This window comes from Halomonas sp. KHS3 (assembly GCF_000830495.1).
Classification (GTDB): Bacteria; Pseudomonadota; Gammaproteobacteria; order Pseudomonadales; family Halomonadaceae; genus Vreelandella; species Vreelandella titanicae.
This window is the reverse complement of sequence record NZ_JWHY01000002.1, coordinates 114,946-172,616: the sequence shown is the minus strand read 5'-3', so window position 1 is coordinate 172,616 and position 57,671 is coordinate 114,946. Positions and strand designations below refer to the sequence as shown.

The 57,671-nt window shown below is 57.2% G+C and carries 54 protein-coding genes, 1 tRNA gene and 2 pseudogenes (2 of these 57 only partly in view); 37 read left to right on the top strand and 20 right to left on the bottom strand.

Annotation, left to right across the window (positions count from 1 at the left end):
* From dctP to RO22_RS03100, 4 genes are all read right to left on the bottom strand, one after another.
* Positions 1-968: the 5' portion of a TRAP transporter substrate-binding protein DctP gene (dctP, locus tag RO22_RS03115; protein WP_027957416.1), read on the bottom strand. It extends 106 nt beyond the left edge of the window; only the first 968 of its 1,074 coding nucleotides appear in the window; it begins with the start codon at positions 966-968; its stop codon lies beyond the left edge, outside the window.
* A 138-nt stretch (positions 969-1,106) separates the two neighbouring features.
* Positions 1,107-2,042: an ornithine cyclodeaminase family protein gene (locus RO22_RS03110; RefSeq protein WP_041157568.1), complete on the bottom strand. Its 936-nt coding sequence runs from the start codon at positions 2,040-2,042 to the stop codon at positions 1,107-1,109.
* Position 2,043: 1 nt separating this feature from the next.
* Entirely contained in the window at positions 2,044-2,400 is a 357-nt protein-coding gene (locus RO22_RS03105; RefSeq protein ID WP_041157567.1) for a RidA family protein, read from the bottom strand.
* A gap of 184 nt (positions 2,401-2,584) precedes the next feature.
* Positions 2,585-3,352 (bottom strand): helix-turn-helix transcriptional regulator, encoded by a 768-nt coding sequence (locus RO22_RS03100; RefSeq protein WP_027957418.1) that lies wholly within the window; start codon positions 3,350-3,352, stop codon positions 2,585-2,587.
* A gap of 198 nt (positions 3,353-3,550) precedes the next feature.
* Between RO22_RS03100 and RO22_RS03095 the strand changes: the two genes are divergently transcribed.
* The gene (locus RO22_RS03095) at positions 3,551-4,918 is read left to right on the top strand and encodes a glycosyltransferase (protein WP_081742665.1); all 1,368 of its coding nucleotides are present in this window, start codon (positions 3,551-3,553) and stop codon (positions 4,916-4,918) included.
* 106 nt (positions 4,919-5,024) lie between these two features.
* Here the strand turns inward: RO22_RS03095 and RO22_RS03090 are convergent.
* A tRNA-Leu gene (locus RO22_RS03090) sits at positions 5,025-5,111 on the bottom strand.
* A gap of 114 nt (positions 5,112-5,225) precedes the next feature.
* Between RO22_RS03090 and queA the strand changes: the two genes are divergently transcribed.
* From queA to secF, 5 genes are all read left to right on the top strand, one after another.
* Positions 5,226-6,257, top strand: a complete 1,032-nt coding sequence (gene queA / locus RO22_RS03085; RefSeq protein ID WP_027957420.1) for a tRNA preQ1(34) S-adenosylmethionine ribosyltransferase-isomerase QueA — start codon at positions 5,226-5,228, stop codon at positions 6,255-6,257.
* 93 nt (positions 6,258-6,350) lie between these two features.
* On the top strand, positions 6,351-7,472 hold the full coding sequence (tgt, locus tag RO22_RS03080; protein ID WP_027957421.1) for a tRNA guanosine(34) transglycosylase Tgt: 1,122 nt from the start codon (positions 6,351-6,353) through the stop codon (positions 7,470-7,472).
* Between the two features lie 149 nt (positions 7,473-7,621).
* Complete coding sequence (gene yajC / locus RO22_RS03075; protein ID WP_007111584.1) at positions 7,622-7,948, top strand: preprotein translocase subunit YajC; 327 nt, start codon at positions 7,622-7,624, stop codon at positions 7,946-7,948.
* A gap of 132 nt (positions 7,949-8,080) precedes the next feature.
* Entirely contained in the window at positions 8,081-9,934 is a 1,854-nt protein-coding gene (gene secD / locus RO22_RS03070; protein WP_027957422.1) for a protein translocase subunit SecD, read from the top strand.
* A gap of 64 nt (positions 9,935-9,998) precedes the next feature.
* Entirely contained in the window at positions 9,999-10,925 is a 927-nt protein-coding gene (secF, locus tag RO22_RS03065) for a protein translocase subunit SecF (RefSeq protein WP_022520069.1), read from the top strand.
* 129 nt (positions 10,926-11,054) lie between these two features.
* On the opposite strand, the gene RO22_RS03060 is transcribed toward secF, so the two are convergent.
* Entirely contained in the window at positions 11,055-11,849 is a 795-nt protein-coding gene (locus RO22_RS03060; RefSeq protein ID WP_027957423.1) for an inositol monophosphatase family protein, read from the bottom strand.
* A 179-nt stretch (positions 11,850-12,028) separates the two neighbouring features.
* On the opposite strand from RO22_RS03060, the gene RO22_RS03055 reads away from it, so the two are divergent.
* The 17 genes from RO22_RS03055 (at position 12,029) to RO22_RS02975 (ending at position 27,733) form a co-directional block, all read left to right on the top strand.
* Entirely contained in the window at positions 12,029-12,793 is a 765-nt protein-coding gene (locus RO22_RS03055) for an RNA methyltransferase (protein WP_027957424.1), read from the top strand.
* A 170-nt stretch (positions 12,794-12,963) separates the two neighbouring features.
* Positions 12,964-13,827, top strand: coding sequence for a serine O-acetyltransferase (gene cysE / locus RO22_RS03050; protein WP_041157566.1), 864 nt, complete (start codon positions 12,964-12,966; stop codon positions 13,825-13,827).
* Positions 13,828-13,905: 78 nt separating this feature from the next.
* Positions 13,906-14,373, top strand: a complete 468-nt coding sequence (gene iscR / locus RO22_RS03045) for a Fe-S cluster assembly transcriptional regulator IscR (protein ID WP_022520074.1) — start codon at positions 13,906-13,908, stop codon at positions 14,371-14,373.
* A gap of 52 nt (positions 14,374-14,425) precedes the next feature.
* Positions 14,426-15,616 (top strand): aminotransferase class V-fold PLP-dependent enzyme, encoded by a 1,191-nt coding sequence (locus RO22_RS03040; RefSeq protein WP_027957426.1) that lies wholly within the window; start codon positions 14,426-14,428, stop codon positions 15,614-15,616.
* Between the two features lie 26 nt (positions 15,617-15,642).
* On the top strand, positions 15,643-15,969 hold the full coding sequence (locus RO22_RS03035) for a HesB/IscA family protein (RefSeq protein ID WP_027957427.1): 327 nt from the start codon (positions 15,643-15,645) through the stop codon (positions 15,967-15,969).
* 230 nt (positions 15,970-16,199) lie between these two features.
* Positions 16,200-16,625 carry a nucleoside-diphosphate kinase gene (gene ndk, locus RO22_RS03030; protein ID WP_022520077.1) on the top strand — a complete coding sequence of 142 codons (426 nt, stop codon included), beginning with the start codon at positions 16,200-16,202 and terminating at the stop codon, positions 16,623-16,625.
* Between the two features lie 89 nt (positions 16,626-16,714).
* A complete protein-coding gene (gene rlmN, locus RO22_RS03025) occupies positions 16,715-17,899 on the top strand; it encodes a 23S rRNA (adenine(2503)-C(2))-methyltransferase RlmN (protein ID WP_009288408.1) in 1,185 nt (394 codons plus the stop codon).
* A gap of 142 nt (positions 17,900-18,041) precedes the next feature.
* A complete protein-coding gene (pilW, locus tag RO22_RS03020; protein ID WP_022520078.1) occupies positions 18,042-18,776 on the top strand; it encodes a type IV pilus biogenesis/stability protein PilW in 735 nt (244 codons plus the stop codon).
* Positions 18,777-18,823: 47 nt separating this feature from the next.
* Positions 18,824-19,861, top strand: coding sequence for a RodZ domain-containing protein (locus tag RO22_RS03015; protein WP_041157565.1), 1,038 nt, complete (start codon positions 18,824-18,826; stop codon positions 19,859-19,861).
* Between the two features lie 8 nt (positions 19,862-19,869).
* Complete coding sequence (ispG, locus tag RO22_RS03010; protein ID WP_027957428.1) at positions 19,870-20,985, top strand: flavodoxin-dependent (E)-4-hydroxy-3-methylbut-2-enyl-diphosphate synthase; 1,116 nt, start codon at positions 19,870-19,872, stop codon at positions 20,983-20,985.
* Positions 20,986-21,043: 58 nt separating this feature from the next.
* Positions 21,044-22,345, top strand: coding sequence for a histidine--tRNA ligase (hisS, locus tag RO22_RS03005; protein WP_022520080.1), 1,302 nt, complete (start codon positions 21,044-21,046; stop codon positions 22,343-22,345).
* A 67-nt stretch (positions 22,346-22,412) separates the two neighbouring features.
* A complete protein-coding gene (locus RO22_RS03000; RefSeq protein WP_027957429.1) occupies positions 22,413-23,069 on the top strand; it encodes a YfgM family protein in 657 nt (218 codons plus the stop codon).
* Positions 23,066-24,235: an outer membrane protein assembly factor BamB gene (bamB, locus tag RO22_RS02995; RefSeq protein WP_009288403.1), complete on the top strand. Its 1,170-nt coding sequence runs from the start codon at positions 23,066-23,068 to the stop codon at positions 24,233-24,235. Before RO22_RS03000 ends, bamB begins: the two co-directional genes overlap by 4 nt.
* Positions 24,232-25,635 (top strand): ribosome biogenesis GTPase Der, encoded by a 1,404-nt coding sequence (der, locus tag RO22_RS02990; protein ID WP_027957430.1) that lies wholly within the window; start codon positions 24,232-24,234, stop codon positions 25,633-25,635. Before bamB ends, der begins: the two co-directional genes overlap by 4 nt.
* 226 nt (positions 25,636-25,861) lie before the next feature.
* Positions 25,862-26,476 carry a hypothetical protein gene (locus RO22_RS02985; RefSeq protein ID WP_009288402.1) on the top strand — a complete coding sequence of 205 codons (615 nt, stop codon included), beginning with the start codon at positions 25,862-25,864 and terminating at the stop codon, positions 26,474-26,476.
* Between the two features lie 175 nt (positions 26,477-26,651).
* Positions 26,652-27,455: a M48 family metallopeptidase gene (locus tag RO22_RS02980; RefSeq protein WP_009288401.1), complete on the top strand. Its 804-nt coding sequence runs from the start codon at positions 26,652-26,654 to the stop codon at positions 27,453-27,455.
* Between the two features lie 17 nt (positions 27,456-27,472).
* The gene (locus tag RO22_RS02975; RefSeq protein ID WP_039860539.1) at positions 27,473-27,733 is read left to right on the top strand and encodes a hypothetical protein; all 261 of its coding nucleotides are present in this window, start codon (positions 27,473-27,475) and stop codon (positions 27,731-27,733) included.
* A 136-nt stretch (positions 27,734-27,869) separates the two neighbouring features.
* Here the strand turns inward: RO22_RS02975 and RO22_RS02970 are convergent, their stop codons facing one another.
* The 6 genes and pseudogenes from RO22_RS02970 to RO22_RS02945 form a co-directional block, all read right to left on the bottom strand.
* Entirely contained in the window at positions 27,870-29,774 is a 1,905-nt protein-coding gene (locus RO22_RS02970) for an alpha/beta hydrolase domain-containing protein (protein WP_041157564.1), read from the bottom strand.
* Positions 29,775-29,961: 187 nt separating this feature from the next.
* A complete protein-coding gene (gene aroE, locus RO22_RS02965) occupies positions 29,962-30,786 on the bottom strand; it encodes a shikimate dehydrogenase (RefSeq protein WP_041158081.1) in 825 nt (274 codons plus the stop codon).
* A 39-nt stretch (positions 30,787-30,825) separates the two neighbouring features.
* Positions 30,826-31,734: pseudogene (gene hemF / locus RO22_RS02960) on the bottom strand (oxygen-dependent coproporphyrinogen oxidase); the annotation flags it as partial.
* Positions 31,735-31,796: 62 nt separating this feature from the next.
* Complete coding sequence (locus RO22_RS02955; RefSeq protein WP_041157563.1) at positions 31,797-32,354, bottom strand: L-threonylcarbamoyladenylate synthase; 558 nt, start codon at positions 32,352-32,354, stop codon at positions 31,797-31,799.
* A 43-nt stretch (positions 32,355-32,397) separates the two neighbouring features.
* Positions 32,398-33,522: a DNA-processing protein DprA gene (dprA, locus tag RO22_RS02950; protein ID WP_041157562.1), complete on the bottom strand. Its 1,125-nt coding sequence runs from the start codon at positions 33,520-33,522 to the stop codon at positions 32,398-32,400.
* A gap of 35 nt (positions 33,523-33,557) precedes the next feature.
* Complete coding sequence (locus RO22_RS02945; RefSeq protein ID WP_041157561.1) at positions 33,558-34,403, bottom strand: hypothetical protein; 846 nt, start codon at positions 34,401-34,403, stop codon at positions 33,558-33,560.
* A gap of 222 nt (positions 34,404-34,625) precedes the next feature.
* On the opposite strand from RO22_RS02945, the gene def reads away from it, so the two are divergent.
* The 7 genes and pseudogenes from def to RO22_RS02910 all read left to right on the top strand — a co-directional run bounded on the left by def (position 34,626) and on the right by RO22_RS02910 (position 42,183).
* Positions 34,626-35,138 (top strand): peptide deformylase, encoded by a 513-nt coding sequence (gene def / locus RO22_RS02940; protein ID WP_022520096.1) that lies wholly within the window; start codon positions 34,626-34,628, stop codon positions 35,136-35,138.
* A 35-nt stretch (positions 35,139-35,173) separates the two neighbouring features.
* Positions 35,174-36,166: a methionyl-tRNA formyltransferase gene (fmt, locus tag RO22_RS02935; protein WP_009288389.1), complete on the top strand. Its 993-nt coding sequence runs from the start codon at positions 35,174-35,176 to the stop codon at positions 36,164-36,166.
* Positions 36,163-37,497 carry a 16S rRNA (cytosine(967)-C(5))-methyltransferase RsmB gene (gene rsmB, locus RO22_RS02930; protein ID WP_041157560.1) on the top strand — a complete coding sequence of 445 codons (1,335 nt, stop codon included), beginning with the start codon at positions 36,163-36,165 and terminating at the stop codon, positions 37,495-37,497. Before fmt ends, rsmB begins: the two co-directional genes overlap by 4 nt.
* Positions 37,498-37,547: 50 nt before the next feature.
* A complete protein-coding gene (locus RO22_RS02925; protein ID WP_008959783.1) occupies positions 37,548-37,754 on the top strand; it encodes a dodecin in 207 nt (68 codons plus the stop codon).
* 155 nt (positions 37,755-37,909) lie between these two features.
* Positions 37,910-39,363 (top strand): annotated as a pseudogene (trkA, locus tag RO22_RS02920) (Trk system potassium transporter TrkA).
* Positions 39,364-39,415: 52 nt separating this feature from the next.
* Positions 39,416-40,864 carry a TrkH family potassium uptake protein gene (locus tag RO22_RS02915; RefSeq protein ID WP_009288387.1) on the top strand — a complete coding sequence of 483 codons (1,449 nt, stop codon included), beginning with the start codon at positions 39,416-39,418 and terminating at the stop codon, positions 40,862-40,864.
* Positions 40,865-40,908: 44 nt separating this feature from the next.
* Positions 40,909-42,183 carry a TraB/GumN family protein gene (locus RO22_RS02910; protein WP_039860534.1) on the top strand — a complete coding sequence of 425 codons (1,275 nt, stop codon included), beginning with the start codon at positions 40,909-40,911 and terminating at the stop codon, positions 42,181-42,183.
* Here RO22_RS02910 and RO22_RS02905 read toward each other — a convergent pair.
* Entirely contained in the window at positions 42,118-42,918 is an 801-nt protein-coding gene (locus RO22_RS02905; protein WP_052475498.1) for a tRNA-uridine aminocarboxypropyltransferase, read from the bottom strand. The genes RO22_RS02910 and RO22_RS02905 overlap by 66 nt on opposite strands.
* 164 nt (positions 42,919-43,082) lie before the next feature.
* Here RO22_RS02905 and bioB point away from each other — a divergent pair, with 164 nt between their 5' ends.
* The 6 genes from bioB to bioA are packed head-to-tail and all read left to right on the top strand — an operon-like array spanning position 43,083 to position 48,776.
* Entirely contained in the window at positions 43,083-44,162 is a 1,080-nt protein-coding gene (gene bioB / locus RO22_RS02900; protein ID WP_041157559.1) for a biotin synthase BioB, read from the top strand.
* Positions 44,155-45,312 carry an 8-amino-7-oxononanoate synthase gene (gene bioF, locus RO22_RS02895; protein WP_041157558.1) on the top strand — a complete coding sequence of 386 codons (1,158 nt, stop codon included), beginning with the start codon at positions 44,155-44,157 and terminating at the stop codon, positions 45,310-45,312. Before bioB ends, bioF begins: the two co-directional genes overlap by 8 nt.
* Positions 45,294-46,040, top strand: coding sequence for an alpha/beta fold hydrolase (locus RO22_RS02890; protein WP_041157557.1), 747 nt, complete (start codon positions 45,294-45,296; stop codon positions 46,038-46,040). The genes bioF and RO22_RS02890 overlap by 19 nt, the downstream gene beginning before the upstream one ends.
* A complete protein-coding gene (bioC, locus tag RO22_RS02885) occupies positions 46,037-46,819 on the top strand; it encodes a malonyl-ACP O-methyltransferase BioC (protein WP_041157556.1) in 783 nt (260 codons plus the stop codon). The genes RO22_RS02890 and bioC overlap by 4 nt, the downstream gene beginning before the upstream one ends.
* Complete coding sequence (gene bioD, locus RO22_RS02880; RefSeq protein ID WP_041157555.1) at positions 46,816-47,505, top strand: dethiobiotin synthase; 690 nt, start codon at positions 46,816-46,818, stop codon at positions 47,503-47,505. The genes bioC and bioD overlap by 4 nt, the downstream gene beginning before the upstream one ends.
* Entirely contained in the window at positions 47,502-48,776 is a 1,275-nt protein-coding gene (gene bioA / locus RO22_RS02875; RefSeq protein ID WP_041157554.1) for an adenosylmethionine--8-amino-7-oxononanoate transaminase, read from the top strand. Before bioD ends, bioA begins: the two co-directional genes overlap by 4 nt.
* Positions 48,777-48,962: 186 nt before the next feature.
* On the opposite strand, the gene RO22_RS02870 is transcribed toward bioA, so the two are convergent.
* The 6 genes from RO22_RS02870 to RO22_RS02845 all read right to left on the bottom strand — a co-directional run bounded on the left by RO22_RS02870 (position 48,963) and on the right by RO22_RS02845 (position 55,936).
* A complete protein-coding gene (locus RO22_RS02870) occupies positions 48,963-49,676 on the bottom strand; it encodes an SIR2 family NAD-dependent protein deacylase (protein WP_022520106.1) in 714 nt (237 codons plus the stop codon).
* Positions 49,677-49,719: 43 nt separating this feature from the next.
* The gene (aceK, locus tag RO22_RS02865; protein ID WP_009288379.1) at positions 49,720-51,480 is read right to left on the bottom strand and encodes a bifunctional isocitrate dehydrogenase kinase/phosphatase; all 1,761 of its coding nucleotides are present in this window, start codon (positions 51,478-51,480) and stop codon (positions 49,720-49,722) included.
* 81 nt (positions 51,481-51,561) lie between these two features.
* A complete protein-coding gene (locus tag RO22_RS02860) occupies positions 51,562-52,056 on the bottom strand; it encodes a CIA30 family protein (RefSeq protein WP_022520108.1) in 495 nt (164 codons plus the stop codon).
* An 83-nt stretch (positions 52,057-52,139) separates the two neighbouring features.
* A complete protein-coding gene (eat, locus tag RO22_RS02855) occupies positions 52,140-53,579 on the bottom strand; it encodes an ethanolamine permease (RefSeq protein ID WP_009288378.1) in 1,440 nt (479 codons plus the stop codon).
* Positions 53,580-53,694: 115 nt separating this feature from the next.
* A complete protein-coding gene (gene eutC / locus RO22_RS02850) occupies positions 53,695-54,531 on the bottom strand; it encodes an ethanolamine ammonia-lyase subunit EutC (RefSeq protein WP_039860529.1) in 837 nt (278 codons plus the stop codon).
* Complete coding sequence (locus tag RO22_RS02845) at positions 54,521-55,936, bottom strand: ethanolamine ammonia-lyase subunit EutB (protein WP_027957818.1); 1,416 nt, start codon at positions 55,934-55,936, stop codon at positions 54,521-54,523. Before RO22_RS02845 ends, eutC begins: the two co-directional genes overlap by 11 nt.
* Positions 55,937-56,150: 214 nt before the next feature.
* Here RO22_RS02845 and RO22_RS02840 point away from each other — a divergent pair, with 214 nt between their 5' ends.
* Positions 56,151-57,098 carry a helix-turn-helix domain-containing protein gene (locus RO22_RS02840; protein WP_009288377.1) on the top strand — a complete coding sequence of 316 codons (948 nt, stop codon included), beginning with the start codon at positions 56,151-56,153 and terminating at the stop codon, positions 57,096-57,098.
* Between the two features lie 84 nt (positions 57,099-57,182).
* Here RO22_RS02840 and mdoH read toward each other — a convergent pair whose 3' ends face one another.
* On the bottom strand, positions 57,183-57,671 hold the 3' portion of the coding sequence (gene mdoH / locus RO22_RS02835) for a glucans biosynthesis glucosyltransferase MdoH (protein WP_022520112.1). It continues 2,031 nt past the right edge of the window; only the last 489 of its 2,520 coding nucleotides appear in the window; its start codon lies off the right edge, out of view — the gene reads right to left on this strand; it ends in the stop codon at positions 57,183-57,185.

Below are 57,671 nucleotides of genomic sequence, written 5' to 3'. Positions count from 1 at the left end.
ACGATCCACTCCTGCCAAGCGGGACGGGCAATTTCCGCCATCCGCTCACGCTCAGCGTCGGGCATCAGGTAGCACTCTTCAAAGCGTTCACAGGACTCCACCCAACTTGCGGTAGCCAGTGCGCCAGACATGCCGTGGCTCAGTTGAATCGCTTCCCGGGCGGAGCTGATCACCGCTTGCTGATGCTCTTCGGGCAGCGATTGGTACCAGGACTCACTAACCACCCAGGGGGCGCTGTTATACACATGCCCGGTGAGCGTGGTGTAGTCAGTCACCGCATCGAAGTTGAAGGTGGTGTTGAGCACCGGCGCATTGAACTGGCCATCGGCAAGACCTGTTTCCAGCGCGGTGATTAGCTCGCCCCAGGGCAACGGGGTGGCCGAAGCGCCTAGCGAGCGCATGATCGCCACGTGGGCGGGGTTCTCTTCAGTACGAATATTGAGGCCTTCTAAATCTTCGACGGTCTCAATCAAGCGCACGTTGTTAGTGAAGGCGACGAAGCCACCGCCATCGTCGAAGGTGCCCAAATAACGCATATCAGCGGCTTCGACGGTGCCGGACATAAAGTCGGCGAACCATTCACTATCAAAGAAACTCCACGCCTGACGCCAGTTGGTAAACAGGAAAGGCGCCGTGACTACTTGGTAGTCTTCGTAGAAGGATGACATCGCCCCGGCAGACATAATCGTCGACTGTAGCGTTCGTCCCCCCTGCACTTCCGAGCCGTTTTCCACCTCGGAGCCTAGCTGGCCGCCGCCGAAGATCGTGACCTCAAGATCCCCGTCGGTTCGCGCCTCCACCAGGTTCTTGAAATGCACCAGCGCCGGATAGATTTCGTTATTGCTCATATCCTCTGGCAACTGCGTGGCGATCACCATTTCATAGGATTGCGCTTGGGCATTGGCGCTGGCAATAGCCAACGGGAGCGCCGCCAGGGCGGCGAAAAATACTGATTTTTTTGCGTTCATAACACACCTCATTTTGTTTATTAGTCGGTCTTCGTTATGACTGGCGTTGCCACCTGATCGGTGACGATGTGGTGATTACTATTTTTGTTGTAAAAACCATATCTGTTGAAAAAACTATGTCTCCTGAAAAAGCTATGGTTATTCGAGAAGCGACTCCCACACTTCAATGGCAGCGGCCAGGTCTTCCAGCGAAGCCCCTACCGATTTGAATAGCGTGATGGCATCCGGTGCGGAGCGCCCCGATCTAGTCCCTGCTAGCACCTCAGCAAGCTCCGCCTGAATCTGGTCGAACTGGAATTCGCCCTCTTCAATGGCTTGCAGGATGTCGCCCGCCTCGCCTTTGGCACCGGCGTAGGTATCCACAAATACCTCTGAGCGACGCAGACACAGTGCATCGGTTTCGCGCATCTGTGGTCGAAACGCGCCGATCAGATCCAGGTGAGTGCCGGGCGTTAGCCACTCACCTTTAATCAGCGGCTGATTGGAGAGCGTTACGCAGCTAATGATGTCCGCCTCAGCGACAGCATCCGCTAATTCCTCCACCACATGGGTTTCGAAGCGTTCGGCGTACTCGTCGGCAATCGCCGCCGCTTTACTGGGATTGCGGCCCCAGATCAGCACACGTTTGATGGGGCGTACGCTGGCGTGGGCCTCGATCACCATAGGCGCCAACTTGCCCGTACCCACCACCACCAGCGTTTCTGCGTTTTCATTCGCCAAGGCTTGAGCGGCCAGCGCGGAGGCCGCCGCCGTGCGACGCCGGGTTAGCTCGCTGCCATCGATACAGGCCAGCGGCTGGCCGTGCTTGCCCTCGCTGAGCAAGTAGAGCCCAGAGATCGCCGGGATACCGTGGTCGGCGTTTTGCGGAAACACGTTGACCATTTTCACGCCGATGTAACCCGCCGCTTCCCAGGCGGGCATTAGCAGCATGGTGGCTTCGCCATCTGGCCGGTGCATCGCATGGTGATGGCGGGGAGGAGACTCCACGCCATTCACGAACGTTGTATGTAGCCGCTTGATCAAGCCATCCCACGTTAGGTGGCGAGTGACCTCTTCGGCAGAAACAACCCGCATATCAGGCCTCCGGCAGCGCGGCTACCACCATGATCTCCACTTTCCACTCGGGCTTGGCGAGCTGGGCTTCAAGCGCTGCACGCACAGGTGAGCGACCGGGCACGACCCAGGCGTCCCAAGCAGCGTTCATTTGGTCGAACTCCGCCATGCTGGTGACCCATATTTGCGCCGAAATCAAATGCTCTTTCGAGGTGCCCGCTTGGGCTAGCAGTTGATCGATACGCGCAAGCACCTGCTCGGTTTGGCCGCGCATATCCGCCGTGGCATCAGGAGGAACCTGGCCTGCGAGGTAAACGGTGCCGTTGTGAATCGCCACTTGGCTCATACGTGCATTGCTGTCTTGATAGGTAACGCCCATGGTGTTGCTCCTTGAAAGCGGTGCTGCTGATAAAAAGGGTCTTGATATAAGGGATTAGTCAAAGACTAAAGCGCTAGCAGGCAAATTACTTGCCCGAAGCTGAGATAGATTTGCCCGCAAGTCATGCAGGCAAGAAAATTTTATCACTAACGGTTCGGCGAGGGGCTAGCGGTCAGATGAGGGCCTAACGATCTGAAGAAGGGGAAAGCTCGAAATAACGCCGATAGGCGCGGGAAAAACTGCCTTGATCGCGAAAGCCAACCAGCATGGCGATATGCCCCAGGCTGAGTGTGCTATGGCGAACCAAGGTGCGGGCATGCTCTAAGCGCCTGCGCTGTACATAGGCCAGCGGCGTTACGCCAGTCAGCTCGCGAAAGCAGCTGTGAAAGTGGCCTGGGCTCAAGGCACACAAAGCAGCTAACTGCTCCACACGGATCTCATCGGCAAGATGCTGATCCAACCAGGCATCCAGACGCGCAAGATCCAGGCGTTCGCTAATACAGTGTTGGCCCAACTGCCCAACAGCTGTGGAAGAGGTGTCATGCAAATACATGGTCAGCGCGCGTAACAGCAGAATCGCAATTTCATTCTGTAGCGCGGGGCACTGTTCAAGCTGGTTCGCCAGGGCGTGGGTAAGCTGGTTTAACGCGGGGGGGACGCTGAAAAAACGCGGTTTATCGAAGAGGCGCTCAATCTCGCTGCCTTTCTCAAGCGAAGCTAACTGGGCAACGGGTATATCCAGAACTAAGGTACGGTTGCTGCCATCACCCTGGTACTCGTGATGGCGCGACGACGGAATCAGACAACCGCGGCGGGCGGTAACCCGCTCCCCCTGACCTTCCATCGAAAGCTCTGTAACACCACAGGTAGCTAGAATAAGTTGATGGAAGTCGTGGGTATGGGCCACCTGCTCTTGGGCTAAATTGCGGCTATGCAGCTCAAAATGGGCCATGGTGGGGTACCGTCTGTACATCGAATGCTATTCCAGCACTATAAAACGGCTAAGTAACAAAAAGCGAGAGTGAAGCCAACTGTGGGCTAACGCTCTTCCCGGTAAGTGCACGGTATTTATCTAAGCGCGCTGGCTGTCATCCGCCAGTCATGGACTCAAGATAGCTTATTCGTAAGCTGCCACAAGAGTCAAAACAACATGCCACAGCGCCGACGCCCCTCTCTCAACTCTCCTCTCAGTGACCAGGAAGTCGCGGCCCTAACTCAATTAGCCAACGGCAATGCCCTACACCTACAGCGTAAAGCTGAACGCGAAGCACGACTAGCGTCAACTTTAACGCTGCACTCAGCGGCGTCAACGACCGAGACACCGTTGAGCGGTATGAAGATACTGATGATTTCGGATGTCTACTTCCCCCGCGTTAATGGTGTTTCCACCTCCATCGCCAGTTTTCGCAGCGCCCTTGAGCGTTTGGGCCACTCGGTCATGCTGATCTGCCCCGATTATCCTGTGGGCCAAGTGGACGAACCGGGCGTATTGCGCATCCGCTCGCGCCAGGTACCCGGCGACCCGGAGGATCGCATGATGCGCTACCGGGACTTGATCGCCCTGGCACCGCAGCTTGCCGCTGAAGCCTTTGACCTTATTCATGTCCACACCCCCTTTACCGCCCACTATGCCGGTGTAGCGCTGGGGCGTCGGCTTGGGCTTCCAGTGGTAGCGACCTACCACACCCTGTTTGAGGAGTATGTTCACCACTATATCCGTTGGCTTCCACGACGCTGGCTACGACTTGCCGCGCGTCGGCTTTCAGTGCACCAGTGCCAGCAGATCGACGCTTTGGTTGCTCCTTCACGGGCAATGCAGGAAGCCCTTACCCGCTATGGAGTGACCACGCCCTCCACGGTCATTCCCACCGGTTTGTCGCTGGAGTCGTTCTGCCACTCTCAGGGAACCCAGGATGATAGCGACTTTCGTGCTCATTACGATCTGCCTACAGATGCGCGCCTGCTGCTCTATGTAGGCCGCGCCGCCTTTGAGAAGAACATCGATTTTCTGATCGATATGCTGCCCAAGGTATTAGCCGAACACCCCAACACCCGGCTTATCATTACCGGCGAAGGCCCGGCCCATGACTCGCTTGTCCGGCGCGCCCAGGAAGTTGGCGTGGCAGAATCGGTGCTGTTCCTCGGCTATCTCAACCGCAGCGGCCCGCTGCAAGCCGCCTACCGCGCCGCCGACGTTTTTGTATTTGCGTCACGCACGGAAACCCAGGGGCTGGTACTGCTGGAAGCGATGGCACTAGGCACGCCAGTGGTCTCCACCGCCATGATGGGCACGCTGGATGTATTAAAAGAAGGAGAAGGCTGCCTAATCGCCGAGGATAACCACGACAACTTCGCCACCAAGGTCAACCGTCTGCTAAGCGATGACACCCTGCGCCAACAGCTCGCCGAACGCGCCCAAGCCTACGCCGCTAGCTGGCACGAAGATGCCAAAAGTGCGGAACTCGCGAGTCTTTATCATCAGATCGCGGCTGAGCGTTTGGCTAGTGAGAGAAAGTAAGCGCCGAACTCTCCGCTGACACTTTGTTGACACATTCGGGCACTTAGGAGGGAAAAACTCAAATTGCAGACACAAAAAAAGGCACTTAAGTGCCTGATTTTAAAGTTGGTGCCGGTGGCCAGACTCGAACTGGCACACCCGTAAAGGCGGCGGATTTTGAATCCGCTGCGTCTACCAATTCCGCCACACCGGCAATGGCTGCGCATTATACGTAAATGTCGAGGTAGGTCAATCACATTGACTGACTTTATGCAGCCAAAGCGCTATCCTATGCCGCCTGTTTGATCAACGTTAAGAGTTATACGCCATGCAGCGCGCGGATTTTCATTACGAACTACCCGACGAATTAATTGCTCGCTACCCTTCTGAACAGCGTAGCGACTGCCGTTTGCTGTGCGTGGATGGCCAGAGCGGCGCGCTGGAACACCGCCGCTTTCCCGATTTGCTTGAGCTTCTGGAGCCCGGCGACCTGTTGGTGTTTAACGACACCCGGGTGATTCCGGCGCGCCTGCACGGCCATAAGGCCAGCGGCGGCAAAGTGGAGATGTTACTGGAGCGCCCGCTGGATACTCACCGTGGCTTGGCGCATATTCGTTCGAGTAAGTCGCCGAAGCCCGGCACCGAGCTGATTTTCGAGGGCGATATTCACGCCATCGTAGAAGGCCGCCGTGATGCCCTGTTCGAGCTGCGCTTTTTAGGCGATACGCCGATGATCGCGCTGCTTGAAAAGCACGGCCATATGCCACTGCCACCGTATATTACCCGGGAAGACGAACTCAGCGACCGTGAGCGTTACCAAACCGTCTATGCCCGGCGTGATGGTGCAGTAGCGGCGCCGACCGCCGGGCTGCATTTTGATCAGCCACTGCTGGACGCCCTTGCAGATAAAGGCATTAACCGTGCCTTTGTGACGCTGCATGTGGGCGCGGGCACTTTTCAGCCGGTGCGCGTCGACAACATCCTTGAACACCATATGCACAGCGAGTGGATTGAGGTCACGGAAGCTACCTGCCAGCAAGTGCGCGAGACCCTGGCAGCAGGCAAGCGGGTGGTGGCAGTGGGCACCACCAGCGTGCGCTGCCTGGAAAGCGCCTGCATGAAAAGTAGCGACGGACAGATCGCGCCTTATAGTGGCGATACCGACATTTTCATCTACCCCGGTTACCAGTGGCGCTGCGTGGATGCTTTAATTACCAATTTCCACCTACCGGAATCGACGCTGCTAATGCTGGTGTCCTCCTTCGTGGGCTATGACACCATCATGCACGCCTATCAACGGGCAGTGGCCGAGCGCTATGCGTTTTTTAGCTATGGCGACGCCATGCTGTTGACCCGCTAGGTATTGCTGCTGATTGTTGACCCGCTTGCCCTGCACCCGTCGCGCCAAACGAACGAGATTAACGAGTTACTTTATATGCGAAACGAATGCTTTATGCGCTTTGAGCGCCTGGCCGACGATGGCCGTGCGCGCCGTGGCCGCCTCCACTTCCCCCGTGGCACAGTGGAGACCCCGGCGTTTATGCCAGTAGGCACCTACGGCACGGTGAAAGGCATGACGCCCGATTCCGTCAAAGAGATCGGCGCCGAAATCATCCTCGGCAACACCTTTCACCTGTGGCTGCGCCCTGGCACCGAGGTGATTGAAGCTCACGGCGACCTGCATGACTTCGCCCAGTGGGACAAACCGATTCTGACCGACTCCGGCGGTTTTCAGGTCTTCTCCCTCGGTGAGACGCGCAAGATCACCGAGCAGGGCGTGCACTTCCGCTCGCCGGTGGATGGCAGCAAAGTCTTTATGGGCCCGGAAGAGTCCATGGCGGTTCAGCGTTCGCTGGGCTCCGATGTGGTGATGATCTTTGACGAGTGCACGCCCTACCCGGCCACGTTTGACGAAGCCGAGAAATCCATGGAGCTGTCGCTGCGCTGGGCCAAACGCTCGCGGGATGCCCACGGCGATTCACCTTCCGCGCTGTTCGGCATTATCCAGGGCGGCATGCACCCAGAGCTGCGCGAACGCTCGCTCAAAGGGCTGCTGGAAATCGGCTTTGATGGTTTGGCGATTGGCGGGCTTTCCGTCGGCGAACCGAAAGAAGAGATGATCAAGGTGCTCGACTACCTGCCCACCTGGATGCCGGATGAGATGCCTCGCTACCTAATGGGCGTCGGCAAACCCGAAGACCTGGTGGAAGGCGTGCGCCGGGGTGTGGATATGTTCGATTGCGTAATGCCCACCCGCAACGCGCGTAACGGCCACCTGTTCACCTCGGAAGGCACGGTCAAAATTCGTAACGCCAAGCACCGTTTTGATACCCGCCCGCTCGATGAAGAGTGCGATTGCCATACTTGCCAGAATTTCTCACGGGGCTACTTGCACCATTTGGATCGCTGCAATGAAATGCTCGGCTCGATGCTCAACACCATCCACAACTTACGTTACTACCAGCGTGTGATGGCCGATTTGCGCGCGGCAATTGAAGCGGGTACATTGACGACCTTTGTGGAAGGCTTCTATGCACGGCGTGGCTTGCCAGTGCCTCCGCTAAGCCAGCCCTGACGAATTAATCGCCACGCGCCTTGGCGCGTGGTTTAAACTGTTTGGCTATGTTTTAAAAACTATGCTTTAAAAACCATGTTTTCAAAACCAAGCTTTCAAAAACCAAGCATCTAAAAACCTAAGCTTTTCTAACTCAGGAGTTCTCTGCAATGCTGGATTTCTTCATCTCACCAGCCCATGCCCAAGAAGCCGCTGCTGGCGGTGGTATTGCGCAAATCGTCATGCTGGTCGGTTTCGTGCTGATTTTCTACTTCCTGTTGTGGCGCCCGCAAGCCAAGCGCGCCAAGCAGCACAAGCAGCTGGTCACCAACTTGGACAAAGGCGATGAGATCGTTATTGGCGGCGGTTTGGTAGGTCGTATCACTAAGGTGAGCGACGAATTCCTGACCATCGAGATCTCTGAAGGCACCGAAGTTAACGTGCAGAAGAACGCCGTTGCCGCCGTACTGCCTAAAGGCACCATCAAGTCCATCTAAACCTTGTAATACCCCTGCCGAGCCAGTGCCAGCCACCCCGGCAGGGGTGACATGGTATGAATGATGGTGAACTTTGCTGTGCGCGGCGTGTCCGTGCACAGCATTCCGTTTGTAATTGAAGGCAGGGCTTGCATGCTCAACCGTTACCCCCTGTGGAAGTATCTGCTGATACTGGTCGTCCTGGTGGTTGGCCTTATCTACTCGCTTCCCAATCTATTCCCCGAAGATCCCGCCATCCAAATTAGCAGCGCCCAAGGCGACTCGCTGGATGCGCGTCAGATAGACCGTGTTGAAACCGCGCTCAGCGAACACGATATTGAGATCAAAGCCCTCGAAGAAGAGAACGGGCAGTGGCTTATTCGTTTACGCCACGATGACGATCAACTTCCTGCTCGCGACATTGCCGCTGACCTTTTAGGCGATGATGCGACGGTAGCGCTAAACCTCGCCGAAGCAACGCCAGAATGGCTACAGGCATTCTCTGCTTCCCCCATGACGCTGGGCCTTGATTTGCGCGGTGGCGTGCACTTCCTGCTCGAAGTGGATATGGAAGCCGCGCTTACCCAGCGCCTGGAAGTCAACGCCAGCGCCATGCGTGAGCTGCTACGCGACGAGCGGATTCGCTATCGTAATACCGATATCGAGGAGCGCACGCTGTCGATCGATTTTGCCAGCGCCGAAGACCGCGATACAGCCCGCAGCCTGATCAGCCGTGACTTTCCTGAGTTTGAATACAGCAGTGAAGGCGATGGCCGTGCTTCAACGCTGGTAATGACGCTTAGCGATCAATCGGTAAACGAAATTCAGGATTACGCGATCAACCAGAACTTGACCACCCTACGCAACCGGGTCAACGAACTGGGTGTCGCGGAGCCCATGGTGCAGCGCCAAGGCCCCAACCAGATCGTGGTGGAGCTGCCGGGCATCCAGGACACCGTGGCGGCCAAGCGTATTGTCGGCGCAACGGCGAACCTGGAATTCCGCCTGGAAGCGCGCAACGATACGCCGGATAACGAAACGGAAACCCTCACCTTCCGAAATGAGCCTTCGCGCTCTGCCGAGCTAATGCGCGACGTGATCATTACCGGCGATAGCGTCTCCAGTGCCAGCAACAGCTTTGATGAGAATGGTCGCCCGCAGGTCAATATTGATCTAGACGGCACCGGCGGCACGCTAATGAACCGCGCCACACGCACCAATATCGGCCGCAATATGGCGGTGCTGTTCATCGAGCATAAGAGTGAAGACACCGTGGTGGTCGACCCGGAAACGGGCGAAGAGACCATTGAGCGGGAGCCTTACGTTGAGCGCGGCCTGATCAGTTTGGCCACTATTCAGAGTGCGCTTGGCAACAGCTTCCGGATCACCGGTTTGGATTCGCCGACAGAAGCCGCTGAGCTGGCGTTGCTGCTGCGTTCGGGCTCCCTTGCGGCTCCCATCTACTTCGTCCAAGAACGCACCATTGGGCCAAGCCTGGGCGCTGAAAACATTGAGCGGGGCCTGCTCTCGGTACAGATTGGCTTGCTGCTGGTCGTGCTGTTTATGCTGGTGCGCTATAAGGTGTTTGGCGTGTTTGCCAATATTGCCCTGGCGCTGAACTTAACGCTGTTGGTCGCAGTGATGTCGATGCTGGGCGCCACGCTGACGCTGCCAGGTATTGCCGGTATCGTACTGACACTGGGCATGGCGGTAGATGCCAACGTGCTGATTTTCGAACGAATACGTGAAGAGCTGCGTAACGGCATGTCGGTTCAGCAAGCGATTCAAGCCGGCTATGAGCGCGCCTTCACCTCCATCGTCGACGCTAACATCACCACACTGCTGGTGGCCGTTATCCTGTTCTCGATTGGCTCCGGCCCGGTGAAAGGGTTCGCCGTCACGCTCTCTATCGGCATTTTGACGTCGCTGTTCACCGCTCTGATGGTGACTCGCGCCATGGTCAACTTGGCCTATGGCAGCAAACCCGTCAAAAAGCTGTGGATTTAAAGAGCATGGATTTGAAAAGCATGAATTTAAACCACGTGCTTAGCCCAGAACTGAAGAGGTGGTAATGAAACCCCTATCACACCTGCGAATCGACTTTATGGGACGGCGCAACATCGCGTTTGCCGTCTCCGCTGTGTTACTGATCGTGTCGATTGGCGCCATCCTGTTCCAGCAGCTCAACCTAGGGCTGGACTTTACTGGCGGTACGCTGATTGAGGTGCGCTACGGCGCTGCGCCCTCCCTGGACGCTATTCGTGTGCTGCTCGAAGAGAGCGGCTTTCAAGATGTCTCGGTGCAAACCTTTGGGGCATCAACCGAAGTATTGATTCGCCTCCAGCAGGCGTTTGACGCTGATGTAGGCGGCGAGGTAGTAAACCTGCTACGCGCGAGTGGTAATAGCGTTGACCTTGTTCGCTCTGAGTTTGTTGGTTCCCAGGTAGGTGACCAACTGCGTGACCAGAGTGGCTTGGGTCTGCTGGTAGCGCTCGGCGTGGTCATGCTCTATGTGGCCTTCCGCTTTCAGTACAAGTTTGCGATTGGCGCACTGCTGGCACTGCTGCACGATGTGATTATCGTAGTGGGCGTGTTCGCTCTGTTTCAGCTCGATTTCGACCTTACCGTATTGGCAGCCATCCTGGCAGTTATCGGCTACTCGTTGAACGATACCATCGTGGTTTATGATCGCGTCCGCGAAGCCATCCGCACTTCGCGTATCGACGATATGCCGCAGATCTTCAACGAAGCGATTAACGCCACGCTCTCGCGCACCTTGGCAACTTCGGGCACCACCATTCTGGTACTGCTCGCTCTGCTGCTATTGGGCGGGGATATGATTGAGAATTTCGCCATTGCGCTGCTGGTCGGCATCGTTGTGGGTACGTTCTCGTCTATCTATATTGCTGCGGCGCTACTGCTACCACTGAAGCTGTCGCGAGAAGATTTGATTCCCACCAAGAAAGAGTTCGACGAAGAAGAGGAAGAGCTGCCTTAACGGCGCATCTCTATACTCCTCTTATTTAGCCTACAAAAAAGCCCCTGCTGGGAATCCAGCAGGGGCTTTTTTTGTCTTTAAAAACGGTCGTCTTTAAAGCTTTAATCTTTAAAAGCTTAGCATTGCTACTTAAAAGTGCGGCGTGAGCTGCTTGATCAGCGCTTTATAGAGACGCGGCCCGGCTGCCATTAGCTGCCCTTCCACTTTCACCGTGGGCTGGCCGTCCGGCGTACCCATCAAGGCGCCCGCCTCCTTCAGGAACAGCGTGCCTACCAGCATATCCTGCTCTTCCAAGCCGAGTACAAAAGCGCTATCCACTCGCCCGGTGGCCAACTCACACAAATCCAGCAGCCCACAGCCCGTGGCCAGCAGATTTTCTATCTGCGGAGCAAGTTGCTGTGAAACGGTTAAATAAGCAGGTAAATTGCGCGGGCGTAGCCAGACTTCCGGCAGGCTCATGGCCATACGCGTACCGCTAATAGCGGTAGGCTTGCTAACGCGCATACGCTTGTCGTTGTGCTGGGCGCCACGGCCGCGGCTGGCGATATATTCGTCGTCGGCGAACGGGCAGATAATCACTGCGTGTTCGGGACGACCTTTGATAAGACACACCACTGAGAGTGCAAAGCCCTTACCGGCAACGGCTAAATTAGAGTAGCCGTGCATCGGTTCAATTTTCCAGACGATATCCGCGCCTTCGCCTTCACCCGCGCGGTGCGGGGTAAAGCGGCCGGTAACTCCGTGCTGGGGATAACCGCGTTCCAACTGCTGAACAATCGTCGCTTCGGCCTTGCGCGCTGTCTCATCGAGCAGGCGGTCAAGGTTAAATTCATCGTGCGCGTTCTCAATGCGTTCGCGCACGCGCAGGAAGTGTTCAACAGCGCTACGCGCAGCGCGCAGCGTAAATTGGACCATCGGATTCATGGTTGGGCCTTGTGACAGTGATGTTAAAGAACGTGATGCTAATCATAGAGCATAAGTAGGCGCAGGTGCCGCCTTTGGCGCGCAATTCTAGCAGACCACTCTCGGGCATGCCATCGACTCATGCTAGACTGCGCGCTTTACGCGATAATAATCACCCTCTTTATTCACCGAGCCTTATCATGCTTGAGCGCATTCGCATTGTTCTTATCGGCACCAGCCATCCCGGCAATATCGGCGGCGTGGCACGCGCCATGCACAATATGGGCCTAGCAGATTTAGCCCTCGTTGCCCCCCGCTGTGAAGTGATTACCCAGGACAGCATTTCCCGTGCCTCCGGCGCTGACCACCTCCTTCATCAAGCCAGTGTGCATGCCTCACTGGAAGAGGCGGTAGCTGATTGCACTCTGGCCGTGGGCGCCAGTGCGCGCTCACGCACTCTGCCCTGGCCGATGCTCTCACCGCGGGAGTTAGCTGACCGGCTGCCCGCCGAGTGCCAGGCTGCTGAGTCCCGCGTGGCGCTGGTATTCGGGCGCGAGGACAGCGGCCTTACCAATGCTGAATTACAGCGCTGCCACGCACATGTGCATATTCCTACCAATGCCGACTTTAGCTCGCTCAATTTGGCCGCGGCGGTGCAGGTGCTCGCCTATGAGTGTCGCATGGCGTGGCTAAACCAAGCAGATGGCCAAGCGGATGCACCGTCAACTGCGCCGAGTGATGACGATGATCTGGCCACCCACGCCGAACTAGAGCGCTACTTCGAGCACTTGGAACGCACGCTGATTGGCATTGATTTTCACGACCCTGATCAGCCACGACAGCTAATGGCGAGACTGCGCCGCTTGTACCTGCGCGCTCGCCCAGAACGCATGGAAATGAATATTTTGCGTGGAATTCTGTCGGCTACCGAAAAGGCTGCGAACACCAAGCCGCCCAAACCGTAACTAACTTAGGCTGGAAACGCTAAGCTTGAAGTTGATGCTGCGTGCCCCAACTTCGCTATTCTGCTAACGTGATTTCTCTATTGATATTCCAAGAACCGGCGATATTTCAAAAATCCGTTCTAATAGTTCAATAGCTAGACGCCGCCTTATATAACGCCAAGGAACACCTCATGTTTCAACGTCTACGTGAAGACATCAACAGCGTATTTGACCGCGACCCGGCCGCACGTAACTTTCTTGAGGTGCTGACCAACTACCCTGGCCTGCACGCCCTGCTGCTGCATCGCTGCGGCCACTGGCTGTGGAAAAAAAACCTCAAGTGGATAGCGCGGACGCTATCGACGTTTTCACGCTGGCTCACCGGCATTGAAATTCACCCTGGCGCCACGATTGGTCGGCGGTTTTTTATTGATCACGGCATGGGTGTGGTGATTGGTGAAACGGCGCTGGTGGGCGATAACGTAACGCTCTATCAAGGTGTCACCCTGGGCGGCACCAGCTGGAACAAAGGCAAGCGCCATCCCACCTTGGGGGATGGCGTGATTGTCGGTGCGGGCGCCAAAATACTGGGGCCCTTTACGGTCGGCGCTGGAGCGAAAATTGGCTCTAATGCCGTGGTCACCAAAGAAGTACCGCCGGGCGCCACGGTGGTAGGTATTCCCGGTAAAATCGTTAAACGCGCCGACCCCGATGTGGAAGAAGCACTGGATGTCGACCCCGCCCGACGCGAAGCCATCTGCCAAAAATTTGGCTTTGACGCCTACGGCGTCAGCCAGGACATGCCCGACCCCGTAGCCCGTTCGATGCAGGCAATGCTCGACCATATGCACGCCGTGGATGAGCGCATTGAGCGCATGTGCTCTACCCTGCGTAAGCTAGATGACAACTACCGTGACGGCCAGTTACCGGCGCTGCGCGATGAAGATTTTGCCGATATTCTGGACGAGAACGATACCGGCTGCACCGGCGTTGGCAAGCACTCGGGCACTCCACCATCAGCCGAGCAAGAAACGCTGCCGCCGCGTAATGGTTGACCAAAGCACTCAGGTTTTCCCATAATGGCAGCACATTTGCCGTTAGTGCGCTGAGCTTTCAGCGTCGAGGGGCTTGCCATGCGCTTGACCACTAAAGGCCGTTACGCCGTTACCGCCATGCTCGATTTAGCCTTGCATGCCCACAACGGCCCGACCAGCCTAAGCGATATCTCCCAGCGTCAAGAGATATCGCTCTCCTATTTAGAGCAGCTTTTTGCTCGCCTGCGCCGTGCAGGCTTGGTCAACAGCGTGCGCGGCCCAGGCGGCGGCTATCTGCTTTCGCAGCCTGCGGACGCGATTAGCGTTTCAAAGGTGATTGACGCAGTAAATGAAAGCGTTGATGCCACCCGTTGCCAGGGGCTCTCTGACTGCCAACAGGGTGACACCTGCTTGACCCACCATTTGTGGTGCGAGCTCTCCGTGCAGATACGCCATTTTCTTGACGATATGACCCTGGCACAACTGATGCTGCGTCCTGATGTCATACGTATTGCGTCGCGACAGAAACAGCGTGCCGAGGCAGGCATTCTCGCCTCTTCACCCTGACCCCACGACACAAACCCGATTACCTTGATCGATCAACCGCTGGAACGTAACGATGACCACACCCACGCTGCCCATTTACCTGGATTACGCCGCCACCGCGCCGGCGGATGCCCGCGTGGTTGAGGTTATGCAACGCTACCTGACGGTTGACCAGCTATTTGCCAACCCGGCTTCGCGCAGCCATATGCTGGGCTGGCAGGCAGAGCAGGTGATTGAGCAGGCGCGCCGCCAGGTGGCCGATGCCATTGGCGCCGACCCGAGAGAGATCGTCTGGACCAGCGGCGCCACAGAAGCTGACAACCTAGCGCTGATTGGTTTTATGCGCGCCAACCGCGAGCGTGGCCTACACTTGGTGACCTCGACGATTGAGCATAAAGCCATCGTTGACACCGCCCATGCGCTGGAGAAAGAGGGCTTTGAGGTTACCTGGCTAACGCCGGGCCAGGATGGCCGTATTGACCCCGAACAGCTGCGCGCAGCGATGCGCGATGACACCGCGCTGGTTTCATTGATGGCGGTTAACAACGAACTGGGCAGTATCAACGATATCTCGGCTCTAGCGGCCGTTGCCCATGAGTTTGGCGCGGCGTTTCATACGGATGCTGCCCAGGCGGTGGGGCGTATTCCCTTAGACGTAGTGGCTCAGCAGATCGACCTGATGTCGTTATCCGGCCATAAAACTTACGGCCCTAAAGGCGTCGGGGCGCTTTATGTGAAGCGCCACCCGGACATCCGCGTTGAGGCGCTGATACATGGCGGTGGCCATGAGCGCGGTATGCGTTCAGGCACCCTACCGACACACCAAATTGCTGGCATGGGTGAAGCCTTTGCACTGATGCAGCAGCAGTACGACGAAGACAACGCCCATATTATGGGCTTGCAGCAGCGCTTTCTGCGTGGCCTGGAGGGGCTTGATGGTGTGTTCTCGAACACGCCGCTGAATGACACTGAAAAGCGAGCAGTACCCAACATTCTCAATCTGGCATTCGAAGGTGTCGACGGCGAGTCACTGCTGATGGCGTTGCGCGATGTAGCGGTCTCCACCGGATCGGCGTGCAACTCGGCCAGCGTCGACCCGTCCTATGTGCTGCTCGGCATCGGCACACCACGCTCGCTGGCGCTCTCATCGCTGCGTTTTAGCTTCGGGCGCTTTACCACCGAAGCCGACATTGATCATGCGCTAACGCTCATACACCTAGCGGTGCGCGGTTTACGTACACCGCCCCGTCAAGCGGCTGACTAGCTGACTATTTTTAAGGAGGACGCCTCATGGCAACACTCAATATTACCCCGGCTGCCGCACAACAGATTCGCCACGTGCTCGACGAGCGCGGCCAAGGCCTCGGCCTGCGCGTTTCGGTCAAGCCAAGCGGCTGCTCTGGCTATAGCTACGTGCTGGATTTTGCCGACACCGTCAGTGACGAAGAAGTCCATTTTGAAGCCCACGGTGCCAGCGTCTATGTCACCCCCGATGCGGTAGAGATGCTTAACGGCAGCGAAGTGGATTACGTCAGCGAAGGGCTGAACCGCTTTTTCCGCTTCAACAACCCTAACGTCAAAGATGAGTGTGGCTGCGGTGAGAGCTTTACCGTCTAAGCATTGCTTGGTCAGCTTCATCGCCGGTATTCATCCCCCGGCTTAAGCGCTATAATCACGCCCCTGGATACACAAGCGCAGGCAGCCGGGTTACGCCCGCATGCTTTTTTGACACATTAGCGTTTAAAAACGCTAGCTGCCGAAGCGCTATTAACTGAATCATTTTCTGGGCCGCCCTGGCCTTCTAGGGCGGCACTTTTTGCTTAAGCCTTTTTAAGGAGACCATTTACATGGCTACTGAACGCACTCTTTCTATTATCAAGCCTGATGCCGTTGCCAAGAATGCTATCGGTGACATCATTGCTCGCTTCGAAAAAGCGGGTCTAAAAGTCGTCGCAGCCAAAATGGTTCATCTCTCTGAAGAGAAGGCTGGCGGCTTCTACGCAGAACACAAAGAGCGTCCGTTCTTTAAAGACCTGGTTGGCTTCATGACCTCTGGGCCGGTGGTTGTACAAGTGCTTGAAGGTGAAGGCGCCATCGCTAAAAACCGTGACCTGATGGGTGCGACCAACCCGAAAGAAGCGGCACCCGGCACTATTCGCGCCGATTTTGCGGAAACAATTGACGCCAATGCTGTCCATGGTTCTGATTCTCCGGAAAGCGCTGAGCGCGAAATTAGCTACTTCTTTGGCAACGACGAAATCTGCCCGCGCTAAGCCTTTAAGGTAGCGCCGCCGAATCAACTTTCGTTGCCGGCCATTTTGCGGGGGCTAGTCCCCCGCCCCTTTCTATAACGCTGACCGCCATGACCACCACTGTAGCCCAACACACGCCCGCCCCACATACTGACGCCGCCAGCAAGCCTGCTGCAAAAGCGACGCCTGAGCGTCAAAACCTGCTTGGCATGTCCCGCGAGCAGATGGAAGCCTTCTTTTTGTCGATCGGCGAAAAGAAGTTCCGTGCCGCGCAGCTAATGAAGTGGATTCACCAGGAAGGCAGCGATGACTTTGCTGCCATGACGAACCTCTCCAAAGCACTGCGTGAAAAACTGGCCCGGCTGGCAGAAATTCGTGGCCCAGGGGTGATTTATGAGGGTACTTCCAGCGACGGCACCCGTAAGTGGGTGCTGGAAGTGGAAGACGGCAGCTATGTAGAAACGGTACTGATCCCGGCGGAGAACGGTAAACGCCGCACGCTATGCGTTTCCTCCCAGGTCGGCTGCTCGCTGGACTGCAGCTTCTGCTCCACCGGCAAGCAGGGGTTTCAGCGCAACTTAACCGCTGCTGAAATTATCGGCCAGGTATGGGTCGCTCAGCGCAGCGTTGGCCCGCGGCGTGATACGGCGAACCGTCCGGTGACCAACGTAGTGATGATGGGCATGGGCGAACCGTTGCTCAACTTCGATAACGTTGTACCTGCCATGAAGCTGATGCTCGACGACAACGGCTATGGCCTGTCCAAGCGCCGCGTGACGCTGTCGACCTCTGGCGTGGTGCCGATGATCGACAAGCTCGGCGATGAAATGGACGTTAGCTTGGCGATTTCGCTGCATGCGTCTACGGACGAGTTGCGCAATGAGCTGGTGCCCATCAACCGTAAGTACAATATTCGCGCGTTGCTGGATGCTTGCCACCGCTACCTTTCCAAATGCCCGGACAATCGTCAGGTCACCATTGAGTACACGCTGATCAAGGACGTCAACGATCAGCAGGAGCACGCCGAGCAGCTTGCTGCATTGCTTAAAGAGCTGCCGTGTAAGATCAACCTGATCCCGTTTAACCCGTTCCCAAACTCTGGGTACGAAAAACCGTCGCGTAATCAGGTTATGCGCTTCCAGCAGTGGTTGTATGATTTAGGCTACAACGCCACGGTTAGAACAACCCGAGGTGAAGATATTGATGCTGCCTGTGGCCAGCTCGTTGGTCGCGTGAAAGACCGCACCAAACGCAGCGCGCGCTATATCCAGTCAGTACAGCTCGACGCGGACTAGGGGGTGGAGTGTCGAAAACCGGGCTTATCTTGACTTCCGCTTGGCACGGCGCTTTGATGGTCACGGTTTTTATTTAGATTAGCACTGCTGTTTGTATGTATTGCCTTACTCGCAGTTGGACGTTCACCACAAGAGGATTTACATGATCGCTCACCGCAGGCGCCAACACCCATCGCGGGTGCCCATGCTCACCGTGCTTATCGGTAGCTTGTGGCTAGCCGGCTGTGCCTCGTCCAACAACCTTTCACCACAAGCTACCCCCGCGGCGGCAGAAGCCTACACCCAGCTTGGCGTCGCCTATTTAGAGCGCGATAATCTTCCCCGCGCTCTCAACGCACTGGATCGGGCACTTGAAATTGCCCCACACCATGCAGAAGCGCTGCAAGCACTGGCACTGGTTTATCAACGCCAGGGCGAAAGTGCACTTGCCAACGACTATTTTCAACAGGCGGTGAATGCCGAGCCTGACTTCACCCGCGCCCGCAACAACTATGCGGCGTTCTTGTTCAGTCAGGGCCAGTTAAACGCCGCCTGTGAGCAGTTAGAAACCGCATCACAGGATGCCCAGTACGCCAACCGTGCCCAGCTATTTACTAATTTAGGGCAGTGTTATCTGGCGCTGGAAGAATTTGATAAGGCGCGCGCTCGATTGGAGCGCGCGCAAAGTATTGATCCGCGTAATTCACGCGGCTATTTAATGTTAGCTGAACTCGAATATTCGCAGGGCAATTACTCTCAGGCCTGGGCACCGCTGCAAACCTATTTACAGCTCGCCGAGCCCAACCAAGCAGCGCTAAGAATGGCGGTTGATATCGCTCATTCACGCGGCGAGCATAGCGTCGCCGCCGAATACCAGCGCCTGCTTGGCAACGACTGACTGATTGACGCCCTGATCACCGCTTATTTAATGAAGGATGCTCAGCCATGAGCGATACACAGTCACAAGAAAACGTCATTGATAGCCCTAACACTAGCGCCTCTCCTGGCGAACTTCTTGCTCGCCAGCGCGAGCAGCTTGGTATTCCGCTCGCCGATGCGGCCCGGGCGCTCAACCTGCGCCCCGCCGTGGTGGGAGGGCTTGAGCAGGATGACTACCAAGAGATCCCTGTCGCCGCTTATCGACGCGGCTACCTGCGCTCTTACGCTAAATACCTGGGCATGGATGACCGGCTGGTGCTTGAAGCTTATCAAGCTCGCAGCGGCGGTAGCGACACCGAACGCCAAGTTACCCCGGTCTCCACGGCGAGGCCACCCTCCCGTATTGGCGCCTGGCTGTTCAAGTTGGTGACTTTGCTGGTAATTGTGGGTCTTATCGCGGTGACCGTGATGTGGTGGCAAAGCCGGGGTGGCAATGAGCCGCCGGGCTTTGGCTCAACCTCCCCGGAAGAGACCGCTACCGCCCCGGCAGAGCCGACCAGTGAACCCGCTGAAACAGCAGAGAGTACGGATTCAAGTTTCACCAGTGGCGATGAAAGTGCGACGCTGCCCAGTAATGCCACCAACGTCACGCCTTCACCGACGGCTGCGCAAGAACAAGCGCCCAGCGATCAAGCTGATGTTGACTCAGTGACTGGCCTCGACGAATCCGCACTAGATAGCACCACCGATACGGCCAGCACCGCCGACGATAGCAATGAGCCTAGCAGGCCTGAGCAAAGCAGTGTTGAAGAGAGCGATACTGATAGCGAACAAAACGCTGCCGCCGAGCAAACCGCCAATGCCAACGTCCTCGAACTGACGTTTAACGAGCAGTCGTGGACGGAAATTTTTGATGCCACCAACCAGCGCGTCTTCGTGGGCCTACAAACGCCCGGCACCTCGACAACCGTCGAGGGTGAGCCTCCGTTTCGCTTAACCGTAGGTAATGCCACCGGCGTTGAGCTGCGCTACCAAGGCGAGGAAGTTGATCTTCCCGCCCGCGCAGGCGCCAACAATGTTGCCCGATTCACCTTGGGAGAGTGACCCGTCTTATGCACGCCCCTTCTCCGATAAAACGCCGCCATTCCCGCCAGATTCAGGTTGGAAACGTCGCGGTGGGCGGTGATGCCCCCATTGCCGTTCAAAGCATGACCAATACCAACACGTTGGATGTCGCCGCGACCGTGGCCCAGATCCAACAGTTGGAAAAAGCCGGTGCGGATATCGTACGCGTTTCAGTACCTGATATGGACGCCGCCGAAACCTTTGGTCAGATCAAAAAACTCGTCAATGTACCGCTCGTTGCCGATATCCATTTTGATTACAAAATTGCCCTACGCGTCGCCGAACTCGGCGTCGACTGCCTGCGCATCAACCCAGGCAACATCGGCCGTGAAGACCGCGTACGCGCGGTGGTTAGCGCGGCCCGCGATCATGGCATTCCGATCCGGATTGGCGTCAACGCAGGGTCGTTGGAAAAAGATCTGCAGAAGAAATATGGCGAACCCACGCCAGCAGCGCTGGTGGAGTCTGCCATGCGCCATATTGACTACCTGGATCGCCTGGACTTCCCCGACTTCAAAGTCAGCGTCAAAGCCTCGGATGTATTTATGGCCGTGGCCGCCTATCGCGACCTTGCCGCACGCATCGAGCAGCCGCTGCACTTAGGGATTACCGAAGCGGGAGGTCTGCGCTCGGGCACGGTCAAGTCATCGATTGGTCTGGGCATGCTGCTGATGGACGGAATCGGCGACACGATCCGCGTCTCGCTGGCAGCAGACCCGGTGGAAGAGATCAAGGTCGGCTTTGATATGCTCCGCAGCCTCAAGCTGCGCTCGAAAGGCATCAACTTTATTGCCTGCCCCAGCTGCTCGCGCCAAAACTTTGACGTTATTAGCACCATGAACCAGCTCGAAGAGCGGCTGGAAGACGTAATGACACCGCTCAACGTCTCGGTGATCGGCTGCGTGGTCAATGGCCCCGGCGAAGCCAAAGAGACCGATATCGGCCTGACCGGCGGCAGCCCCGCCAACCTGGTGTATATCGACGGCAAGCCCGCCAGCAAGCTGCGCAACGACCACTTAGTAGATGATCTCGAGCAGCTGATTCGCGAAAAAGTGCGTGAAAAACAGCAGCAGCAAGACGATATGATTGCCCGCAGCGTTTAGCTGGGGCTGGCTGCCAGCCTGGGTGAGCCACGCCTGATGGCAGAATAAGGAGTTTTCTTTGAGCAAGTCCGCCGTTAAAAAAATTCAAGCCATTCGTGGTATGAACGACCTACTGCCCAGCGATAGCCCACGCTGGCAATTTTTTGAAGCCAAAGTACGCCAGCTAATGCTGCGTTACGGCTTTAATGAAATCCGCACGCCTATCGTTGAGCAAACCGCACTGTTTGCACGCTCTATCGGTGAAGTTACCGATATCGTCGAAAAAGAGATGTACACCTTCGACGATCGCAACAGCGAGAGTTTGACCCTGCGTCCCGAAGGCACTGCCAGCTGCGTGCGCGCGGCCATGGAGCACGGCCTGCTGTATAACCAAACTCAGCGGTTGTGGTACCAGGGGCCGATGTTTCGCTATGAGCGCCCGCAAAAAGGCCGTTACCGCCAATTCCACCAGATCGGCGTCGAGACCTTCGGTTTTGATGGCCCGGATATCGACGCCGAGGTGATCTTGCTTTCAGCGCGCCTGTGGCAGGAACTCGGCTTGATGGAGCACGTTACCCTGGAGCTAAACTCGCTAGGTTCATCAGAGGCGCGGGCAGCCTACCGAGATACGCTGGTGGCCTACTTTGAGCAGCACCTAGACGCTCTCGATGAAGACTCCAAACGCCGCTTGACCAGCAACCCGCTGCGTATTCTCGACTCCAAAAATCCGGCCATGGCGGAGATGCTCGACGGCGCGCCGCAGTTGATGGATCACCTGGATGCCGAATCCCAGGAACACTTTGAGCAGCTCACGAAGATGCTTGAAGCAGCAGGCATTGACTATGTGATCAACCCACGCTTAGTGCGCGGGCTCGACTACTACTGCCGCACCGTGTTCGAGTGGACCACGACTGCGCTGGGCAGCCAGGGCACCGTGTGTGCAGGCGGACGCTACGACGGCCTGGTCGAACAGCTGGGCGGCAAGCCTACCCCAGCGGTAGGCTTTGCCATGGGCATTGAGCGGCTGATTCTGCTACTCGACACCCTGGAACTGATTCCTGAGAACGCCCTTGGCGGCTGCGATGTCTATTTGCTGCCCATGGATGATACCGCCACCACGGCAGCGATCACCCTGGCCGAGCAACTGCGTGGCGAGCTGCCTGAACTGCGTCTACAGCTTCATTGCGGCGGCGGCAGCTTTAAAAGCCGAATCAAAAAAGCCGACAAGAGCGCTGCTACGATAGCCATACTGATCGGTGAAGATGAAATCGCGACGCAGTCGGCAACGGTCAAGTTTCTGCGCGATGACCGCGAACAGCAAAGCGTTCCTCAAGCCGCATTAGGCCGCACGCTGGGCGAGCTTTTAACGGCTAACGCATAAGCCCTGCAGGCTGCCTGCTTGCATGCGACGGTCTAAACATACGACTTTAGAAGAAAGGAGCCCGCCCGTGGTGGAGCTGAGAAGCGAAGAAGAACAGCTAGACGCCGTCAAGCGCTGGTGGAAAGAGAACGGCATGTCGTTGATTGCAGGCGCTGTCCTGGCGGCGGCCGGGGTGTTCGGCTGGAATGCCTGGCAGAACTATCAGCAAGGCCAGGCTGAAGCGGCCTCCATGCGCTATCAGCAGTTAGTCAATATGACCGCTGGCAACGAGCTTGACGAGGAGCAACTAGCAAGCGCGCGGGAAATGGTTAGCGAACTGACCGACGAGCATGGCGATACGCTCTACGCCGAACTCGCCCTGCTGCTCGACGCCCGCTTGGCTGTTCAGCAAGGCGACTTGGAAGCAGCACGCACCGCACTGGAAAGCGCAGCCGATTCCTCGCGCCGCTATGTGCAAAGCTTGGCGTGGCTACGTTTAGCCCGTATCGAGCTTGCCGACGGTAACCCTAAACAGGCGCATGCGCTGTTAGACGAGCCGATTAGTGATGCGCTAGCGGCCCAAAAAGCTAACGTGCGCGGCGATGCGTTCGCCGCCCAAGGCGACACCGAGGCGGCCCGCGATGCCTGGGAAACCGCTCTAGAAGTGTCTCAAACCAAAGACCAGCCGCTTTACGGCGTGCAGTTCAAGCTTGACGATCTCGGCGCTGAGGAGGCGACACAATGACTTTTGGTATCCCAACGAAACAGCTAGTACGCGCTAGCTTAGGCGCGCTGTCGCTGGCACTGCTGGTCGGTTGCGCGAGTAAAGGCGAGCCTGCCTATACTCCCAAAGAGCTGCGTAGTTTCGACGAGACCTCCTCGCTGGAAACTCAGTGGCGGCGCAATGTGGGCGATGGCCTGGGCCATGCCCGTTACCCCATCGCGCCTTCCCGTGAAGGCGACACCGTGTTTGCGGCCGATGTCGAGGGCGTGGTGATGGCGATGGATGCCAACAGCGGCGACGTCGAGTGGGAAATCGACCTTGATACCCCTATTTCCAGCGCACTAACGGCAATTGCCGGTCAGGTTTATCTGGCCACCGGTAACGGCGAAGTGATCGCGTTGGATCAACGTGACGGCAGCGAAGAATGGCGCTCACGGGTATCCAGCGAAGTGCTTGCCGCGCCCCAGGCCAACCAGCAACTGCTGGTCGTGCAAAGTGTCGATGGCCGTGTGACTGCCTTGGATCGCGCCACTGGTGAAGAGCGCTGGGTATACACCAGTTCGCAGCCGTCACTCACCCTGCGCGGTACCGGTACACCGATGGTCATTGATCCAGTCAGCTTTGTTGGCCTGGCCAATGGCCGCCTGGCCACGCTGGATAACCGCAGCGGCCAGCCGCTATGGGAAATGCAGATTGCCACCCCCCAAGGGCGTAGTGAAGTGGAACGCCTGGTCGATCTTTCCGGCCAGCCGATCATCAGCCCCGATGGCCGCCTGTTCGTGACCAGCTATAACGGCCGCGTGGTGGCGCTGGAAGCAACTCAAGGCGACGTACTTTGGGAAGCGGATCTCTCCAGTCGCCATACCCCGATTCTGGTCGGCGACTTCCTGTTTGTGGTCACCGATGACAGCCAAGTCGTCGCCCTCGACGCTAACAACGGCCGCGAAATTTGGCGCAACGACGATTTAGAAGATCGTTGGTTGACCGCCCCCGCCTTCGCCGATGGCCGTTTAGTGTTCGGCGATTTCGAAGGTTATGTTCACCTGATCGACGCTCGCGAAGGCGATATCGTGGGTCGCACTCGCGTGCACAGCTCGGGCATCAGCGTACGCCCGGTCACTGAAGGCAGCACCATTCATGTCCAGGCCAACAATGGTCGCCTGGAAACCCTGGAAGTAACTCCATGACACCCGTCATTGCTTTAGTCGGTCGCCCCAATGTGGGCAAATCGACGCTGTTTAACCGCCTAACGCGCTCGCGTGATGCACTGGTGGCCGACTTTCCTGGCCTCACCCGCGACCGTAAGTACGGCAATGGCATGCTGGGCGATAAGGTCTATACCGTGATTGATACCGGCGGTATCAGCGGTGACGAAGAAGGCATCGATGCCGCTATGGCAGAGCAGTCACTCGCCGCCATTGATGAAGCCGATATCGTGCTGTTTATGGTCGACGCTCGCGCCGGCCTTATCGCCGCTGACCAGGCGATTGCCAACCACCTGCGGGTTAACCAGAAAAAAACCTGGCTGGTGGTGAATAAAACCGATGGGTTAGAAGAGCATTCGGCAATGGGCGACTTTTGGTCGCTCGGCCTAGGCGACCCCTGGCCAATTGCTGCCGCCCACGGGCGCAACGTTTCCACCCTGATCGATGTGGTACTCGAACCGTTTCCGGAGCGCGATGCCAGCATTCCCGCGGACACCGGTAGCAAAGGTATTCGCATCGGCGTGATTGGCCGCCCGAACGTGGGCAAATCAACCCTGGTCAATCGCCTTCTCGGTGAAGATCGGGTCGTCGTGTTTGATGAGGCAGGCACTACCCGCGATGCCATCGAGATCCCCTTCGAGCGCCGTGGCAAGCCCTATGTACTGATTGATACCGCGGGTATCCGGCGGCGCAAGAACGTGCGTGAAATCGCCGAGAAATTCTCCATCATCAAGACCCTGGATGCGATCAAAGAGTCCCATGTAGTGATCATGGTTCTGGATGGCTCCAGCGGCCTGGTGGAGCAGGATTTGCACCTGCTCGACTATGTGTTGACCACCGGGCGCGCCCTGGTGCTGGCAGTCAACAAGTGGGACGGCCTGGAGACCGAAGCCAAGGATAAAATGCGCACTGAAGTGAAGCGCCGCCTGGGCTTTGCGGATTATGCCGAGCTGCACTTCATCTCTGCTCTACATGGCACGGCAGTGGGGGATCTCTACCCCTCGATTGATCGCGCCTTTGACGCCGCTAACGCCCACTGGTCGACCAACCGCCTCACTACCCTGCTACAGGACGCGGTAAGCCAAAACCCACCGCCGATGGTGCACGGTCGACGCATTAAACTGCGGATGGCTCACCAGGGTGGCAGCAACCCGCCGATTATCGTCGTCCACGGCAACCAAACCGAGGCGTTGCCAGAAGCCTATCGTCGCTATTTGACCAACACCTTCCGCAAGGTGCTCAAGGTACGCGGCACGCCAATTCGCTTTGAGTTCCGCTCGGGCAGTAACCCGTTCGATGACATGGCGGGCGCCAGCGACAAAGAGAAAGCTAAAAAGCGCGAGCTTAATCGCACCAAAGAGGCGCGTAAAAGCCGTCGTTAAACGCCTTATTAGCTGCCTTTTGAATTCGCCCGCTTGTATCATCAAGCGGGCGTTTTGGTTCTAGCCTTAAATAGGCGCTTGAACACGTAAATTCTGTTGACAGAAAATGACTTCAGCCCTCAAATAGCCGCGCTTATTAGCCCGAAGCTAACAAGCTTGCATCAGCACTTTACACTTAGCGTCGTTACCCCACTGCTTACGTCCTACTTAAGGGGACTCTTATCTTATGCTTTATATTGCTCGCTACTGGCGCTGGCTGACCTTGTTTGGCGTTGCCAGCCTACTCACGGGTTGTCTCGCCCTGCCCCAAACCGGTTTGTTTGCGTTTCGTTTGGCGGTGACCTCTCTGGGGGTTGAGGATGTTCGCATTGGCCCTTACAGCATTAATGCGGGGCTAGACACCAGCGATTTAACCAGCCTGATTGCGTCTAGCCTTGGTGCCGGTAGCCTGCCCGTTCAGGCCACCATTGCCATGGGGCTGGGCTTACCTGCGGGCATGCCACCGGTGGAGATGTCAGGCTTTCGCTGGGCGCTGGATATGCCGGGCGTTGATCCTGTGGAAGGTAACTATGAACAGGACGTCACGCTGACCTCTGGCGATGATGCTAATTTACGCCTACCGGTTGCCTTTGATGTACTCGCCACCGACACCCAACGCCTGGCCCCCATGCTGGAGCTTGCCAGCCAGTTGGCGTCTCAAGGCGAGCTACCGCCTGGCAGTCAACTGGCCATCACGCCTGGGGATCTGCGCGGGTTGGGTATGAAACTACCGTCAGGATTATTAACGCCGACAATTCGCTTAAACGTAGGTGCCGATGGGCAGCTAGTACCCCAGCGCTAAGGGTTTATGTCTAGGAGCTTGCAGCCAATCGTCTGCGGCCTAGCCTTGGTTCAGAGGGGACTCAATTCAGCATCCATACTCAACCACTAGGTGGGTTATGATGGGGGATTGATTTACTGCTATCAGCGGTTATCTTGTGTGCAAGAAACTCTTTCGTCTATAAGGAAACCGACTCATGCGCTGGCTTCGCCCTCTCGCTGTTACCGCACTATGTGCGTCTATCGCCGCTTGTACCACCTCGCCCACCGGACGCTCGCAACTGCTGTTGCTCTCTGATAGCGAATTGAATGAGATGGGGCGCCAAGCGTTCACTCAATATCAGCAGGAGCTGCCCACGGCGGGCCAGGCCAGCCACCGCTATGTGCAGTGTATTGCCGATGCCATCGTGGCGGAACTCCCCGCCGAACAGCGGCAGCTAGACTGGCAAATTCGCGTATTTGAGTCCGAACAGCCCAACGCGTTCGCGCTTCCCGGCGGCTATATGGGCGTGAATACCGGCATGCTGGATATTGCCACGACCCAGGATCAGCTTGCTTCCGTTATCGGTCACGAAATTGGTCACGTACTGGCCAACCATGCCAATGAGCGCGCCTCCACCGAGAGCGCCACCTCATTAGGCCTGTCGGTGATTTCCAGCACCTCTGGCATGCAGTCTGCCGGTGGCCAGCAACTCATGGGCGTGCTCGGCATGGGCGCACAGTACGGCATCGTACTTCCCTTCTCCCGGGCCCATGAGAGTGAGGCCGATGTGATTGGTTTGGATCTCATGGCTCAAGCCGGTTTCAATCCCCGTGAGAGCGTGACCCTTTGGGAAAATATGCAGGCGGCCACAGGTGGCGGTGCGCCCCCCGAGTGGATGTCGACTCACCCTGGCCAAGGCCAGCGCATTCAAGGGCTGCAGGGTAATATGGATCAAGCACTTGCCTTGTACGAGCAGGCTCGCAGCAATGGTCGTACACCCAACTGCCCGCGTCCTTAACGGATCTTGAGGTTTAAATGATTAAGCTGGGATTACTGCTACTGGTACTGCCGCTGTTTGTGCTGATGGGCGTGTATTTCTGGGAGCTAAACGACGTACGCGCGTGCCAGCTTGATGGCGGCCATTGGGACTATATCGAGAGTGCCTGTAGAGACACCCCGCAACCGTTTGTCTCCTGGCTGGAGCGTTCGCCGCTGTTAGTCAATGGCGGCATGCTGCTCTCGGTGGTGGGGCTGGTGATGTGCACGGTGGGCTTGTACGTCAAACGCACTAAGTGAAAAGTTATTAGCGGCATCAATAACAAGTGAGGGCGGATATATTATCCGCCCTCACTTTTTTAGCTATGTTGTTGATCAATGAAGATTGATGCTAGCGAGAAACAAGACCTCATTTAAAACTCTTTAAAAATGCGTGTTATAGTTCTGGGGCATCCTCCATCACCCATTGACGATCTTTCTCAAGCATAAAGCCAGTATCTACTAGCTCATCTATAGCTTCACCTAAGGACTCTTGGTATGACTCAGGGCTTGAATATCGGCTTGATACTGACTTTCTACCATCATTACTACTCGCAAAAGGGATAAAGCTGCCGGATAAGTTACACAACTGGCCTTCTGCGTACCCTTGGTCACGCAAATTCCAGCCTAAGTAAGTACCAAGTGGCGCAGCCACATAGGGTTGGCGAATTCCTCCCAGGGCAATTCCATCTTCATCCACTTCTGGCACTCTCACTGAATATTGTTCACCCGCTTCAGGTGGAACCACATTATGGTTTCTGACATACAACTCATTGATTGGCGGCTTAGGTACTTCTCCCTGTAAGGGCGGCAAATTCAAATCCTCATTAGCAACAAGCCCGTCACCCTTCAAACCTGGATAACGGCTTGCAGGCGGGGCTATATCATTTACGACCCAAGACTCCATCGCACTCACAAGCGCACGCATGCTAGGCGCCACACTAATTGGATTACTGGGATATTTACAGACGTCACTGTCTGAAGAAGATCCTCCCCAAGCATTAAAATGCGGCGCCCCAGCGAAAAAGTATAATCGCACATCATCAGGCATAGTGAGAGGGTCTCCAGAGGGGGATGTAGAAACCAATGACGCACGAGCCTGCCAAAATTCTGCCGACGTGTCGGTGTGCATAAGTTTCGGACACGTATTGTTTTCACGACAGGCGGCCAAAATACTGTCGCTCTGCCCCGTCAACGGATCTAGCATCTCGACATAACTGAAGGGGAATTGATCTCCTACCGCATCATGATCTTCATGCTGTCGAGAGAAGCGACCAGGCTGAGCAAAAGGGTAGTTGGTGAACGTCTTTCTCGAACCGGCAATATGAACCATGGCGCCATCGAATACTCTATTCCCCTGACTATCAGCATTGTATCCTTGATATATCAAGTCGCGCAGGAAGCGCCCTGACTGAGAAATACCCATTGCCACTGTATGCTCTATACTGCTCAGAGGCGTTTCGACATCATGTCCCTGCGCACCTTTAAGAAAGGAGACTAAGTCGCTCGTCGCGAGCATTCCTAGGCCGGCGGGTACCGCATGCTTGGCGGGATAAATAAACTCGTATATAGCGCCGCCATCCATACTAGTGGGCCGCTGAATCTCTATACGATCTTCATCCAAATAACGAAACGACAAACCCTCCACCATTCGACGGGGCGCATCAGGCGTAGGCCTAACGGTTAGAGTGGCACGTTCTGGGTTTAGGTCTGCAGCAGGGTATGTAAGGGACGCAACACTTACCGACTCATGGTTATCGAAAACGAACTCCTCACGAGATTCACCCGTTACCCCCTCAATAACCGGCAAATCAATCTCGATCAAACTATCGCTCAAACCGGTCTGCCAACCACTCCATACCATGGTGTGACCTTGGCGCATTAAAAAACCATCACCGGGCTCATCAACTGCAAAGTCTCCCGAGATACTCGTTAGATTAAGTAACGGAAAACTCAAGTTACGGCCACGATTAGGGACTTCGTAGAAAAGCACTCCTGAGGCTTTCTCAGTAGGTCGTAGAATAACCACTTCCGTACTAAAGACAACCTCACCCTGATCATTAACAGGTGCTTTTCCTATATCTGCAATGTTATTGGCTCTAGAACTTTCGGGGTCAATAGCAAAGCTGGCCACTGCTTCAATTCTCTCGTAAGCACCAGACTCTCCAAAGCGTTCACCACCATACTCATCTACAGTGTTGATGATCTCAAAACCAGTCACTCTGGCTTCGCTACCAGGAGATAAAAATATGGCTCCAGCTATTGCCAGTGGTACTAACGTTATTTTTGGTAAAGTTTTCATAGTAGCTCCTTTTTGTTATTACTTATTTTTCAAGTGAGATACGAACTATTAATACACCTTTGAGGTTTTAAACGATTACAAATACGCACACCATAATGGGCAGTACAGCTACAGAGGCTTATTATTCAAGTGCCTAGTGCTTATTAAGAAGAATTCCTTGTTCCTTTTCACTTGTCAACTTAAAGCACTAAGTTAAGAAATTTAATTGTTGGCGCAGCATTTCGCGCACAGGCGCGGTTTCAGGGCGCACATTACGCCACAGAAAAAACGACTCGGCGGCCTGCTCGACCAGCATGCCTAAGCCGTCAAGCAACTTCGCGCCGCGCGGGCCTGCCCACTGTAAAAATACCGTCGGCTCGGCCCCATACATCATGTCGTAGGCCCAGGCATTGGTATTGAACAACGTATCAGGCAACGGCGGTAAATCGCCTGATAGGCTGGCACTGGTGCCGTTAATCACTACATCAAAAGTGCCGTTAACGGTATCAAAACCGCCGCCATGGATAGGCCCTAGATCAGCAAAATCGCTGGCCAGCTGCTCGGCCTTGGCGGCGGTGCGGTTGACCACGACGATTTCACTGGGCTCCTCGGCAAGCAGGGGCTCCAGAATGCCGCGCACGGCGCCGCCTGCGCCTACCACCAAAATGCGCTTGTCTGCTAACGCCACGCGGTGATAGGCCAAATCGCGCACTAGGCCAATGCCATCGGTAGTATCGCCGTAGGTACGGCCATTGCCACCCAGGATCAGCGTATTCACCGCCCCTGCACGACGGGCGCGATGGCTCAAGGTGTCGCACAGCGCAAAGGCATCTCCCTTGAACGGCACGGTAACGTTGGCGCCACGCCCGCCCGCGTCGATAAACGCCCGCCACGCACCGGCAAAGCCATCCACCGGTGCTTCTTCAGCGGTGTACTCAAGGGTTTGTTGCGTTTGATGGGCAAACTCAGCGTGGATCTGCGGGGATTTGGAGTGTTTGACCGGGTTGCCAAACACGCAGTAGCGATCGGTCATGAGAGCTCTCCGCTTTTTCCTTGATGCATCCTCAGCGAATTCGCCGAGCCAGTCCCGGGGGTGTAAGAAATCCTGCAAGCGCGCTTCGGGACTGCCGGACTCTGGCTCAAAGGCGTACTCCCAGCGCGCCATTGGCGGCATTGACATCAAAATTGACTCCGTGCGCCCGCCGCTCTGCAAGCCAAATAGCGTGCCACGATCCCACACCAGGTTGAACTCCACGTAGCGGCCACGGCGGTAAAGCTGGAAGTCGCGCTCCCGCTCGCCCCAGGCGTCATTTTTACGGCGCTCAACGATGGGCAAATAAGCCGCTAAGAAACTGTCGCCCACCGCGCGCTGAACGGCAAAACAATCGGCAAACTCACCTTCGTTCAGGTCATCGAAAAACAGCCCACCGACGCCGCGGGTTTCATCGCGGTGCTTAAGGTAAAAGTACTCGTCGCACCAGGCCTTATAGCGCGCATAAACATCATCGCCAAAGGGGTCGCAGGCGGCTTTTGCCACCCGGTGCCAGTGCACCACGTCTTCCATCACGGGATAAAACGGCGTTAAGTCAAAACCGCCGCCAAACCACCACACCGGCGGCTCGCCGGCTTTCTCGGCAATAAAGAAGCGCACGTTGCCATGGCTGGTAGGCACATGGGGGTTTTCCGGGTGCAGCACCCAGGAAACGCCCACCGCGTGGAAGCTGCGACCAGCAAGTTCAGGGCGCGCGGCGGTGGCCGAAGGCGGCAGCTGGGTGCCATAGACATGGGAGAAGTTGACGCCGCCTTTTTCAAATACGCCGCCATGGGTCATCACCCGTGATCGACCACCACCGCCCTCTGCACGCTCCCAGCTATCTTCTTGGAACTGGGCAGCGCCATCGGCTTTTGCCAATCCAGCGCAGAGCCGATCCTGCAGATCAAGAAGGTAGCGTTTAACGTCATCAAGGTGCTCGTGGGCCACGGTAACTCCTGGGGGCATTGGTGAGTCGTAATGGGTGAGTGGTGAATAGTTGGAGAGCCGGTTTAAGAACGCATGATTTTACCGGTGGCTAGGTCTCTAATGGTGCTGGGTTTGGCATTGCCACCCAGCTCGCCTTGCACTATATAGGCCACTTCATCAGCAAAGATGTCAGTAATCTCGGCGGCGCTCATCGCGGGCGGTTCCCCCGAACGGTTGGCCGAGGTTGATACCAACGGACCACCGAAAGCTTCGCACAGAGCTTTCATCACCGGGTGGTCGGTCACACGCAGCGCTACGCGCTCGTGGGCGCCACGCACCAGCCCATGGCTGCGGCCATAATCAGGCACTAGCCAAGTATTGGGCCCCGGCCAGCTTGCCGCAAGAGGAGCATGCATCGCGAGGGGAAGCTGGCTCAGCCAGGGTTGGAACTGGCCAATATTGGCAGCAACAAGGATGACGCCCTTGGCAGGGTCGCGCTCTTTCATGCGCATTAGATGGGCTAAGGCTGCGTCGTTTTCGGGGTCACAGCTGAGCCCCCAAACCGCTTCAGTGGGACAGGCAATCACTCCCCCACTACGCAGCGCGCTAATCGCAGGGGCTAGATCGGTCGCCAAACTCATGCTCTCTCCTCACGGCTAACAGGCCTTTAATGACTTTATCCTATCATGGCCGCGGCAACCGCACCCAGCCTCCCGCCTGCTGTGCAACCCAGCCTTCTAACTCCAGCATCAGTAGGCGCTGCTGGCAGTCGCTGACCGTCACGCCAGTGGCGTGCACCAAGAGATCAATAGGCGTCGGCGTGGCCGATAATGACGCTAATAAGGAATCGGGCAAGCTATCGTCGGACAAACTATCGGGTAGCGGTTCTTGCTCAGATGGCTGTTCTTCCGTCTCAGGCGGGATAAACGCCTCCGCCCAGTGGCCAAGATCAGCGATGATATCGTCGACACTACAGGCCAGGTGTGCACTGCCCTGACGCAGTAGTGTCAAGCAGCCGCGGGCCTGTACGTTGTGTAGCGAACCGGGCAGCACAAACAGTTCGCGATTTTGCTCTAGAGTAAGCCGTGCACTGACCAGCGAACCGCTTTTTTCGGTGGCTTCGACCACTAGGGTACCGAGCGAGAGGCCGGTAACGATTCGGTTGCGCCGCGGGAAAAACGCCGGGCGGGCCAGGGTACCTGGCGGATGTTCTGACACCACCAGGCCACCGGGTAGAGAGCTAAGCTGCTCGTGAAGATCACGGTGAGAGGCGGGATAGATCACATCTACGCCGCAGCCGAGTACAGCGATCGTGCGCCCACCGGCATTTAGCGCTGCGCGCTGGGCAACACCGTCAACTCCCAAGGCCATACCGCTGACCACGCACCAGCCGCGGCGGGCTAGATCGCGAGCGAAGGTTTGGGCGTTATGGGTACCTTCGCCGGTGGGGCGACGAGTGCCTACCATGGCAAGTTTGGGGCCCTCCAGGGCGCTAAGATCCCCCTGGGCCCAGAGCACCACAGGCGGGTCGGGCAATTCATTTAACAGCGCAGGCCAAGCGGGGTGATCTCGATGCAGCACATGGCGACTTGGGCCGCTTCGCTGCCACGCCAGGGTTTCATCAACCACATTTTGCAACGGGCTGCGCGTGGGATGTTCAAGCCACAGGCGCAACTCGCTGGCAGAACGGCTCGGCAGTGCTGCCAGCCAGCCTTCCGGCCACTGCGGCTGACGGGCTAATAATTGCGCGATACGCAGCGCCCCCATACCCGGCAACGCATTGACCACCAGCCACGCCTGGGCGTCCATACTTCCTCCTTTTAAACGTCTTTGTGTGCCGCCCGTTAGTTCGTCGCTGACCCAACCCCATCGCCCACTTCCAGTATCCGGGACGCCTGCGTCACCAAGGCATAGCTGACGCGATCATAGGGCTTGAATACCATCACACTGCCCGCTTCTGTGCTGGGCAGTTGCACTAGCTCCTGGGTACGTGGGTCGTTGATCAGCTCACCCTGCTGATTGACTCGCAACATATGACCCGCCTGCAAACCATCCAGGGTGCCGAGATCCAGCGCAACGATCTGAAAACGGCCAATAAAGCGCACGCCCCCTGGCACGGCAATAATATGACCTTCAACCGCATTGAGCGGCGCGCGAGGCATAAACTCACGGCTCAGCTCGCGCTCCTCCAAGGGCAACACAATATCGTTAACCCGCACTTCCTGATGGGAACTAACGACTTCAAGCTGCGCAATATCGCCTTCACTGCTGACGTGGCGAGCGATGCCAACGTTGATCAGCTCTAAGCCCAGCGGCGTGCCATCCATTGCTAGGTAGGGCTCCGACTGCCGATAGATACCCACCTGACCATGGTGTGGCACAACGCCACGCACGTATAACCTATCTCCCGCACCACTGATCAAGCGGCGATCATCTCCCGCCACTACGTAAGCCAGTTCCTGCAACACCTCGGTATCATCGACGACGCGGTGTTCGCGCAGAAAGGCTCGTGCTTCCTCCAAGGCGATGGGCTCGATCGCTTCACGATGGGGCAAGGCACGCACATGAGGCGAGAGTTTAATCACTTTCTGATCACGCTCCCAAGCGGTGGCATCAATACTCACCAGCACCACTGCGCTCAGCAGCAAACCACTCAAAGCCCTCCGGTAGGCGTGTTGTTTTGCCGCCATCCAGCTCTCCCAAGAAAATGCATCACTCTTAGTTCCATGTCGAAGCGCTGCATAAGCGCAGTCATTCTGTTGCTGCTGAAACCCAGTGCGTATCGGGCACCCATGCCCAGAAACGTTGACAGCATGATATAGTGACCCATCATAAAGTACCTAGGTTAGAAGACGCTCGTCACTACCTAGCTTGACTTAATTTAGACTCAGCATAACGGTGATTGTAACGCCATGGCCAAACTTCCTATTCTTGAATTCCCCGATGAGCGCCTGCGCACCAAGGCCGCTCCGGTGGAAACCGTCGACGATGAGGTACGCCAGCTCGTCGACGATATGCTGGAGACCATGTATGACGCCCGTGGTATCGGTCTAGCCGCGACCCAGATCGATGTCCATCGCCGTATTGTCGTCATGGATGTCAGCGACGATAACTCCCAGCCGCTGGTGCTCATCAACCCGCGCTATACACCCATTGGCGACGAGAAAGAGCCACTTTCGGAAGGCTGCCTGTCGATTCCCGAGCACTACGCCGAAGTGCCGCGCTATCTTAAGGTGCAGCTCAACGCGCTGGATCGTAATGGCGAGGCCTATGAGTTAGAGGCAGAGGGTCTGCTGGCACACTGTATTCAGCACGAGTACGACCACCTTGAGGGTGTGCTGTTTGTTGACTACTTGTCGCCGCTAAAGCGCGACCGTATCCGCAAAAAAATGCAGAAACGCCACAAGCAGATGCAGGACGCCTAACACTTCTCTCATTCACGCCAGGTAGCCTTCTTTATATGTCACGATTGCGCGTTGTTTTTGCTGGCACGCCTGAATTCGCCGCCTCTAGCCTTGCCGCGCTGCTGGAAAGCCAGCACGAGGTGGTGGCGGTGTATACCCAACCCGACCGCCCCGCTGGCCGCGGCCGTAAGCTAACGCCCAGCCCGGTCAAACAGCTGGCTCTGGAACACAGCCTGCCTGTCTATCAGCCTCAGACGTTAAAGCAACCCGAGGCTCAAGCCGAGCTGGCCGCGCTCAATGCCGACATTATGGTCGTTGTGGCCTATGGACTGCTGCTTCCTCAGGCCGTGTTGGACATACCGCGTCTCGGCTGCGTTAACGTTCACGCTTCACTGCTGCCCCGCTGGCGCGGCGCTGCCCCCATACAGCGGGCGATCGAGGCGGGTGATAGCGTATCGGGTGTAACTATCATGCAGATGGATGCTGGCCTGGATACCGGGGCGATGCTCACGGAAGTGCGCACGCCCATTACGAACCGCACCACCGGCGGCGATTTGCACGACCGTCTCGCGATTCAAGGCGCCAATGCGTTGATCAACACGCTGGATGCCCTGGCCACCGGCACCGCGCATGCCACGCCTCAGCCCGAGGAAGGCGTCACCTATGCCGCCAAGCTGAGCAAAGCGGAAGCCGAGCTCGACTTTGCCCAGCCCGCCCAGCAGTTAGCCAGCAAAATTCGCGCTTTTAACCCCTGGCCAGTGGCTTGGTGCGCATTAGGCGATGATCGCCTGCGGCTGCTAATGGCGAACGTAGAAGAGGGCGATCAGCCAGCCTGCGAGCCCGGCATGCTACTAGACCACGGCGACGATCATCTGCGGATTGCCTGTGGGGAAAACGGCAGCGAGGTACTTTGTGTGACCAGCGCACAGCTGCCCGGCGGTAAAGCCATGGACGTGCGTGACTTACTCAATGCCCGCCACGCGCGCCTTGCTACCGGTACTCGTCTTGGTAAACCAGCGGCTCAGGCCAGCGAAGGAGAAACACCATGAGCCAAAAGCGCTCCCCCCAAGGCGGCAGTGGTCAGGAAGTCCGCGCCGCGGCGGCTCGCGCGCTGGCCCCGGTGCTCAGCGACCAAGGCTCACTGGCGGGGCTGGATGAGCACAGCGTGGTGGCTCGCGACCGCGGGCTGCTCAAAGAGCTCTGCTTTGGCACCTGCCGCCGCTTACCGCGTCTGGAAGCCTTAGCGGGCACATTACTTAAGCAACCGTTTAAAAAGCGCGACAGCGATGTTCAGGCGCTGCTGCTGCTGGGTATTTACCAGTTGTTGTACATGCGCATTCCAGCCCACGCGGCAGTAGGTGAAACCGCGGGCGCTGCGCGCTTGCTGAATAAGGAGTGGGCCACCCGCGTGTTAAATGGCTGTTTGCGGCGATTGCAGCGCGAATCCGAGGCGCTCCAGGCCCAAGTAGACCGGGATGAGAGCGTCGCGTTAGAACATCCACCCTGGCTACTTAACGCCTTGCGTCAGGCATGGCCAGAGCAGTGGCGGGCGATTGTCGAAGCCAACAACCAGTCAGGCCCGATGACGTTGAGAGTGAATCAGCACCACAACGATCGTGAAGCCTACCTGTCGCAGTTGACCGAGCAGGGGTTGAGTGGTCACCTGTGCCCCCACGCCCCAGACGCCATCACGCTGGAAACACCCTGCGATGTCACGGCGCTGCCTGGCTTCGAAGCGGGACATATTAGCGTTCAGGACGAGGCCGCCCAACTCTCGGCAGTACTGCTGGGGCCCGTGCTTGCGCCACGGCCAGGTGCACATGTTCTGGATGCTTGCTGCGCCCCCGGCGGCAAAACGGCCCATTTGCTCGAACTGTTCGACATCAATCTTACCGCTATCGATAGCGATAATCAGCGCCTGGCACGGGTGGAAGATACCCTTAGCCGACTAGGCGTAGAGGCCGTTCTCCAACACGCCGATGCGACCGAGCGCGACTGGTGGAGCGGCACGCCGTTTGATGCCATCCTGCTCGACGCCCCTTGCTCTGGCACCGGTGTTATCCGCCGTCACCCGGATATCAAGAAGCTGCGGCGCAAAGACGATATCCGGCCGCTGGCCAAGCTTCAACGTCAGCTGTTAGACAACCTTTGGCCGATGCTGCGCGAAGGCGGCACCCTGCTCTACGCCACCTGCTCGGTGCTTCCGGAAGAGAACAGTGAGCAGATTGAGGCATTTCTCGCCCGCACCCCTGACGCCCATGTCACCACGCCTAACGATGTTGCCTGGGGCATTTCCAGCGGCGCGGGTCGCCAGCTGTTTCCAGCCCAGAACAGTCACGATGGCTTTTTTTATGCCAGACTAGAGAAGCGCACTGCCTAGGCGTTCACTGATGCCGGGGGCAGTGATTTCATGACAAGGAAGGAGGTACTATGAGTCATCATACTTACAAGCACGTGGAACTGACCGGCTCTTCCGAGAAGGGCATTGAGGAAGCGGTTCAGAATGCACTGGCCAAGGCGTCAGAAACGATTAAGCACATGCGCTGGCTGGAAGTAGTCGATACCCGTGGCCATATTGAAGATGGCCAAGTGGCCCACTGGCAGGTCACGGTTAAAGTCGGCTTTACGCTAGAGTAATCCTCACCTGCTTTTCGACGGCGGCTGGTTTACACTGGCCGCCGTCTTTATTGCAACGCATGATAGACCGTTGCCTGACCTTGTCGGCATGTTCTTAAAAACAAGGCCTTAACGACATCGCGCGCTGGCGCTTTTAATGGAACCGATGCTCAGCAATGAAAATCATCATTCTCGGCGCCGGCCAGGTCGGCGGCACACTGGCTGAACACCTCGCCCGCGAGGAGAACGACATCACCGTCGTTGACACCGACGCCAAAAAACTGCGCGAGCTGCACACCAAAATCGATATCCGCACCGTCACTGGGGCAGGTTCCTACCCGATTGTGTTGCGTCAGGCTGGCTGCGAAGACGCCGATATGTTGATCGCTGTCACCAACAGCGACGAGATCAATATGATCGCCTGCCAGGTCGCCCACACGCTATTTCGCACCCCGACCAAGATTGCCCGTGTACGCGCCACCGCCTACTTGACCCGTAAAGGGCTCTTCGCCCACGAAGCGATTCCCATTGATGTACTCATCAGCCCAGAGCAGGTGGTGACCGACCATGTACGCCGCCTGATCGAACACCCAGGCGCCTTGCAGGTCTTGGAGTTTGCCGGTGGCCTGGTACAGCTGGTGGCGGTGAAAGCGTTCTACGGTGGCCCGCTGGTGGGCCAGGATTTGGCCTTTCTGCGCCGCCATATGCCCAACGTGGATACCCGGGTGGCGGCGATTTACCGCCGTAACCGCCCAATCATTCCCCGTGGCGATACGGTCATCGAGGCTGACGACGAGGTGTTCTTCCTCGCCGCCCGCCGGGATATTCGCGCAGTGATGAGCGAGCTGCGCCGGGTCGAGCGGGACTTCCGTCGGGTCGTGATCGCCGGGGGTGGCAATATCGGCGAGCGGCTGGCGGAGCATTTGGAGCATAGCCACCAGGTCAAGATCATCGAGCACAGCCTGGAGCGCTGCACCACCCTCTCCGAGCGACTGGATCGCACCGTGGTGCTCCACGGCAGTGCCACCAGCAAGCGCTTGCTGGAAGAGGAGAATATCGAAGAGTGCGATATCTTCTGCGCGCTGACCAACGACGACGAGGTCAATATCATGTCGTCGCTACTCGCCAAGCGTTTGGGGGCGAAGAAGGTGCTGACTGCGCGCTGACCAACGACGACGAGGTCAATATCATGTCGTCGCTACTCGCCAAGCGTTTGGGGGCGAAGAAGGTGCTGACGCTGATCAACAACGCCGCTTACGTGGATTTGGTGCAGGGGGGCGAGATCGATATCGCTATTTCTCCCCAGCAGGCGACCATCGGCAGCTTGCTCACCCACGTGCGTCGGGGTGATATCGTCAACGTTCACTCGCTGCGCCGGGGCGCCGCCGAGGCCATTGAAGCCATCGCCCACGGCGATAAGCAGTCCTCCAAGGTGGTCGGGCGTACCATCCGCGAGATCGACCTGCCCGAGGGCACCACCATCGGTGCGATTGTGCGCGGCAAGGAAGTCATTATCGCCCACGGCGACGTGATGGTTGAGAGCGGTGACCACGTGATTCTATTTGTGATCGACAAGCGCCGCATTCGCGATGTGGAGCGCCTGTTCCAAGTCGGCTTAACGTTCTTTTGATAACCCTCGAACCACGGCCACTGGCTGCTAATAACAGGAGCATGCGACAACCATGAGTCTGCGGGTTATTTTGCGCATTTTGGGGCTGCTGCTGATGCTCTTCAGCCTTACCATGCTCCCCCCAACGCTGATTTCACTCTGGTTTCGTGACGGCGTGTGGAGTGCCTTTATTAGCGGTATTGCGATTTCGGTGGTGACGGGATTACTGCTTTACCTTCCCAATCGACGCTCGCAAAAAGAGCTGCGTATCCGCGACGGCTTTATTATCGCCGCGATGTTCTGGACGGTGCTGGCGCTGTTCGGCTCACTGCCGCTGATGCTATTCGGCGAAGGTTCTCTCGGCGTCACCGATGCGGTATTTGAGTCGTTCTCCGGTTTAACCACTACCGGCGCCACGGTGATTACCGGCATCGATTTTCTACCCGAGTCGATTCTCTACTATCGCCAGCAGCTCCAGTGGCTGGGCGGCATGGGGATCGTCGTTTTGGCCGTCGCCATTTTGCCCACCCTCGGCGTGGGCGGTATGGCGCTGTATCGCACCGAGATTCCTGGGCCGCTGAAAGACTCCAAGCTCACACCACGCATCACCGAAACCGCCAAGGCGCTATGGTATATCTACGCCACGCTCACCCTGGCCTGCATGATCGCCTATATGTTAGCGGGCATGAGCTGGTTCGATGCCTTGAGCCATAGCTTTTCCACCGTCGCCATTGGTGGCTTCTCCACTCACGACGCCAGCATCGGCTATTTCGATAGCGCTACCATCGAGATGATATGCGTGGGTTTTATGTTGATTTCGGCGTTCAGCTTTAGCCTACACTTTATCGCTTGGCGTGAAAAAAGCCTGATGCACTACTTTCACGACCCCGAAGCGCGCTTTTTGATGCTATTTCTACTCGCGCTGTCCGTGGTCACCGTGCTCTCTCTGTGGTTAACCGACACCTACGACACCGCGCGCGGTCTGAGACACGGGGTTTTCCAAGTCGTGTCGGTGGCCACCACCGCGGGCTTCAGCGTTGCCGACTTCTCCATGTGGCCCGGCGCCCTGCCCTTTTTACTGTTTGTGGCAGCCTTTGTTGGCGGCTGTTCCGGCTCTACCGGTGGCGGCATGAAGGTGATAAGGATCATTCTGATCCTCAAGCAGGGCATGCGTGAAATCATGCGATTGATCCACCCCAATGCGGTGATTGCGGTCAAAGTAGGTAAAGTCAGTGTCCCCGACAGCATTGCTCAAGCGGTATGGGGGTTCTTTTCAGTCTACGTGATGCTGTTCTTTTTAATGCTAGTGGGCGTCATGGCGACCGGGGTTGATCAGGTCACAGCCTGGTCGACGGTGGGCTCGGCCCTCAACAATCTCGGCCCTGCACTGGGTGAATCCCACACTCACTATGGCGACATGCCTAGCTTGGCGAAATGGATACTGGTCATGGCTATGCTGCTCGGTCGCCTGGAAATTTTTACGGTACTGGTGCTGTTTACCCCCGCTTTCTGGCGGCGTTAAGCGCTTCACGCCTGCCCCCTTATTGATCGATTTGAGAGCTGTTAATGAACCACGAAGATACATCTCACGACGAAACGCCCAACGCAGAAGCGGGGTCGCTGGCTGAAACACCGACTTCGCTGCCAGCCACCAGCGGGCCGTTAAAAACAATCACTGTCGGTGAAACCCGCTACACGCTGCTGGGCACGGCCCATGTGTCGGCGGAAAGTGCCGACGACGTGCATGCGCTGTTAGCAAGCGGCGCCTTTGATGCAGTGGCCATTGAGTTATGTGACGCCCGCCACCACAGCATGTCCAACCCGGATGCAATGGGCGAGCAGGATCTGTTCCAAGTCTTTAAACAAGGTAAAGCGGGCATGGTGGCCGCAAGCCTGGCGCTGGGCGCCTTTCAGCAACGGATTGCCGATCAATCCGGCATTCAGCCGGGGGCCGAAATGCGTGCGGCAGTTGAGGAAGCTAACCGACTGAAACTGCCGCTGTTGCTGGTTGACCGCGATGTCGGCGTAACGCTGAAACGCATTTACAGCAATGTGCCCTGGTGGCAGCGCTTCTCGCTGTTTTCAGGCCTGCTTGGCAGCGTGTTATCGCGTCAGGATGTCTCCAAAGAGGACATCGAAAAGCTCAAAGAGGGCGATATGCTGGAGGCCACCTTCAGCGAGTTTGCCGCCGAATCCGAAGCGCTCTATACACCGTTGATTCGCGAGCGCGACCGCTATATGGCACTGCGTTTGGCCGAAGACGCGCCGCCGGGGCGCTACCAGCACGTGTTAGTGGTGCTCGGCGCAGGCCACCTCAAAGGTACCGGCGAACATCTTGAAGCCCCGCTACCCGCGGAGCCAAAAGTAGAGCGCGAATCGCTGGAAGCCACCCCGCCACCGTCCAAGCTTTGGAAAGCGCTGCCGTGGCTGATTACCGCGTTGGTGCTTACCGGCTTTGCGATTGGCTTTTCACGCAACACCGACCTTGGCTGGCAACTGGTGCTTGAGTGGTTCTTGATTAACGGTATTCTCTCTGGCGGTGCGACGATTATCGCCATGGCGCACCCGGTGACCGTGATTGCCACCTTCTTTGCCGCGCCGCTCACCTCGCTGAACCCCACCATCGGCGCTGGCTTTGTGGCCGCTGGGGTTGAGCTCTTTATGCGCAAACCCAAAGTGCGCGATTTTTCATCGCTACGCCACGATGTAACGCAGTTGAAAGGCTGGTGGAAAAACCGTGTATCGCGCACCCTGCTGGTGTTTATTCTCGCCACGCTAGGCTCCGCGGTGGGCACCTGGGTGGCCGGATTCAGAATCGCCGGTGCTCTGTTTGGCGGCTAGGCGCCGCATCGCTGCAGTAGGCGGGTCGATTTTGTGATGCAATCGGCTCGCCGCATAACTATCGTTAAACACCTCAAAGTAGTCATCCAGCACGTCCGCAGCAACCGTATCCCCGCCCTGGCGCAGCAGCTCGATAGCCACTTCCGCAGTACAAAGGTGCGATTTTGACGCCGGTTTGCGCAGCCGGTAGCGCGTCTCACGCTCGGTTCTCAATGGCAGCACAGGCAAAGCATCCAGATAAGCGCTTTTACGGAACATACGCCGCGCCTGACGCCAAGTGCCATCCAGAATGATAAACACCGGAATACGCGCCTGCTCTTTCACCGTGTGAACCGCTTCGATACCCACCACACGATCCGCGTAGTCGGGCTGATCATCGGGAAAGATCACAAAGGGCGCGTAACGCGGGTCTTTCAACAACGCCGCTAGCTGGGCATCCGGCGCCGTGCGGTACCAGCTAAATACCTGAGTCGTTGAGATCACATCGCGAATCAAACGGCCGGTATTGGTCGGCTTAAAGTGCTCAAGCGGGTGGGTCAATAACCACACCTGAGCATGGCTCTCCGCCTTCACCTGATAGGGGCACAGGCAATTCAGTACGGGGAGCTGACAGTTATCGCAGCGGGTGACAAAACTGCCCCGCGCCTTGAACTCGCGCCGCGGCGGACGCGGATGTTCAGCGGCTGAATCATGATTCACAGAGCTCTCGTCAACAGAGCTATCAACATCAGACATCCACGCTCCAGAATGTGAAAAAGGGCGCAGAGTATAAATGAGCGCATCATCTTTTGACGAATGTTTCCACCACCACCGTAAACCTAAAAAATCTCCAACGTTGACACCCAAAGCGCAACGCCGCTAAAGTCTCGTCAACTATTAAAGGTAAAAAGGTTTACACCATGACCGTGCATCACGAACAGCTTCTTCATGCGCAGCGCCACGACTGGACGCTGGATGAGATCAACGCGCTTTTCGCGCTGCCGTTCAATGACCTGCTGTTTCAAGCCCAGCAGGTTCACCGTGCCCACTTCGATGCTAACGCGGTGCAGGTCTCTACCCTGCTGTCGATCAAGACCGGCGCCTGCCCCGAAGACTGCAAATACTGTCCCCAATCCGGCCACTACAACACTCAGCTGGAAAAAGAGAAGCTGCTGGAAATTGAAAAGGTCGTCGAACAAGCCAAGGCAGCGAAAGAGGCAGGTGCCAGCCGTTTTTGCATGGGCGCCGCCTGGCGAAGCCCGCGGGATAAAGATCTACTGCTGGTCGAAGAGATGGTTCGTCAGGTGAAAGCCGTGGGCCTTGAAACCTGCATGACGCTGGGGATGGTCGACGGCGAACAGGCCAGTCGATTGGCCACGGCAGGGCTCGATTACTACAACCACAACCTGGATACCTCGCCGGAGTTCTACGGCGAGGTCATTACCACCCGCACCTACAGCGACCGGCTGGAAACGCTCTCCAACGTGCGCGATGCGGGCATGAAGGTCTGCTCTGGCGGGATTCTCGGCATGGGTGAAGATGCCAAAGACCGTAGCGCCCTGTTGCAACAGCTGGCCAAGCTCTCCCCACACCCTGAATCCGTGCCGATCAATATGCTGGTGAAAGTGCCCGGCACACCGCTGGAAAATGTTGAAGATTTAGACCCCATCGAGTTCATACGCGCCATTGCGGTCGCCCGCATTCTGATGCCGCAAAGCCATGTACGGCTCTCCGCTGGCCGTGAGCAGATGAACGAATCGACCCAGGCGCTGGCGTTTTTGGCCGGTGCCAACTCGATCTTCTATGGCGACAAACTGCTGACCACTGGCAACCCCCAAGTGGATCGTGACCGTGCCCTGTTTGCCAAGCTGGGCCTGCACCCTGAGAAGCGCGAGACCTGCGAAAGCGAAGATACTCAAGCAGCACGCCTTGCCCAACAGGCACAGCAGCAGGTGCACGCCGAAAGGGTTGCCGAGCTGGCGGTAGACGCCAGTGTCTGAAGCGTGGCAACAGCGTCTGGCCGACGCCCGCGCTCATCGTCAACAGACGGAGCGCTGGCGAACTCGTCAGGTAGCCAAAAACAATACCCTCGACTTTGCAGGTAACGACTACCTGGGCCTCACCCTAGACCCTCGCGTGTGTGAAGCCCAGGCGGAAGGCGCGCGCCAGTTTGGCGCGGGTGCAGGTGCTTCGCACTTGGTCAGCGGTCATCTAGAGATTCACGACGCTCTGGAAGAAGCGTTAGCACGCTGGACAGGCCGCGAACGTGCGCTGCTGTTTTCTACCGGTTATATGGCCAATCTCGGCGTGCTGCAAGCGCTGGCAGATCGCCATACCGCTATTTTCCAGGATCGCCTCAACCACGCATCGCTAATTGATGGCGCCGCGTTAAGCGGTGCCCGCTCGCGGCGCTTTCATCACCGCGATGCCATTGATCTGGAAAACCTGCTGGCGCGCAGTGAGTGCGCGCACAAGCTCGTGGTCAGCGATGGCGTTTTCAGTATGGATGGCGATATCGCCGACATTGCCACGCTTGTCGAAGTCAGTCAGCAGCACAGCGCCTGGCTGATGATAGATGATGCCCACGGCGTAGGCGTGCTAGGCGACAATGCCAGCGGCTGCGTGGGCAGCACCTGGAATAGTACGGACGTGCCGATTCTTGTCGGCACGTTAGGAAAAGCATTAGGCACCGCCGGGGCGTTTGTTGCTGGTGATACCGAGTTAATCGATCACCTGATCCAGTTTTCACGCAGCTATGTCTATACCACCGCCCAGCCGCCGGCCATCGCCGCCGCAACTTTAAAAGCGTTGGAGATCGTTCAGGGAGAACCGGAACGCCGCGCCCAGCTAAACGCCAATATCGCTTACTTTCGCAATGAGGCGCTGCACCTGGGGCTACCTCTCAGCGATTCGGCCACCCCCATTCAGCCGCTGATCCTGGGGGAGGAAGCGCGCACCCTAAGTTGGGCAGTACAGCTCCAGCAAAAGGGGATCCAAGTGGGGGCGATTAGACCGCCAACGGTGCCCAAGGGTGAAGCCCGTCTGCGGGTGACGTTAAGCGCTCGCCATCAGCACGACGATATTGACCAGCTATTAGCCGCGCTCCACCACTGCCAGCACCAAGAGGCGTTATGCAGCCCCTGCGCTTAATCCTGCTCTCCGGCTGGGGAATCGGCCAGCGTATTTGGCAGCCGCTTGAGGCGCACTGGCCCGCCTGCCTAGCTGCCCAGGCGGTGGATTGGCCCGGCTATGGCGATACGCCGCCGCTTGAGGCCAACGCGGCGCTGCAAGAGTTGGCCGACACTATGGCCGAGCCGTTAGCCAGCGATGCGGTCTGGGTCGGCTGGTCATTGGGTGGGCTACTTGCTACGGCGCTACTGGCATATCTTCCCCCACCTCGGGGCCTGATTCTGCTCGGTGCGGGGGAGACGTTCTGTGTCAAAGGCAAGGCCAGCGCCCAAGGTGGCGTCACTAGCGCCGAGCTGAGCGCCTTCCAACGCGCCTTTCAACGCGACCCCACCGCGACCTGGCAACACTTTTTGCGCTGGCAGACCCAAGGTGAGCCCGGCCCCCGGCAAGTTCACCGGCAACTGCGTGATTTATTGGGCGATACACCGCCTGCCGACAGCCCCACCTTGGCTACCGGCCTACACTGGCTGGCAACCATTGATAATCGCCCACGCCTAGCGGCGCCCCCTTGCCCAGTGGTACGTCTCATCGGCGACCATGATCCACTCATCAGCCCCGCCCAGCGCCGCGTAAGCAAGCCCCTAAGCGATGTCGGCCACTGCCCGATGCTCTCGCAGCCCCAGGCACTCGCAGCAACGATTGGCCATCATGCCAGACAGATGACTGACATCAGTACGGCGGTTTTATGAACGATCTAACGCTGAAGGCTGAGGTTAACTGGCAGGCACGGGTCGCCCACGCTTTCTCCCGGGCCGCTCCCCGCTACGATGCGTTAGCCACAGCACAACGCCACATAGGCGAGAAGCTTTGGGGTTCGTTACCTCCACACGCTTTTAACGTGTTGGATATGGGGTGTGGTACCGGCTACTGGACACAGCGGTTGGCTGAACGTTACCCGAATGCTCGTATAACGGGGTTAGATTTAGCCCCCGGCATGCTGGAACAGGCCCGCCAGCACCACGGTGAAAGCATTCATTGGCAACCGGGAGACGCCGCGGCACTGCCGTTTGGTAAGCATGCATTTGATCTGGTGTTTTCCAACCTGGCGGTGCAGTGGTGCCCCGACATTGGCGCGGTGATGGCTGAGCTTTACCGGGCTCTCACGCCCGGTGGGCAGGCGCATATTACGACGCTGCTGCCAGGAACGTTGAAAGAAGTTGCCCATGCCTGGCAGAGACCCGAAGCGCTGCTGCAAACGCCTGATCGCGCCAGCGTCGAGAGAGCCATCGGCGAAAGCGGCTTAACCATCACCCGGCAGACGGCCACCGTTGAGCGCTTCTATTACCCTGACTTGAAGGCGGTAATGGCGTCCATCAAAGGTGTCGGCGCCCAGATTGCCCGGCCACAAGCCAGCCTTAGTCGAAATGACATCGCCGCCGCACAAGCGCGCTTTGAACAACTCCGCCAACCGGAAGGCCTACCCGTGAGTTACCACTGCTTAACGCTGCAATTGGAAAAATCGCTATGAACGTCTGGTTTGTGACTGGCACCGATACCGATGCGGGTAAAACATTGGTGACCAGCGGATTGCTATATACCGCCCGCCAACAGCAGTTGAGCACGCTGGGCTTGAAACCTATCGCCTCCGGCAGCCAAGCGACGCCTGAAGGCCTGCAAAATAGTGATGCTCTCGCCCTTCAGCATCAAAGCGTGCCGCCGGTCGACTACGCCACGGTGAATCCCATCGCCTTTGCCCCCGCCATTGCGCCTCACCTCGCTGCGTTAGAGGCGGGTCAGCCGCTTGAGATTAGCACCATCGTTAGCTTGCTGCGCGAAACGCTTAGCCAAACACCCAGAGACATCACTCTGATTGAAGGCGCCGGCGGCTGGCGCGTACCGTTAAACGAACAGGAAGATTTTGCCGACCTGGCGATGGCGCTTGAGCTACCGGTGATTCTGGTGGTTGGCCTAAAGCTGGGCTGCTTGAATCATGCCCGCTTAACCGCAGAAGCCATTCGCGCCGACGGCTTGGTATTAGCCGGCTGGGCAGGCAGCGTGGTAGACCCCGCTTTTGCGGCTGACACAGCCCGCTTTGAGGCCAATATTGCCCATCTAAACGCCAAGCTGACGGCTCCCTGTTTAGGCATTATTCCCCATCTAGATGCCCCCAGTGCCGCGACTGCCGCCCCCTTCCTATCCCTGGAGCCGTTATGAACACGCCGGTTTGGCATCCTTATGCACACCTAAAAACCCAGACACCCGCCCCCAAGGTAGTCGGCGGCGACGGCGTTCACTTTGTGCTTGAGAGCGGCGAACACCTGCTGGACGCCACCTGCTCCTGGTGGTGCATGATCCACGGTTACGGCCACCCGCGCTTGGTGGCGGCCATTCGCGAACAGGCAGGCGAGCTGTGCCACGTGATGCTTGGCGGCTTGACGCATAAGCCCGCCGATCAATTAGCTCGTGAACTGGTGCGCATTACCCCCGCCGGGCTGAACCACGTTTTCTATTCAGACAGTGGTTCGGTGGGCATGGAAGTGGCGATGAAAATGGCCCTCCAGTACCAGGTGCTCACCGGCAACCCCGGTAAGCACAAGATGCTCTCGCTGATGAAGGCCTACCACGGTGACACCACCGGCTGCATGGCAGTGTGCGACCCTGAAGAAGGCATGCACAGTCTGTTCGCCAGCCTACTGCCCCAGCACCATTTTGCTCCGGCCCCCACGGCCCCTTTTGATGCCACCGCTGAACAGGTCGAGCACGACCTTAGCGCCCTGCGTAGCGTACTTGAGCGCCACCATGATGAGATCGCCGCGCTGTTGATGGAACCACTTTTACAAGCAGCTGGCGGGCTCAATATGACCTCGCCGGACTATGTTACTGGCGCCAGGGAACTGTGCGATGAGTTTGGGGTGCTGCTAATTTTTGACGAAGTCGCCACCGGCTTTGGCCGCACCGGTAAGCTGTTTGCCGCTGACCACGCAGGCGTCACGCCGGATATTATGGTGCTCTCCAAAGGCTTGACCGGCGGCTATTTGGGTCACGCCGCAACGCTCGCCACGGATCGTGTCCACGACGCCTTTATCGGCGATACACCCCAGCACGCCTTTATGCACGGGCCTACCTTTATGGGCAACCCGTTGGCCTGCAGGGTGGCGCTGGAAAGCCTGCGCGTCTTCGAGGAAGAGAATTATCTAGGTAAGATTGCGAAGCTCAGCCAGCAGCTGCAGCGTGAGCTACTTGAAGACCAAGCGCTGAATACACATCCGGCAGTGGCCGACGTTCGAGTCCTTGGCGCCACCGCGGTGATCGAAGCGCACTCCGCCGAGGTGCTAAAAGGCGTAGGAGACTTCGCCCGCGAGCGCGGCGTGTGGCTGCGCCCCATTGGCCGCTGGCTGTATACCATGCCCGCCTACATTACTTCTGAAGCGGAAATTAGCCAGATTACCGATGTAATGAAGGCGTGGTTCTTAAGGCCTCAATAAAGCCACAATGATTACTAAACACGAGATCGGGATCAGCCTGTAGCGGGGGTCTTTTGTCATGACCGGAAAATGTTCCCAACAATTCCGGCATTTCCGCCATCCATGGCGGTCAGATGACAAAAGTAGCGCCCATGGACGGGTTTACAGCGCCCCCGCAGAAGGCTGTGCCGATCCAGTCTCGAACTTTCAAGACAACAACAAACTACCCTGCTGCTTCCAGCGATTGACCAGCGCTGGAACGCCTTCTCCGGCGGTGGTGTTAATCGCCAGCACTCCCGGTGGGCTGAGCATATCCGCCTCCGGGTCGACCAGTGCGCAGGGCGTGTCGTAGTCAATGTACGAGAGCAGCGAAGCGGCGGGCATGACGGCCAGCGACGTGCCAACGACCAGTAGAAAGTCAGCCTGGCTAACAAGGTCACAGGCCTCCGCAAACAGCGGCACCGACTCGCCAAACCAGACCACGTCGGGTCGCAGTTGGCTGCCCTTGTCGCACACATTGCCTAGTTCGATGCCGCCTTTCGGCAGCGGGTAGCGCATGCGCTCATCGATTGACGAACGTGCTTTTAAAATCTCGCCGTGTAGATGTAATACATGGCGGGAGCCTGCACGCTCATGAAGGTCATCAATATTCTGGGTAATGATACTGACGCTAAAGCCGTCTTGCTCCAGGGCAGCTAGCGCCTTGTGCGCCGCGTTGGGCTTGGCACGACGGATCTGATCACGTCGTTGATTGTAAAAATCCAGCACTTGCTGCGGGTCACGTTGCCACGCCTCGGGAGTGGCAACATCCTCGACAGGATGGTTTTCCCATAGGCCGTCGCTGGCACGGAAGGTCTTGATACCACTCTCAGCACTAATCCCCGAGCCGGTAAACACCACCAAATGCGGGCTTGCTGCCATGATGACCTCGTTGTTTATGTTTCACTGTTTCTTAAGTAAGACACTAATATACTAGCTGGCCAATACTGCCCGCAAAACGCTGCTTATTGCGGTAAGGATAAACGTCGATGACACGGCCATCGATGATCGCCTGCTGCAGTTCCAGCCAGTAATCCGGGTCAAATAGCTCGGGGTGCTGCGCCATGAACATGTCGCGTAGGATCTTATTAGCGAACATAAAAGGCCCAAACTCCTCAGGAAAAATATCGTTAGGGCCGATAGATAACGTATCACCCCCCTGGAAGTCATTGCCCTGGGATTTGGGTATATGCCGAAAACGGCACTCGGTGAGGTAGCAAACTTCATCGTAGTCGTAGAAGATCACCCTTCCATGGCGTGTCACGCCAAAATTTTTCAGCAGCATATCGCCAGGAAAGATGTTCGCCGCGGCCATTTGCTTAATGGCATTGCCGTAATCCTTAAGCACCGTCTCCTTCTCTTGGTCGCTGCACTGTTCCAGGTAGATGTTCAGCGGCGTCATCATCCGCTCGGTATAGCAGTGCTTGATAATCACCTTATCGTCTTTCAACACAACGGTTGAGGGAGCCACTTCCAGTAAGTGCTCCAGGCACTCCGGCGCAAAATGATCCTGGCGGACAATAAAATTGGAGAATTCTTGAGTATCGGCCATGCGCCCTACCCGGTCATGACGTTTCACTAGCCGATACTTTTCTCGCACTACGGCGTGGGTCACGTCTTTGGCCGGGTCGAATTTATCTTTAATGATTTTAAAGACGGTGCGAAAGCTAGGCAGTACAAAAACCGCCATCACCATGCCGCGCACGCCTGGGGCGATAATAAACTGATCCTCGCGCTTCGCCACCTGACGATTCAGTGCCCGGAAAAACTCGGTTTTACCATGTTTGAAGAAGCCGATGGCAGCGTAGAGTTCGCCTTCCGGTTTGTGCGGCATCAGCTGCTGCAGGTAATCGACAAACTCCCTGGGTACCGCTACCTCAACTTGGAAGTAGGCGCGGGTGAAGGAGAAAATAATCGACACCTCGTCGGTTTCGATCAGTACCGTATCCAGGTGTAGGCAAGGGTCGCCCCCCTGCTGCTCACCAAACCCTTCGCCATGGAGTACCGGCAGCACCAGCGGCACCTGCTCGCCGCCGCCCAGGATTCGCCCCACCAAATAGGCGCCTTTATTGCGATAAAAGACGCTATTCAGCAACTCGATTTCAGCATCACCGGCGTTCAAAATCGCCGTGGGTAAGTGCTGCTGTAAGAAGGTGGCGCCGAGATGAGTATCCTGATCTATTTCCGCAAAGCGATTTTCGAAGGGGGCATCGATAAGTGCCCATTTGAGGGCAGCCTGCCAGTCGCCATTAACCTGTTTGCGACGGCATAGGTCAATTCCCGAGCGGTGGGCGGCATCTTCCCGGGAGCTATACACAAACATCCAGTCGTTGCGGATATGGCGATGATGGAAAATAGCGCAGAACAGCGAGTTAAAGAAGGTTTCAGCGAGCTCATAATCGAGTCGGTGGCTGATCAACTCAGCGTAGTGGTTGCGCGCCTCGCGCCAGCACTCGCAGTGAGACACCACCTCGGGATCAAAGGTACGCTTTAAGCGCCCCAGAGTGTCATCAATCTTTTCCTTATAGAGATTGATGCGCTCGGCGGATGCCTGCTGCGTTTCGCGCCACGCCGCGTCACGGAAACGACGGCTGGCATCGGCGGTAATTTCCTTAAAACGTGCACGGTACTCATCAAAGCCATGCAAAATCGTCGTCGCTAAGCGGTACGCAGGCGAGTGCTTCACGGGCTGGGCTCCTGTTGATTTGCGCTAGCGTTGCCTAACGGCAAACTACATGCGAGACGACCTTGGTTGGGTAGCCCCAGTTTAGCGCACTGCCGCAATACGTTTGAGCCGTAAGCAAAAAGGCCCCGCAGTGCGGTCAGCGATTAAAAAGCCAAGTTGGTGAATCTCGCTTGGCGTTACTGCCGGGGCGTCACTCAATAGCGTTCCCCGCCTCACCGCTTCAAAAGCATCCCATGAGAAGTACAGCGTCTCCCAGGCATCTTGAGAAGGCGTAAATTTCACTCGGTACGCTGAGGCATTGCCAAGGGAGGTGCTTTTCAAGCGCAGTTGATAGGTACGTCCGTCGCCCCGCACGGTCAGCTCTATGCCCTGGGCATCCGCTAGCGTTGGCTCGAACCCATTGGGCTCGCGGCGAACGGAGGCAAAGCCACCACCGTTTTCAAGCGACACCTCGCCCTGAAAGCGACCTACGCCATCGGTAACGCAAAAACCACTCTTTGAAACGCCACCCATCACGCCATCATCAACGGAGTACCAGCGCTGCTGCTCACTGGGACTATCAAATGTCAACGCCATGACGACTCCTTATCATTAGCCAAAAAAGCCTCTTTGCCGCTGGGCAAAGAGGCTTGTTCAGCCTAGGCGATTAGTCTTGTGAATTACAGCTTCGCTGTCGTGACCACAGGATCTGAGTCAATATCATCCAGATCTTCAGGGGACGCGACCACCAACGCAAACTCCTCCTCGGCGGTTTTCGCTACGAGGTGATTCTTGCTGTAGAGGAAGAAGTAGGCTGCGCCAACAATGAACAGCACGATAGTGTAGTTAAAGGCGCGTGGGTCGAAGGCGTATACCCCGGTGAGCGCAACCAGGGAAAGCACCAGTGCAATCCCCGAGGTAACGACACCGCCAGGCGTTTTATACGGACGCGGCAGGTCGGGTTGTTTTACCCGCAGTAGAATATGGCTGAGTGCCATGAGCGCATAAGAGATCGTCGCACCGACCACGGCCATGCCCAGCATCAGGTCGCCTTCACCGCTCAACGACACCAGAAAGCCAAACACGCCGGGCACGATCAGGGCAAGATAAGGCACTTTACGGCCACTGGTCAGCGACAGCGCCTTGGGGAGGTACCCCGCCCGTGAAAGCGCAAAGACCAACCGGCTATAGCCGTAGATGATCGAAAAGAAGGAAGCAATCAGCCCCGCCAGGCCCAGCACGTTCACCACGGTTGCCAAGGTCGGATTGCCCGCTGCATTCAGCGCATCCACCAGCGGCACGCCGCTTTGACCGATCATCTCGGCGCCCGCGGCACCGGCCAGCAGCACCACGACCAACAGCGCTGTGAAGAGCAGGAACAACATCGCGCCGATGATGCCTCTGGGCATGTCCCGGGCAGGATCTTTAGCCTCTTCGGCCGCAAGCGGTACGCCTTCTACCGCCAGGAACAGCCACATACCAAAGGGTAGTGCCGCCCAGACGCCGTACCAACCAAACGGCATAAAGGTGCTCGCACCTGCCGCATCGGTGGGAGCAATATCAAACAGGTTGGCGGCATCAAAATCACCGATCAGTGCGACGGCGGTGGCCAGGATGGCAAACACTGCCAAGCCACTGATGACCATCATGACTTTTAGCGCTTCCCCCACACCCGCCAGGTGAATACCGATGAACAGCGCGTAGAAAATGAGGTAGACCAGCGGGCCGTTGATACCCAGCAACGACTCTACGGCGGCGCCAATGAAGATCACAATGGCCGCTGGCGCCAGGGCATACTCGATCAATACGGCCAACCCGGTCAGATAGCCGCCAGCAGGCCCCATTGCCTGGCGGGCAAAGCTGTATCCGCCCCCAGCCGCGGGTATCGCCGCCGACATTTCGGCAAGTGACAGCACCAGCGCCAGATACATTAACGCCATTAGACACGCGGCTATCGCAAAGCCACCCCAGCCAGCTTCAGCAATACCAAAGTTCCACCCGGCGAAATCACCGGAAATTACGTAGGAAACCCCGAGGCCCGCCAGCAGCATCCAGCCAGCGGTGCCTTTGCGCAGTTGGCGTTTTGCCAGGTACGCTTGATCTATCGTTGGTTGTGTCATCGTTTTGCCCTTTCAGTGTGGAACGAAATCGTCGTCAGCGGCGTGCTGTGGTTTACCAACGTTGTTCCGTTTTGTTGTGTGATCGTTGTTATAGGTTGTCGCTTTTTGGGTGACGTTAATCCGCCACCAGGAAGTTACGCGTCGAGCCTGATGCTGAGTCACCTTCCAGCACATCGTCTTCACTGCGGTCTTTCAACTTAACGCCCGACAATTTGCGCTGACGGGCCTCTTTTAACAGCAGAAAGAAGCGTCTGGCGGCCTCTTCCACCTGCAAACCTGCCGGACGCACATTGGAAATGCAGTTGCGTCGATCGTCCTTGAGCCCCGGCTCGGGCGCCCAAGTCATATACAACCCCAAGCTATCCGGCGAACTCAGCCCCGGTCGTTCGCCGATCATGACAAGCACGGCGTCGGCATTGAGCAGTGCGCCAATTTCGTCGCCAATCGCCACCCGCCCCTGCTCGACAAGCGTCAGTGGTGCTAGCTGCCAATCAGCAGCATCGCTGCTCAGCATCTGATAAAGCGCGCCAAGAAACGGAGCACTGTTTTGCTGTACAGCCAACGCAGAAAGCCCATCGACCACGACGATCGCAAGGTCATAGCGCTGCTGGGACGCGGCAGCTTTCTGCAGGTGCTCACGGGTCTCGTCGTTAAGGCGACGGCCATAGTCGGGCCGCTGCAGGTACATGGCACGATCCTGGGCATGGCTGTGCAGGCGCAGCGGTGCCTCAGACAAATCGAGGGCTTGGGTCAGCTCGGAGGCCAGCGCTGCTACATCCAGCGGACAGTGAACCGCATCCTGTGCTTGGGCGTGAGCCAACTGAAACGCCAGCAATTTGCTGGTCGGCAGGCTGACCCCAGCGCGGCCCAGGCCAATTCGCGCGTCGGTAAAGGCATTCAGCCGCTCCCAGGGGTTCTCCACCACGATGGGTGATGATGGATCATGTGCCATGGCGAGGCTCCTTGGGCAGGTGGCGCAGGCTGTTGGCAAAGGCGGCGGGCAGCTGGTCATTGAGCCGGTGGGTGCTAACATCCTGGAAAATCTGCATCTCTTCGAGCCAGCGCTCAAACTCCGGCGCGGCCTTCAGCCCCAGTACCCGCCGTGCATAGAGCGCGTCGTGAAACGAAGTCGTCTGGTAGTTGAGCATGATGTCGTCAGAGCCTGGGATACCCATAATGAAGTTGCAGCCCGCCACGCCGAGCAGCGTGAGCAGGTTATCCATATCATTCTGGTCGGCTTCGGCGTGATTGGTGTAGCAGACATCGCAGCCCATGGGCACGCCCAATAGCTTGCCGCAGAAGTGGTCTTCAAGGCCTGCACGGGTGATCTCCTTGCCATCGAACAGGTACTCTGGGCCAATAAAACCCACCACGGTATTCACCAGCAAGGGCTTGAACTTGCGTGCAACGGCGTAGGCGCGGGCTTCACAGGTTTGCTGGTCGAGCCCGTGGTGAGCGTCGGCAGAAAGCGAGCTGCCCTGGCCGGTTTCGAAATACATCACGTTGCGCCCCACCGTACCGCGATTGAGCGACTGCGCCGCCGCTTCGGCTTCGGCCAGGGTGCTCAAGTCGAAGCCAAAGCTGCGGTTGGTGGCCTCAGTGCCGCCGATCGACTGGAAGACCAGATCGACCGGGGCACCCTGCTCTATGGCTTCCAGCGTATTCGTTACGTGGGTAAGCACGCAGGACTGGGTGGGGATTTGATACTTCTGGATCACTTCATCCATCAAGCGCATCAGCTTGACGCTCTGGGCAACGTTATCCGTCGCTGGGTTGATGCCAATCACCGCGTCGCCACTGCCGTAGAGCAGGCCGTCCAGAATGCTGGCCGCAATGCCGGTCACATCATCGGTGGGGTGATTGGGCTGAAGCCGAGTGGAAAGCCGCCCCGGCAGGCCAATTGTGTTGCGAAAAGCGGTGGTGACCCGGCACTTCTTGGCCACCAGAATCAAATCCTGATTGCGCATCAGCTTGCTGACGGCAGCGGCCATTTCGGGGGTAATCCCCGTTTTTACTTCTGCTAACACCTCACTGGTAGCGTGGTCGGAGAGCAACCAGTTACGAAAATCGCCGACGGTGAGGTGACGGATGGGGGCGAAAGCGTCGGAGTCATGGTCATCGATAATCAGCCGAGTGATTTCATCCTCTTCGTATGGAATCAGGGCTTCATTCAAAAAAGTGGTAAGCGGGAGCTCGGCGAGTACCATCTGGGCGACCACCCTCTCTTCGGCACTCTCCGCCATTACTCCGGCCAAACGGTCGCCTGAACGGGGCGGCGTGGCTTTAGCCATCAGCTCTGCCAGGCATGCAAAGCGATAGCTGCGACTCCCCACCGTCGTGTGATAGGTCTGCGCCATGGGGCTATCCTTTTTTATTACGATGGCTGTTGTTGATCGCGTTGACATCGCGCTGAAGTACAAAACTTGCTTGTTTCCACCATAGCGTTATCAATAGAGAGGGAGTATCAAGTTTTGGCAAACTCACTAACTTTCGCTTTACTCAAGTAAATACAAAAAGTTAAGGCGTTACATAAATTATGATTAGCCAACTTATCACTGCGAGGAGCGCTTCATGACCACGCTCGACAGCTCATTTGCACCAACAAGGTGCATTCAAGAGGCCTTTGATGCCGATGAGCACGCGCAGAACCTGACGCGATGGCAACAGGAGTACGATCAGCTCAGCCCAGGGAGTTTCTACGGGCGGCTGGATGAGGTGGCACTGGAAACCATGCAGGTCTTCAAGGAGCATACCGGGCAAGCGCTACGTCAGGACTGCCGGGTATGGCCTGAGTCGCTGTGGATCGGTATTCCCACTACCCATCAAGGCTCGCGCATCAATGGACAAGCGCTCAGTGCGGGCGAGGTGATGTGCCGCCCGGGTGGACGTGATTTTGAACTGGTGACGCCGGAAGGATTCGACATCTATGGGCTGGTGATCCAGTTGCCCGCCTTGACGGCGGCAGCCAAGCGGCAGGGGGTCAGCCTGGATACACACTGGCACGCCATGCCCCGTCGCCAAGCGGCCGGTGACACCCTGCGCGCCGTGTCGTTCCTCATTGAACGTCTACTCACCAGTCAGACGCTGTCCATCGCCAGCCATATCCATCAAGACATTCTGCTGATGGCGCTACTGGAGTTATTGCAGGTCAAGCAGCCCAGTGCTGAGCTGCCACCCAGCTATGCCCATCGCAAGGAAGTGGTTGATCGCGTCAAGCGCTACGTGGATGAGCATCTGGAAGGCCCCGTGACGATGGAGGAGCTTTGTCAGCTTACCCACGTTAGCCGCCGCACACTGCAGTACAGCTTCACCACCATCCTGGGCATCAGCCCGCTACAGTTCTTACGCCTGACCCGGCTGAACCGCGTGCGCCGGGCGCTGCGGGCGGCATCTCCGCAACAATCGGTCACGGAAATAGCCACCTACTGGGGTTTTTGGCACTTGGGACAGTTCGCCCACGACTACAAGCAGCAGTTCGGAGAGAGCCCATCGCAAACGCTCAGTGCGAAAACGTTATGAGCGAGTCAGTGAATAGCGGCAAATACAAGCCAGCCTCTCAGCCGGCCTGATTAAATGCGAGAGTAGCTAAAAAAGAGCGTCTGCCTAGTTAAAGGTTGGGAGGTGCTTGGATTCACGGCCTGGCAGACCACAGTCAAACCAACTGTGATGTGCCTTGCTGTCTTCCCAAATGTGGTAGTGCAGTTGCGACATCATCACCGGGTCATCTAGAAAATCCAAACGCTCCAGCTTACTCATTGCCGCAGGCCCCATCCTGACTCCGCGTGCAACCCGCTCGGCCCGACGTTGGCGTATTGGCTCGGCATCGGTATGCCGTGATGTGCCTAAAGCAGTAGCCAACGCATTCGGCACAGGATCTACCACCATTTGGGCAAAAGACGGCGCCGCCATTCCGGTATTCATGTGGGAAAGCAACCTCACCATGCGCCGCAGCACACGGGGCGGCTGTGTTTCTTCGGGGATCCGGAAAAGCCGCTTTTGAAAGCAGAACCACCCTAACGAGACACGGCTCGACAGTGCCGATACCGGGATAGACAGCATCAAAGCGACGACGATGGGCGAGAGCCACCACAG

Coding starts and splice junctions, on each gene's coding strand:
- RO22_RS03100 (WP_027957418.1), bottom strand. CDS start 3,352: ATGGCCCATTTTGAGCTGCATAGCCGCAATTTAGCCCAAGAGCAGGTG.
- RO22_RS03110 (WP_041157568.1), bottom strand. CDS start 2,042: ATGCGGGTTGTTTCTGCCGAAGAGGTCACTCGCCACCTAACGTGGGAT.
- RO22_RS03055 (WP_027957424.1), top strand. CDS start 12,029: ATGCTTGAGCGCATTCGCATTGTTCTTATCGGCACCAGCCATCCCGGC.
- RO22_RS02925 (WP_008959783.1), top strand. CDS start 37,548: ATGAGTCATCATACTTACAAGCACGTGGAACTGACCGGCTCTTCCGAG.
- bioD (WP_041157555.1), top strand. CDS start 46,816: ATGAACGTCTGGTTTGTGACTGGCACCGATACCGATGCGGGTAAAACA.
- RO22_RS02860 (WP_022520108.1), bottom strand. CDS start 52,056: ATGGCGTTGACATTTGATAGTCCCAGTGAGCAGCAGCGCTGGTACTCC.
- aroE (WP_041158081.1), bottom strand. CDS start 30,786: ATGACCGATCGCTACTGCGTGTTTGGCAACCCGGTCAAACACTCCAAA.
- bamB (WP_009288403.1), top strand. CDS start 23,066: ATGACTTTTGGTATCCCAACGAAACAGCTAGTACGCGCTAGCTTAGGC.
- secF (WP_022520069.1), top strand. CDS start 9,999: ATGAAACCCCTATCACACCTGCGAATCGACTTTATGGGACGGCGCAAC.
- RO22_RS03035 (WP_027957427.1), top strand. CDS start 15,643: ATGGCAACACTCAATATTACCCCGGCTGCCGCACAACAGATTCGCCAC.
- tgt (WP_027957421.1), top strand. CDS start 6,351: ATGCGCTTTGAGCGCCTGGCCGACGATGGCCGTGCGCGCCGTGGCCGC.
- RO22_RS03060 (WP_027957423.1), bottom strand. CDS start 11,849: ATGAATCCGATGGTCCAATTTACGCTGCGCGCTGCGCGTAGCGCTGTT.
- yajC (WP_007111584.1), top strand. CDS start 7,622: ATGCTGGATTTCTTCATCTCACCAGCCCATGCCCAAGAAGCCGCTGCT.
- RO22_RS02915 (WP_009288387.1), top strand. CDS start 39,416: ATGAGTCTGCGGGTTATTTTGCGCATTTTGGGGCTGCTGCTGATGCTC.
- RO22_RS02870 (WP_022520106.1), bottom strand. CDS start 49,676: ATGGCAGCAAGCCCGCATTTGGTGGTGTTTACCGGCTCGGGGATTAGT.
- RO22_RS02970 (WP_041157564.1), bottom strand. CDS start 29,774: ATGAAAACTTTACCAAAAATAACGTTAGTACCACTGGCAATAGCTGGA.
- secD (WP_027957422.1), top strand. CDS start 8,081: ATGCTCAACCGTTACCCCCTGTGGAAGTATCTGCTGATACTGGTCGTC.
- ndk (WP_022520077.1), top strand. CDS start 16,200: ATGGCTACTGAACGCACTCTTTCTATTATCAAGCCTGATGCCGTTGCC.
- eat (WP_009288378.1), bottom strand. CDS start 53,579: ATGACACAACCAACGATAGATCAAGCGTACCTGGCAAAACGCCAACTG.
- RO22_RS02945 (WP_041157561.1), bottom strand. CDS start 34,403: ATGGCGGCAAAACAACACGCCTACCGGAGGGCTTTGAGTGGTTTGCTG.
- der (WP_027957430.1), top strand. CDS start 24,232: ATGACACCCGTCATTGCTTTAGTCGGTCGCCCCAATGTGGGCAAATCG.
- RO22_RS02985 (WP_009288402.1), top strand. CDS start 25,862: ATGCTTTATATTGCTCGCTACTGGCGCTGGCTGACCTTGTTTGGCGTT.
- cysE (WP_041157566.1), top strand. CDS start 12,964: ATGTTTCAACGTCTACGTGAAGACATCAACAGCGTATTTGACCGCGAC.
- rsmB (WP_041157560.1), top strand. CDS start 36,163: ATGAGCCAAAAGCGCTCCCCCCAAGGCGGCAGTGGTCAGGAAGTCCGC.
- eutC (WP_039860529.1), bottom strand. CDS start 54,531: ATGGCACATGATCCATCATCACCCATCGTGGTGGAGAACCCCTGGGAG.
- pilW (WP_022520078.1), top strand. CDS start 18,042: ATGATCGCTCACCGCAGGCGCCAACACCCATCGCGGGTGCCCATGCTC.
- RO22_RS02845 (WP_027957818.1), bottom strand. CDS start 55,936: ATGGCGCAGACCTATCACACGACGGTGGGGAGTCGCAGCTATCGCTTT.
- RO22_RS02980 (WP_009288401.1), top strand. CDS start 26,652: ATGCGCTGGCTTCGCCCTCTCGCTGTTACCGCACTATGTGCGTCTATC.
- RO22_RS02890 (WP_041157557.1), top strand. CDS start 45,294: ATGCAGCCCCTGCGCTTAATCCTGCTCTCCGGCTGGGGAATCGGCCAG.
- bioB (WP_041157559.1), top strand. CDS start 43,083: ATGACCGTGCATCACGAACAGCTTCTTCATGCGCAGCGCCACGACTGG.
- RO22_RS02975 (WP_039860539.1), top strand. CDS start 27,473: ATGATTAAGCTGGGATTACTGCTACTGGTACTGCCGCTGTTTGTGCTG.
- RO22_RS03040 (WP_027957426.1), top strand. CDS start 14,426: ATGACCACACCCACGCTGCCCATTTACCTGGATTACGCCGCCACCGCG.
- fmt (WP_009288389.1), top strand. CDS start 35,174: ATGTCACGATTGCGCGTTGTTTTTGCTGGCACGCCTGAATTCGCCGCC.
- dprA (WP_041157562.1), bottom strand. CDS start 33,522: ATGGACGCCCAGGCGTGGCTGGTGGTCAATGCGTTGCCGGGTATGGGG.
- RO22_RS02910 (WP_039860534.1), top strand. CDS start 40,909: ATGAACCACGAAGATACATCTCACGACGAAACGCCCAACGCAGAAGCG.
- iscR (WP_022520074.1), top strand. CDS start 13,906: ATGCGCTTGACCACTAAAGGCCGTTACGCCGTTACCGCCATGCTCGAT.
- queA (WP_027957420.1), top strand. CDS start 5,226: ATGCAGCGCGCGGATTTTCATTACGAACTACCCGACGAATTAATTGCT.
- rlmN (WP_009288408.1), top strand. CDS start 16,715: ATGACCACCACTGTAGCCCAACACACGCCCGCCCCACATACTGACGCC.
- RO22_RS03095 (WP_081742665.1), top strand. CDS start 3,551: ATGCCACAGCGCCGACGCCCCTCTCTCAACTCTCCTCTCAGTGACCAG.
- def (WP_022520096.1), top strand. CDS start 34,626: ATGGCCAAACTTCCTATTCTTGAATTCCCCGATGAGCGCCTGCGCACC.
- ispG (WP_027957428.1), top strand. CDS start 19,870: ATGCACGCCCCTTCTCCGATAAAACGCCGCCATTCCCGCCAGATTCAG.
- RO22_RS02905 (WP_052475498.1), bottom strand. CDS start 42,918: ATGTCTGATGTTGATAGCTCTGTTGACGAGAGCTCTGTGAATCATGAT.
- RO22_RS02955 (WP_041157563.1), bottom strand. CDS start 32,354: ATGAGTTTGGCGACCGATCTAGCCCCTGCGATTAGCGCGCTGCGTAGT.
- bioA (WP_041157554.1), top strand. CDS start 47,502: ATGAACACGCCGGTTTGGCATCCTTATGCACACCTAAAAACCCAGACA.
- RO22_RS03015 (WP_041157565.1), top strand. CDS start 18,824: ATGAGCGATACACAGTCACAAGAAAACGTCATTGATAGCCCTAACACT.
- bioC (WP_041157556.1), top strand. CDS start 46,037: ATGAACGATCTAACGCTGAAGGCTGAGGTTAACTGGCAGGCACGGGTC.
- RO22_RS03105 (WP_041157567.1), bottom strand. CDS start 2,400: ATGGGCGTTACCTATCAAGACAGCAATGCACGTATGAGCCAAGTGGCG.
- RO22_RS02840 (WP_009288377.1), top strand. CDS start 56,151: ATGACCACGCTCGACAGCTCATTTGCACCAACAAGGTGCATTCAAGAG.